This is a genomic window from Pseudomonas sp. 2957, from assembly GCF_031456345.1.
Taxonomy (GTDB): Bacteria; Pseudomonadota; Gammaproteobacteria; order Pseudomonadales; family Pseudomonadaceae; genus Aquipseudomonas; species Aquipseudomonas siliginis.
In genome coordinates, this window is sequence record NZ_JAVDUL010000005.1 from 517,170 (window position 1) to 574,840 (window position 57,671).

Below are 57,671 nucleotides of genomic sequence, written 5' to 3' on the forward strand. Positions count from 1 at the left end.
GCAATGCTCGCATATTGCGGATTGCGAGTCTGTGGCAATGGCCGTGCGACCAGAGCCTTGCAGACCCGCTCCTACAAATCACCGATCACTTGGTGGCGGTGCCATCCGGTACGAACACGTAACCCACGCCCCAGACAGTCTGGATGTAGCGCGGTTTCGACGGATCGGGTTCGATCATGCGGCGCAGACGCGAGATCTGCACGTCGATGGAACGCTCCAGCGCATCCCATTCACGGCCACGGGCGAGGTTCATCAGCTTGTCGCGGGTCAGCGGCTGACGGGCGTTCATCACCAGCGCCTTGAGTACCGCGAACTCACCGGTGGTGAGCATGTGCACTTCATCGCCACGCTTGAGCTCGCGGGTCGCCAGCGACAACACGTAATCACCGAAGGTGACGTTTTCGTCTTCACTGCCCGGCGCGCCCGGCACCGGTGCGGCCTGACGGCGCAATACCGCTTTGACCCGCGCCATCAGCTCGTCCGGGTTGAACGGCTTGGCCAGGTAATCGTCGGCGCCCAGTTCAAGGCCCTTGATACGGCTCAGCTCATCGCCCTTGGCGGTGAGCATGATGATCGGAATCTGGTTGTTCGCGCTGCGCAGACGGCGGCACGCGGTCAGGCCGTCTTCGCCCGGCAGCATCAGGTCGAGAACGACCAGATTGAACACTTCACGCGCCAGCAGACGATCCATCTGCTCGGTGTTCGGAACGGTACGGGCACGGTAGCCCTTGCTGACGAAGAAACGCTCCAGCAGGCTGCTCAGCCCCGGATCGTCATCAACGATAAGAATTTTTTCGCCTTCAGCCGTTTGTGCAGTGCTGCTCATTGGATGCTCCTTTTAGCTCGGCGCGCATTATGGCGTAGCTGCCGTTATACGCACCGTGTGCATTGTTAGCAGATTTTTCCTTCACTGCCAGAAAACCGGGGTTTATGCCTACAGCCTGCAACGCCCCCGAATGACAGAACGCTGGTTATAATGCGCGGCGTTTTGCGCCAGGCAACGTCTGAATCGTTACCGTAAGTGGCCGGTATTTTTTCCGGCCCTGTGCAGTAACTGTTCGATTTCACGGGTCAATGGGCAGCTTCTTGATCCAGGCAGCGGCAATTTTCCAGCCGCTCAATCAGCCTCCAGGCCATTATCTGCGTGCCTGCGAGCCTGCTTTCATACTATGTCAGGTGGTTTTATGGACAGCATCAACAGCCGCATCGCCGAGGAACTCGGCGTACGCCCACAACAGGTCGAAGCGGCCGTCGCGCTACTCGATGAAGGTTCAACCGTCCCCTTCATCGCCCGTTACCGGAAAGAAGTCACCGGCAGCCTCGATGACACTCAGTTGCGTCATCTGGAAGAGCGCCTGCGCTACCTGCGAGAACTCGACGAACGGCGCATCAGCATCCTCGCCAGCATCGAAGAGCAAGGCAAGCTCACCCCTGCCCTGGAACGCGACATCAAGCTCGCCGACACCAAAACCCGTCTCGAAGACTTGTACCTGCCGTACAAGCAGAAGCGCCGCACCAAGGGCCAGATCGCCCTCGAAGCCGGGCTCGGCGAACTGGCCGACGGTTTGTTCAACGACCCGAACCTGTCGCCGGAAACCGAAGCCGCACGCTTCGTCGATGCCGAAAAAGGTGTGACCGACGTCAAGGCTGCGCTGGAAGGCGCCAAGTACATCCTCATGGAGCGCTTCGCCGAAGACGCCAGCCTGTTGGAAAAGCTGCGCAATTTCCTCAAACAGGAAGCGATCCTCAGTGCCCGCGTCATCGCCGGCAAGGAAGAGGAAGGCGCCAAGTTCCGTGATTACTTCGAACACGACGAGCCTCTGAAGAGCATGCCTTCGCACCGCGCCCTGGCGATTTTCCGTGGCCGCAACGAAGGCATTCTCAGCTCCGCATTGAAAGTCGGCGATGAGTTGCCTGGCACCATGCACCCGTGCGAAGGCATGATCGCTCAGCAGTTCGGCATCCAGAACCAGAACCGCCCGGCGGACAAATGGCTCGGTGAAGTGGTGCGCTGGACTTGGAAGGTCAAGCTCTACACCCACCTGGAAACCGACCTGCTCGGCGAGTTGCGCGATGGCGCCGAAACCGAAGCGATCAACGTTTTCGCGCACAACCTGCACGACCTGCTGTTGGCCGCTCCGGCCGGCCCGCGCGCGACGCTGGGCCTCGACCCGGGCCTGCGTACCGGCTGCAAGGTGGCCGTGGTCGATTCGACCGGCAAGCTGCTCGACCACGCCACGGTTTACCCGCACGTGCCACACAACAAATGGGATCAGACCATCGCCATCTTGGCCGCCCTGTGTGCCAAGCATTCGGTGGACCTGATCGCCATCGGCAACGGTACTGCTAGCCGTGAGACCGACAAGCTGGCGATCGAGCTGATCAAAAAATATCCAGCTATGAAAATGACCAAGGTCATGGTTTCCGAAGCCGGCGCCTCGGTGTACTCGGCGTCGGAACTGGCGGCCAAGGAATTCCCGGACCTCGATGTGTCGATCCGTGGCGCCGTGTCGATCGCCCGTCGCCTGCAGGATCCGTTGGCCGAGCTGGTGAAAATCGATCCGAAATCCATTGGCGTCGGCCAATACCAGCACGACGTCTCGCAGCTGAAACTGGCGCGCGGTCTGGACGCCGTGGTCGAGGACTGCGTAAACGCCGTGGGCGTGGATGTGAATACCGCCTCCGTGGCCTTGCTGGCACGGATTTCCGGCCTCAATGCGACGCTGGCGCAGAACATCGTTGCTCACCGTGACGAACACGGCGCGTTCAAGACCCGTGCAGCGCTGAAGAAAGTCGCGCGACTGGGCGAGAAAACCTTCGAACAGGCCGCCGGTTTCTTGCGCGTGATGAACGGCGACAACCCGCTGGATTCGTCGGCGGTGCACCCGGAAGCCTATCCACTGGTGCAGCGCATTGCCGCTGAAACCGACCGCGACATTCGCTCGCTGATCGGCGATGCCGCGTTCCTCAAGCGTCTGGACCCGAAGAAATTCACCGACGAAACGTTCGGTCTGCCGACCGTCACCGACATCCTGCAAGAACTGGAAAAACCCGGTCGCGATCCACGTCCGGAGTTCAAGACTGCCGAATTCCAGGAAGGCGTCGAAGACCTCAAGGACCTGCAACTGGGGATGATCCTTGAAGGCGTGGTGACCAACGTGACGGCATTTGGTGCATTCGTCGACATCGGCGTGCATCAGGATGGTCTGGTGCACATCTCGGCGCTGTCGGAGAAGTTCATCAAGGACCCGCGCGAAGCGGTCAAGGCCGGTGACGTGGTGAAAGTGAAGGTCATGGAAGTCGATATCCCGCGCAAACGCGTCGGTCTGTCGATGCGCATGAGCGACACTCCCGGCGAGAAAATCGATGGCGCCCGTGGCTCGCGTCCGGGCTCGGCACCGCGCCAGTCTTCGGGCAACGCGCCGCGCAAGGAAACCGCCACCGCCGCGCCGGTGAACAATGCGATGGCCTCGCTGTTCGCCAACGCCAAGCAGTTGAAGAAACGCTGATGGAGATGCCGGCCGGGCTCGTCGAGAGCGCGTTTTTCAAGCTGTTGGGCTGTCGCCTGCACAGTCTCGAAACCGGGGTGGCGCAAGTCGCCCTGGCGCTTGAGCCCGAACTGCGCAATCGCGGCGGCAAACTGCACGGCGGCGCGCTGTTCAGTCTGGTCGACATCGCCATGGGCCTGGCTTGTTCCAGCAGCCATGGCTTCGATCAGCAGAGTGCGACCATCGAATGCAAGATCAACTACATCCGCGCCGTTTCCGACGGCGAGGTGCTTTGCACGGCGCGGGTGATCCACCCGGGCCGGCGCACGCTGGTGGTCGAAGCCGAGGTGATGCAGGGCGACAAACTGGTCGCAAAAGCGCAAGGCACCTTCGCTGTCCTGTAGATGTTGCTCATCATTTTGAGTTAATTTCGGCGCAACGAATCCTGTGGGAGCTGCCGAAGGCTGCGATCTTTTGATTTTGTTTTTCAACAGCAAGATCAACAGATCGCAGCCTTCGGCAGCTTCTACGGGTTCATGTGTGCGGCTGACAGGCTAGAAAACCAGGCGATAACGCCAGTTTCAACTTCACCCTTGTAGACCGTCTTGCCCACCCCCATATTGGGGCGACTGACGCGTGAAGGAATCCAAATTGAGCGAACTTCTCAACCGCCGCCTGGCTCTGCTCGGCGAGCGCGCTAACCTCTCTCTGCTCAAGCAGTGCCTGCACGGTATCGAACGTGAATGCCTGCGCGTGACCAGTGAAGGTCGCCTGGCGCAAACGCCGCACCCCGAAGCCCTGGGTTCCGCGCTGACCAACGAACAGATCACCACCGACTACTCCGAGTCGCTGCTGGAATTCATTACGCCTGCCCTGCCGGATCCTGCCGACACGCTGGCGAGCCTGGACAAGATTCATCGTTTTGCCTACAGCAAACTCGGCAACGAGTACCTGTGGAGTCCATCGATGCCGTGCCCGTTGCCGGCCGAGGAAGATATTCCGATCGCCTATTACGGCACCTCCAACATCGGTCAGCTCAAGTACGTTTATCGCAAGGGCCTGGCCCTGCGTTACGGCAAGACCATGCAATGCATTGCCGGGATTCACTACAACTTTTCCCTGCCGGAACAGCTCTGGCCATTGCTGCGCGAGGCCGAAGGTTTCGTCGGCACCGATCGCGATTTCCAATCGGTTTCCTACATCGCGCTGATTCGCAACTTCCGTCGCTACAGCTGGCTGCTGATGTACCTGTTCGGTGCCTCGCCGGCGCTGGACGCCGGCTTCCTGCGCGGGCGTTCGCATCAGCTCGAGCAGCTGGATCCGGACACGCTGTATCTGCCGTACGCCACCAGCCTGCGCATGAGCGATCTCGGTTATCAGAGCAATGCCCAGGCCGGCCTGACACCGTGCTACAACGACCTGGCGAGCTACACCGACAGCCTGCGCGAAGCCGTGGCCACGCCCTACGCGCCATACGTGGAAGTCGGCACGCACAAGGATGGCGAATGGGTGCAGCTCAACACCAACATCCTGCAGATCGAAAACGAGTACTACTCCAACATCCGCCCGAAACGCGTGACCTACACCGGTGAGCGGCCGATCCAGGCGCTGATGGCGCGCGGCATCCAGTACGTCGAAGTGCGCTGCCTGGACATCAACCCGTTCCTGCCGATGGGCATCGACCTCACCGAATCGCGCTTCATCGACGCCTTCCTGCTGTACTGCGCGCTGAACGACAGCCCGCTGCTGACCAACACTTCGTGCGGCAACGCCACCTCGAACTTCCTCAGCGTGGTCAAGGAAGGTCGCCGTCCGGGCCTGCAATTGCAGCGTGACGGTCAACCGGTCGAGATGAAGCAATGGGCGGCCGAACTGCTGGAACAGATTGCTCCGCTGGCGGCGATGCTCGACCAGAGCGTCGGCGGCGATGCCCACAGCAAGGCCCTGGATGCGCAACTGGCCAAGGTCAACGACCCGTCCCTGACCCCATCGGCGCAGGTGCTGGCGGCCATGGCCGAGCACAAGGAAAGCTTTGCGCAGTTCTCCCTGCGCCAGAGCCAGACCCACGCCGAGTTCTTCCGCAGCGAGCCGTTGGCGGCTGACGAGCAAGCGAAGTTTGAAGAACTGGCGCGCGCGTCGCTGGCACAGCAGACCGAGCTTGAGCAGAACGAAGTCGGCGATTTCGATGTGTTTGTTGGCGCGTATCAGGCGAGCATCCTCGCGATCAGCAACTGAAGAGCCCCTCACCCTAGCCCTCTCCCAGAGGGAGAGGGGACTGACCGGGTTGTTGATGCGAAGTACGCCGACCTGAAATACCGAGCCGAACTCAGGCCTTGAAAAGCACAGAGATCGGCCCCCTTTCCCCCTCGCCCCCCTGGGGGAGAGGGCTGGGGTGAGGGGGCAAAGATCGAACGTCGAACGCAAGATCCAACATATCCACAATCCCCCGCGCCTTAGATTTTTCCGCTCATAAGCTCATTCTAAAAAGTTATTTATTTACCGATTCTTAGATCATTTAGTCTCCTTTCACGCCCACGCTCGGTCGCCTGATATGGAGCTCTTCAATGAAACTGAATTTCCCGCTTCGCCTGCTCGCCGCCGCCTCGCTGGCCGCTGCAAGCTTCCTGGCCCAGGCGGCCGATCTCACCGTCGCCTACCAGACCACCGTCGACCCGGCCAAGGTCGCTCAGGCCGACGGCGCCTACGAGAAAGCCACCAAGGCTGACATCAGTTGGCGCAAATTCGATAACGGTGCCGACATCATTGCCGCCATCGCTTCCGGCGATGTGCAGATCGGCTATCTCGGTTCGAGCCCGTTGACCGCCGCGATCACGCGCAAAGTGCCGGTCGAAACCTTCCTGATTGCCACGCAGATCGGCGCCGCTGAAGCACTGGTCGCGCGTGATGGTTCCGGCATCAAGACTCCGCACGATCTGATCGGCAAGAAAATCGCCGTGCCGTTTGTGTCCACCGGGCACTACAGCCTGCTCGCGGCGCTCAAGCACTGGAACATCGACCCGTCGAAAGTCACCGTGCTCAACCTCGCGCCGCCAGCTATCATCGCGGCGTGGAAACGCGGCGACATCGACGCCACTTACGTGTGGGATCCGGCACTGGGCGTCGCCAAGGAAAACGGCAAAGTGCTGATCACCTCCGGCGAACTGGCCAAGTTCGGCGCGCCGACCTTCGACGCGTGGATCGTGCGCAAGGACTTCGCCGAGAAGCACCCGGAAATCGTCACCGCATTCGCCAAGGTCACCCTCGACGCCTACGCCGCTTACCGCAAGGATCCGCAGGCTTGGCTGGCCAACCAGAGCAACGTCGACAAACTGGTCAAACTCTCCGGCGCCAAGGCCAGCGACATCCCATTGCTGCTGCAGGGCAACGTCTACCCATTGGCGGCGGATCAGGTCAGTGACCTCGGCGCGCCGACCACCAAAGCCATCACCGACACCGCCGCGTTCCTCAAGGAGCAAGGCAAGGTCGAAGCCGTGCTGCCGGACTACGCGCCTTACGTCAGCGCCAAATACATCACCAACTGATCGGGAGATACAGCGATGGCCTTGCTACAGCTGGAGCGCATCAGCGCACAGTACCCGGGCAGCCCGGAGCCGGTGCTGGCGGATATTTCTCTGACCCTGGGGCCGCAGCAATTGCTGGTCGCCCTCGGCCCGTCCGGCAGTGGCAAGACTTCGCTGTTGAACCTGATTGCCGGCTTCGTCGAGCCGAGTGCCGGGCGCATCACCCTTGACGGCGTGCCGGTCAAAGGCCCGAGCGCCGAACGTGGCGTGGTGTTTCAGGACGACGCTTTATTGCCTTGGCAGGACGTACTGGCCAACGTCGCCTTCGGCCTCGAACTGGCCGGTGTCGGCAAGGACAAGCGGGAAAAAATCGCCCGTGAAATGCTCGCGCTGGTCGATCTTGCCGGTTTCGAAGACCGACGCATCTGGCAATTGTCCGGTGGCCAGAAACAACGCGTCGGCCTCGCCCGCGCCCTCGCCGCCGATCCGCGCGTGCTGCTGATGGATGAGCCGTTCGGTGCGCTTGATGCGTTCACTCGCGAGCAGATGCAGGAGCTGTTGCTGCAAGTCTGGCAGCGCACTGCCAAACCGGTTTTCCTGATTACCCACGACATTGAAGAAGCGGTGTTCCTCGCCACGGACCTGATTCTGCTGGCACCGAATCCGGGGCAGATCGTCGAGCGCCTGCAGCTGGATTTCGGTCAGCGTTACGCCGCTGGCGAGTCGGCCCGCGCGATCAAATCCGATCCGCGTTTTATCGAAACCCGCGAGCATGTACTGAGCAAAGTCTTCTCGCAACGCAGCGCCGTACCCCGGCAGGAGCGCGCATGAGCAGTTACGACGTTTCCGCTGCGGCGGTGAAAACACCTTCGGTGAGCATCCCGCTGCGCCGCAGCCTCAGCACTCGCTGGATCAGCCTGCTGACCCTGTTCGGCCTGTTGGCGGTCTGGTGGGCGGTGACCGCTACCGAGTTGATCGAACCGCTGTTCTTGCCACCGCCCTCTGCCGTGCTGCAAAAAGGCTGGCTGCTGGCGACCTCGGGATATATGGATTCGACGCTGTGGCAGCACCTGGGCGCGAGCCTGAGCCGCATCGGCCTGGGTCTCGCTTTTGCGATTCTCACCGCCGTGCCGGTGGGTATTGCCATTGGTGCAAACCGCATCGCTCGCGGTGTGCTCGATCCACTGATCGAGTTCTACCGCCCGATCCCGCCGCTGGCGTATCTGCCGCTGATCGTGATCTGGTGCGGCATTGGCGAGTTGTCGAAAGTGCTGCTGATCTACTTGGCGATTTTTGCGCCGATTGCCATTGCCACCGCGACTGGCGTGCGTACCGTCGACCCAGCAAAACTGCGCGCGGCGCAGTCCTTGGGCGCGACGCGCGTGCAGTTGATTCGCCATGTGATTCTGCCCAGCGCACTGCCGGACATTCTCACCGGCGTGCGCATTGGCCTGGGGGTTGGCTGGTCGACCCTGGTCGCCGCTGAACTGATCGCGGCCACCAGTGGCCTGGGCTTCATGGTGCAGTCGGCTGCGCAATTCCTGGTCACCGATGTCGTGGTGCTGGGGATTCTGGTCATCGCCCTGATCGCCTTCGCCATGGAAATGGGCCTGCGCGCATTGCAGCGCAGACTGGTGCCATGGCACGGCCAGGCGCACTAAATCGCCTTGTGAAAATTCCCCTGTGGGAGCGAGCCTGCTCGCGAAAGCGTCAGATCATTCACTGCACTGTCGCCTGACACTCTGCATTCGCGAGCAGGCTCGCTCCCACAAAAGCATGACACTCCGAATTCGAAGAGAACGACCATGAGCACCCTCAACATCACCCCGTTAAGCTCGGCCCTCGGTGCGCAGATCAACGGCGTCGACATCAGCCAGCCGCTGAGCCTGGAACACCGCGACGTCATCGAACAGGCGCTGCTCAAATATCAGGTGCTGTTCTTCCGCAACCAGCCGATCGAGCCGGCACAGCAGGCACGTTTCGCGCATTATTTCGGCGACCTGCACATTCATCCGATCTACCCGAACGTGCCGGAACAACCGGAAGTGCTGATCCTCGACACCGCCGTCACCGACGTGCGCGATAACGCGATCTGGCACACCGACGTGACCTTCCTGCCAACGCCCGCGATGGGCGCAGTGCTCAGCGCCAAGTTGCTGCCGGAGTTCGGTGGCGACACATTGTGGGCCAGCGGCATTGCTGCGTATGAAGCGTTGTCGGAGCCAATGAAGTCCCTGCTCGAAGGTCTGACGGCCACCCACGATTTCACTCGTTCGTTTCCGCTCGAGCGCTACGGCAACACGCCTGAGGCGCTGGCGCAGTGGGAAGAAGCGCGGCGCAAGAATCCGCCGCTGTCGCACCCGGTGATCCGTACGCACCCGGTGAGCGGCCGGCGCTCGCTATTCGTCAATGAAGGATTTACCTCAAAGATCAACGAATTGTCGGAAACCGAGAGCGAGGCGATCCTGAAATTTCTGTTTGCCCACGCGACCCGGCCGGAATTCACCATTCGCTGGCGCTGGCAGAAGGACGACATCGCTTTCTGGGACAACCGCGTGACGCAGCATTACGCGGTGGACGATTACCGCCCGGCGCGGCGGGTGATGCAGCGGGCGACGGTGTTGGGGGATGTGCCGTTTTTTCGCTGAGCCCTTTTAAAGGCAAAAGCCCCTCACCCTAACCCTCTCCCGGAGGGAGAGGGGACTGATTGGGGATGCTGTAGAAGTACGCCGACCTGAACGTACTTTGCTGAATCCATAATCGACTCGGTATTTCAGGTCGATGTAAGACGCAAGACACCTCGGTCGGCTCCCTCTCCCTCTGGGAGAGGGCTGGGGTGAGGGTGGCTCACTCCGCCGTCGAAGGCTTCTCCCAAAGATTGATCCCGCCCTCCTGGGCAAACCGGTCAATCTCCGCCAGCTCTTCTGCACTGAAGCTCAGATTCTTCAACGCCCCAACGTTCTCGACAATCTGCTCCGGCCGGCTCGCACCAATCAGTGCCGAGGTCACTCGTGGATCACGCAGGGTCCACGCCAGTGCCAGCTGCGCCAGACTCTGGCCGCGACGCTGGGCGATCTCGTTCAACGCTCGCACGTGAGCGATGTTGGCCTCGGACAAGTGCGAAGCCTGCAGCGAGCCGCCGCCCGGGCGATTGACTCGCGCATCGGCCGGCACGCCGTTGAGGTATTTGTCGGTGAGCAAGCCCTGCGCCAACGGCGTGAAGGCGATGACGCCCGTGCCGAGTTCATCGGTGGTGTCGAGCAGATCCTTTTCCACCCAGCGATTGAGCAGGTTGTACGCCGGCTGATGAATCAGCAGCGGCACTTTCCATTCTTTCAGCAGCGCGGCCATCTCGCGGGTTTTCACCCCGGAATAGGACGAGATACCGATGTACAGCGCCTTGCCCTGCTGCACAGCGGTGGCGAGGGCGCTGGCGGTTTCTTCCAGCGGGGTGTCCGGGTCGAAGCGGTGCGAATAGAAGATGTCCACATAGTCCAGACCGAGGCGTTGCAGGCTCTGGTCGAGGCTGGCCAGCACGTATTTGCGCGAACCGCCGCCCTGACCATACGGGCCGGGCCACATGTCCCAACCGGCCTTGCTGGAGATGATCAGCTCGTCGCGATACTGCTTGAAGTCTTCGCGCAGCAGGCGACCGAAATTGATCTCGGCGCTGCCGTATGGCGGGCCGTAGTTGTTGGCCAGATCGAAATGATTGATGCCCAGATCGAACGCGGTGCGCAGCAAGGCACGCTGGGTCTCGATCGGCGTGCTGTCGCCAAAGTTGTGCCACAGGCCCAACGACAAGGCCGGCAGCACCAGACCGCTGCGACCGACGCGGCGGTAAGGAATGGAGTCGTAGCGGTTTTCGGCAGCGGTGTAAGTCATCGAATCCTCTCTTGTCTGTCTTTTAGTCATCAGAAACCGGACACCTTTGTGGCGAGGGGATTTATCCCCGATGGGTGGCGAAGCCGCCCCAAAACCTGAAACCTCGGCGAATCAGGTGTACCGAGTGCGCTGGTTTTACGACTGCTTCGCAGCCGAACGGGGATGAATCCCCTCGCCACAAAAGCTCTACCAATCATGCAAAGCGATTTGCAGGTCGAACCAGCCCCAGGTTCTGCCGCAACGTCCGGTCTTCATATCCAGTTCTGAACAACCCGCCCAGCATACGCCCAAGCGGCGCGACGCCGACCTCCGGTTCGACCAATTGCTGAAACGTTTCACATTTTTTCCTGCGCTTCAGCCTCGCTGGATTGGCCATGCTCAAAGTGACACCGAGTTGGCCCCTTCGCGAGCAGGCTCGCTCCCACAGAATTCTCCTGTGAACATGAAATTCATGTCCAGCCGAGATCCATTGTGGGAGCGAGCCTGCTCGCGAAGGCGGCCAATCAGGCAACACCCATTCACCAGGCGAAAACTGCCATGCACATCACCATCATCACTTTCTCCGGCCTGGTCCTGCTCGCACTGATGCTTTACATCGGCGACCCCCATTGGCTTCAGCCGCCAGACCATGGCCTACCGCTTCGCAGCGCTATGGCTTGCGATGACCCTGATCAATGGCGCAGTCGGCGTAGTTCATGCGGGCGGCCGCTGGGTACGGAAATAGCGCTTGGCAGCGCGGTATTCGGCATGCCGGCAGCAGCAATGGTGCTGTTCATGCTGCTGAGCGCCGAGTCCTGAGCAGACCCGGCGCGCAGCCGTCGGTCAACGCACCAGATGCAGGAACTGCATGTGCCGTTCGTACTGGTCGAGGATGTCGTTGATGATCTGCTCTTTGGTGTAGCCGACCAGATCGTAGTCCTGACTGCCCTCGCTCAAGTGCACTTCGGCGCGGTAGTAGCGGCGATTGTTGAGTTGCTTGGAACCCATGCCGCCGCGCGCGAACGATGGCGTGAAGTAGCCGCGCATCTGCACCTGATAGATGAACGGATGCTGCTCGCCATGGCCGATTTCCAGGCTGACGTTGTCATGCGCCGGATCCGGCTGAGTGACGACGTGCAGACCTTTTTCGACGAACACGGCGGTCACTTCTTCGATCGCCGGGCGCACTGTGCTTTCCATGAAGCGGTACACCTCGTCGCGGGACGGGAAGTGCACGGCCTGACTTAGGCGCTGACGCCAGCCACCGGTGCCACGCCGCGAACCGGAAACCGGCGCCAGCGAATGCAACTGCGCAATCTGCTTCTGCGATTCCAGATAGAACGCCTTGTGCAGGCCCCACATCATCAGCAGCAGAATCAACGAGAACGGCAATGAGGTCAGCACCACCGCCGACTTCAACGCGTCGATGCTGCCGGAAAACAGCAGTGCGCTGGTGATCAGCGCGGTCATCGCACCCCAGAACACCCGCAGCCATTTCGGCCCGTCTTCATCCGGGTTGCCGCCTTTCGCCGACAGGGTGGAGAGCACCACGGTGCCGGAATCCGCCGAGGTCACGAAGAACACGAAGCTGATGAACACCGTCACGGCGATGACAGTCTTGCTCCACGGATAGGTTTCCAGCAGCAGATAAATGCTCATCGACGGATTGTCGATGGCCGACATGCCCAGCGCACTCATGCCGTGATTGAGCACTTGATCCAGGGCGCTGTTGCCGAAGATCGACATCCACGCCAAGGTGAAACCGAGCGGAATCAACAGCACGCCGAAGACGAATTCACGGATGGTGCGGCCCCGGGAAATCCGCGCGATGAACAGGCCCACGAACGGCGACCATGCGATCCACCAGGCCCAGTAGAACACGGTCCAGCCGCCCAGCCAGTCGCTCGGTTTGTCGTAGGCGTAGAGGTCGAAACTCTTCATCGGCAGCGCGCCGAGGTAATCGCCGACGTTCTGGATCAGGGTGTTGAGCAGGTGCTGTGTCGGCCCGGCAAACAATACGAACAGCAGCAGCCCGCAGGCCAGCAGCATGTTGATGTCCGACATCACCCGCACGCCTTTGTCGACGCCGGAGACGGCCACAATGATCGCCGCACCCATCATCAGCGTGATCAGGCCGACCTGAATCCACTGCGTGTGGGCGATGCCGAACAGGTAGTCCAGCCCGGAGTTCAGATGCAGCACGCCGAAGCCCATGTCGGCACCAAGGCCGAACACCGTGGCGATGATGCCGAAGCCGTCCACCGCATAGCCGATCGGGCCGTTGATGCGTTTGCCGATCAGCGGATACAGCGCCGAACGCAGGGCCAGCGGCAGGTTGTGCCGATAGGCGAAATAGGCCAGCGCCATGCCGACGAAGGCAAACACGCCCCAGCCATGCAGGCCCCAATGCAGGAACAGGATCTGCATCGCCTGGCGTGCCGCATCCGCCGTGCCCGCGTCGCCTTGCGGTGGCTGGAGCATGTGGGTCAGCGGTTCGGAGACGCAGAAGAAAAACAGCGTGATGCTGATCCCGGCGGCGAACAGCATGCCGGCCCAGGACAGGTAACTGAATTCGGGTTCGTCGTGGTCGGCACCGAGTTTTATCTTGCCGTAGCCGGATAAGGCGGTGACCACCACGAAGACCAGATACAGGGTCATCGCGAGCATGTAGTACCAGCCGACCGTGTTGGCCGCCCAGTTTTGCGCTTCCAGCAACCAGGCGCCGGCCTGCTCGGGGATGGCGATGACGACAAGACCAAACAGCAGAATGACCGTCGCGGCGAAGTAGAACACCGGCGGATTCATGCGCACCAGACCGCTGGCGGGGGTAGACGATGCACTCATGAAAAGTGCACCTCGAAGGGTTGAAACGTGGCTGAAATGATCGGACTCAGCAAAGGCAAGCCTCCTGTTGTGAGCGGGCAGCGAACCACCGGTTTAACTTGAATGAACGTTCAAGTTAAACATGAATGGGGTGGTAAGGACTAATCGCAGGGCTGGGCGGTAGGTTTCCTACAGCGCCCGAGGAGGTTTATGACGCGGGTTTTGTGAGATTCGTTCACTGCGCCAAGCAAGAATCAAAAGCCCCTCACCCTAACCCTCTCCCAGAGGGAGAGGGGACTGATTGGGGGATGTTCAGAATGTGCGCCAACCTGAGGAAACCGTGCCGAATCCATAATCGACCCGGTATTTCAGGTCGATGTATGACGCAAAACACCTCGGTCGGCCCCCTCTCCCTCCGGGAGAGGGCTGGGGTGAGGGGAAAAGGATTCCACGGCCTACTTCTGCGTCCCGTCATCATGCTGCAGATTTGCCTGCGTCAGATTCGCCCCCGCCGGCACACTGCGCGTCAGCCAGACGTTGCCGCCAATGGTCGAGCCCTTGCCGATGGTGATCCGTCCGAGAATCGTCGCCCCGGCATAGATCACTACGTCATCCTCAACGATCGGATGACGCGGATGGCCCTTCTGCAACTGGCCGTCCTCATCCGCCGGGAAGCGCTTGGCCCCCAGGGTCACCGCCTGATAAATCCGCACCCGCTCACCAATGATCGCGGTTTCGCCAATCACTACGCCTGTGCCGTGATCGATAAAGAAACTGCGGCCGATCTGCGCGCCCGGGTGGATATCGATGCCCGTCGCCGAGTGCGCGATTTCCGCGCTGATCCGCGCCAGCAGCGGCAGCCCGGCACGGTATAAATGGTGCGCCAGGCGATGGTGAATCACCGCAAGAATGCCCGGATAGCACAGCAGCACTTCGTCAACGCTGCGTGCCGCCGGGTCGCCGTGATAAGCCGCCAGCACATCGGTGTCGAGCAGCGTGCGCAGGCCCGGCAAGGCCAAGGCGAAATCCTGCACGATCTGAATGGCGCGGGTCTCGACTTCACTGTCGTCCTTCGCACTGTGGCGGGCAACGTAACGCAGCTCCAGGCGCGTCTGCGCCAGCAAGGCATTCAGCGCTACATCAAGCGTGTGGCCGACGTAGAAGTCTTCACTTTCTTCACGCAGATCGACCGGTCCCAGACGCATCGGGAACAGCGCGCCACACAGCGCCTCGAGGATTTCCGCCATCGCCGCTCGCGACGGCAATTCGCGGCCGCCCTGCTCCCCTGAAGCCCGGCCATTCTGTGCGCGCCACTGATCCCGCGCGCTGCGCAGCTGGCTGACGATGGTCTGCAATTGCCAATGGCTGGAACGCTCGCTCACGGTAAAGACTCCTCACGGGCGGCCGGACTGTCTGGCCGCGTCATCGGCGCCTACTTTACGGCATGCCTTTGCCGACGAATTAAGAACCGATAGTGCTGGCCTCAGTCCATTTGGCTATAAGCGATTGGCGGTTGCCCGGGCAAAATCGCGTGCCTATAGTCCTTTCATTCTTCTGCGCCAGTACGGACCCATGATCAAACAACAGCTGCAACGCTTCCCCCGTCTCGAACTGCTGAGCCACCCTACTCCGCTGGAAAAACTCGAACGCCTGTCCACCTGGCTTGGTCGCGAGGTGTACATCAAGCGCGATGACCTGACGCCGCTGGCGATGGGCGGCAACAAGCTGCGCAAACTCGAATACCTGGCCGCCGACGCGCTCGCGCAAGGTGCTGACACGCTGATCACGGCCGGTGCGTTGCAATCGAACCACGTGCGCCAGACCGCCGCGCTGGCCGCGAAACGCGGCCTCGGTTGTGTGGCGCTGCTGGAAAATCCGCTGGGCACTGATGATGGAAATTACACCGGCAACGGCAACCGCTTGCTGCTGGATCTGTTCGACACCAAAGTCGAGCTGGTCGACAACCTCGACAATGCCGACGAACAACTGGCCGCCCTCGCCGTGCGCCTGCGCAGCAACGGCAAGAAGCCGTATCTGGTGCCGATCGGCGGCTCCAACGCCCTTGGTGCTCTGGGTTATGTGCGCGCCGGGCTGGAGCTGGCTGAGCAGATCAAAGACAGCGGCCTCGATTTCGCCGCAGTGCTGCTGGCTTCGGGCAGCGCCGGTACTCACAGCGGCCTCGGACTGGCGCTGAGTGAGGCGCTGCCGCAACTGCCGGTGATTGGCGTGACCGTTTCGCGCAGTGAAGAAGATCAGCGCCCGAAGGTTCAGGGTTTGGCCGAATGCACCGCTGAGCTGCTGGGCGTCGAGTTGCCCGCCAGCTTCAAGGTCGAGCTGTGGGACGAATATTTCGGCCCACGTTATGGCGAACCGAATGCCGGGACTTTGGCGGCGGTGAAACTGTTGGCGGCTCAGGAAGGTCTGTTGCTTGACCCGGTGTACACCGGCAAGGCCATGGCCGGCCTGTTAGACGGGATTGGCCGGCAGCGATTCGATGACGGCCCGATCATCTTCCTGCACACCGGGGGCGCGCCAGCGTTGTTTGCCTACAAGGATTTTCTGTAAGAGCAGATCAAGAGATGGTGATTGTTCCCCACGCAGAGCGTGGGAATGATCTTATGCAAAAAGTGAATATCAAAATTGATATTAAGTATTTTCAAGTCTAACGATCACATCTTATAGTCTCGCCGCAGGCGAATTTCGGGCGAGACGCTTAAGCTGCTTTAAGGCAGGATAGCGCTGTCGTTCAAATCACCAATTTGCCTACATTCCTTAAGCGTCTTCCATAAGAAAACACAGGGGCTTGTCATGAATTTTTCCGCACTACGTCGCACTCTGCTGGTCGGTTCGCTGGGTCTGGCACTGAGCGCCGGCCTGATCGGTCAGGCAGTGGCCGGTGAGCAGTTGCAACAGATCAAGGACAAGGGCGTTCTCAACGTCGGCCTGGAAGGCACTTACCCACCGTTCAGCTACGTCGACGAGAACGGCAAGCTGTCGGGTTTTGAAGTGGAGCTGTCCGAAGCCCTGGCGCAGAAACTCGGCGTCAAAGCCAAGATCCAGCCGACCAAATGGGACGGCATCCTCGCCGCACTGGAATCCAAGCGTCTGGATCTGGTGGTCAACCAAGTGACCATCTCCGACGAGCGCAAGAAGAAGTACGACTTCTCCGAACCCTACACCGTCTCCGGCATTCAGGCCCTCGTGCTGAAAAGCAAAGAGTCGGCGCTGAACATCAAGACCGCCGCTGACCTGTCCGGCAAGAAAGTCGGTGTCGGCCTGGGCACCAACTACGAGCAGTGGGTCCGCGCCAACGTGCCGGGCGCTGACGTGCGCACCTACGACGATGATCCGACCAAGTTCGCCGACCTCAACAACGGTCGTACCGATGCCATCCTGATCGACCGTCTGGCTGCCCTCGAATACGCCAAGAAAGCCCCGAAAACCGTGGCTGCCGGCGAGGCCTTCTCGCGTCAGGAATCCGGTATCGCCCTGCGCAAAGGCGAGCCTGAACTGCTCGCTGCGGTGAACAAGGCGCTCGACGAACTGCGTGCTGACGGCACTCTCGAGAAACTGTCGAAGAAATACTTCAACGCAGACGTCACTAAATAATGGAAGAGGCTTTCCAACTCGCGCTGGATTCCGCGCCCTTTCTGTTGAAGGGCGCGTACTACACGGTAGTCCTCAGCCTCGGCGGGATGTTCTTCGGTCTGCTGCTGGGCTTCGGCCTCGCGCTGATGCGCCTGTCGCGCTTCAAATCGGTCAGCTGGCTGGCCCGCATCTACGTGTCGTTCTTTCGCGGCACGCCGTTGCTGGTGCAGCTGTTCGTGATCTATTACGGCTTGCCGCAACTGGGCATGGAGCTTGATCCGCTGCCAGCAGCGCTGATCGGTTTCTCGCTGAACATGGCCGCCTACGCCTGTGAAATCCTTCGTGCCGCGATCGGTTCGATCGAACGCGGTCAGTGGGAGGCTGCTGCGAGTATCGGCATGACCCGCGCGCAGACCCTGCGCCGGGCCATCCTGCCGCAAGCGATGCGCACGGCATTGCCGCCGCTGGGCAACAGCTTCATTTCGCTGGTCAAGGACACGGCGCTGGCCGCGACCATTCAGGTGCCGGAGCTGTTCCGTCAGGCGCAGCTGATTACCGCCCGGACTTTTGAAGTCTTCACCATGTATCTTGCCGCCGCGCTGATCTACTGGATTCTGGCTACGGTGCTTTCGCACTTGCAGAACAAGTTGGAAGAGCGGGTCAATCGGCACGACCAGGAGTCCTGACGCGATGATTGTCGTGGAAAAACTGACCAAGCAATTCAAGGGTCAGGTCGTGCTCAACGGCATCGACCTTGAGGTAAAGGAAGGCGAAGTCGTCGCGATCATCGGCCCCAGTGGTTCGGGGAAAACGACGTTCCTGCGCTGCCTGAATTTCCTCGAAGAGCCCACCAGCGGCCGGATCAAGGTCGGCGATATCGAAATCGATACCAGCCGCCCGCTGAACCAGCAGCAAAGTCTGGTGCGCAACCTGCGCCAGCACGTCGGCTTCGTGTTCCAGAACTTCAACCTGTTCCCCCATCGCACCGCTTTGGAAAACGTCATCGAAGGCCCGATCGTGGTCAAGAAGATGCCGCGCGACCAGGCAGTTGCTCTGGGTAAAAAGCTGCTGACCAAAGTGGGGCTTGCCGGCAAGGAGGACGCGTATCCGCGCCGGCTTTCCGGTGGCCAGCAACAGCGCGTGGCAATTGCCCGGGCGCTGGCGATGGAGCCGGAAGTCATTCTGTTCGACGAACCGACCTCCGCCCTCGACCCGGAACTGGTCGGCGAAGTGCTGGCGACCATTCGCGGTCTTGCCGAAGAAAATCGCACCATGGTGATTGTCACCCATGAAATGGGTTTTGCCCGTGACGTGGCCAATCGCGTGGTGTTTTTCGACAAGGGCGTAATTGTTGAACAAGGTGAAGCCAAGGCACTGTTTGCCAACCCGAAAGAAGAACGCACCAAACAGTTTCTCAGCAAGTTTCTGAATCACGCCTGAGAACTTTCTCTGCCACAGCCCTCAACTTCCACGGACGGAAGTTATCCCTCCCCCGGCATTTCATTCTTCTAAACATTTATTACTTGTGCGCGCAGATAAACATTGCGCAACGATGACGCACATCCTCGATTCGTCATATTTCCACACGTTTGCCGGTGAACGAACCCGCACAAAACGCCGCGAAACCGCTGTTTATCTGTAGCTGATTTCGCGCTTACGCCTAGGCTTATTGCCTCGATGACGTAGGAGCTTTCTGATTAACTTGTAATTTACGCATTAACTAATCCCCTCTATTGACACCCCTCTCCGCAGACTTTTATCTAGTCGGCAACCGGCGCCCCTTAGTTCAAACAACTCGCACTAATACCGAGCAAATACTTGTCGCTTTTATTGCCAGTTGATTCGCGCCTTTTTTGTTTTCCAGAAACGGATTTCGCTGCAAGACTTCAAGGAGAGAAACCGATGACCCGCACTTCGCACACACCCGAACTTGCAGCGCCAACGCTGGCATGCGCACAAAAAACCGGCATTAACCTGGCAACAGCAGCCCACCTGCTCATCGACGTGCCGCCCTACTGCGACATGGACGTTGGCGATCTGATCGAACTGTTCTGGGACAAATGCTATGTCGCGTCAAAAGTCCTCAGCGCGGCCGATGTGGGCGAGTCAGTGAGCCTGCGGGTGCCGGAGAGTTTCATTGCCAATGGCACCGCGCGCATTCACTACCGCGTGATGCAGGTCGGCCAGGGCCCCGCGCTTTCGGCAACGACGCGGATACAGGTCAAACTCGATTGCCCGGGTGGCCAGCCCGCTGCGCACTGCGAAGATGAAAACCAGCAACTGGCACCGGTGATCATCCCCGAAGCGATTCGCCGCCAGGGCGTCAACCCCAGCCAGATCAAACGCGGCGTGCCGCTGACTATCGAGCCTTATCTGAACATGGCCGAAGACGACGCCATCACATTGCGCTGGGGTGATGTGCGCATGGATCTGGCGGCGCTCACTGCGGCCGACGTCGGGCTGCCGATTCAGGTCTGGGTGCCACCGGCGGTCATTGTCGAAGCGGGCGAAGACCTGCGGCTGGACGTGACCTACTGCATCCTCGACCGGGTCGGTAACAACTCGCGCTGGGCACCGCCGCGCACACTGAAAATCGGTTGCGTGAATCCGTACGTGAAAGTCCCGTTGAAGCCCGAATTCAAGGCCGCTGAATCACGTACCAAGTGAGACCTGCTCAAGGTGGGAGGTCAGTTATCTCTCACCTGAACCTCGTTAACCGAGCCGAACATTCACCCTTCTATGCATATTCCTAAAAGTTAGTTCATTTAATTTTTATACACGCTTAGGGTATATGCACCGGACCACCGGACATTCTTTCAATCGTCGCACTCCGCGGCGTTTTTCATGAGATGTGAGGTAGGTATGGTCCGGAACACAATCACCCCAGTGCAGATCGCCAGGGCATTGCGTGCAGCCAGGGAGCGGCACTGATGTCCAGTCTGGCAGATGCGAATCTGCAGTCCGATCTGGACATCGCCCCACTGTTATTGCCCGCGCAAGTACTGCGCAACGACGCTCAAGCCATCAAGGCCGCCCACGAGCTGGCGCAGGCCGCCCGCGTGCAGGCGGCCAAACGCGACCGTCAGCGCAAGCTGCCATGGTCGGAAATTGAACAGTTCACCCGCAGCGGTCTGGGCAGCATTGCCATCCCGCGCGAATACGGTGGCCCGCAGGTTTCCTTCGTCACATTGGCTGAAGTATTCGCGATCATTTCTGCCGCCGACCCGGCGCTCGGACAGATTCCGCAAAACCAGTTCGGCATCATCCATCTGGTGCTCGGCACCGCTACCCAAGCGCAGAAAAAGCAGCTGTTCCAGAGTGTTCTGGAAGGTTGGCGCATCGGCAATGCCGGCCCGGAACGCGGCACGAAAAACACCTTGGAACTGAAGGCGCGAATCAGTGCAGATGGCGACGACTACGTGATCAACGGCCAGAAGTTCTACTCCACCGGCGCCCTGTTCGCCCACTGTGTCGCGGTGAAAGCGCTCAACGATGACGGCAAGCAAGTGCTGGCCTTCGTCCGTCGCGGCACGCCAGGTTTGCGCATCGTCGATGACTGGTCGGGTTTCGGCCAGCGCACCACCGCCAGCGGCACGATCCTGCTGAACAACGTGCGCGTCGAGTCGAGCCTGGTCATCGACAACTGGAAGATCAACGACAAGCCGAACACCCAAGGGGCAGTGTCGCAGCTGATTCAAGCGGCCATCGACGCCGGCATCGCACGCGGTGCTATCGACGACGCCATCGACTTCGTCAAAAGCCGCGCGCGGCCATGGATCGACGCCAAGGTCGAGCGCGCCAGCGATGACCTCTACGTGATCGCCGATATCGGCAAACTGAAAATCGAACTGCACGCCGCCGAAGCGTTGCTGCGCAAGGCCGGACAAGTGCTTGATCAGGTTCACGCGGCGCCACTCACTGCTGAGTCCGCTGCTCGCGCTTCGATCGCCGTGGCTGAAGCAAAAGTACTGACCACCGAGATCTCGCTGCTGGCCAGCGAAAAGCTCTTCGAACTGGCCGGCAGCCGCGCGACCCTCGCCGAATTCAACCTCGACCGCCACTGGCGCAACGCCCGCGTGCACACCCTGCACGACCCGGTGCGCTGGAAATATCACGCAGTCGGCGCCTATCGCCTGAACGGCACTTTGCCGGCTCGCCATTCCTGGATCTGAGACGACCAGTCATCTGGAGAACCACCTATGACGCTTTCCCATCACGTCGCGCTCATCACCAGCGATGAGCAAGCCCTGATCGTCGCCAGCGACCTGGCCGAAGATTTCAAACGCGACAGCGCGATCCGCGACCGCGAACGCCGCCTGCCATTGGCCGAGCTCGAAGTGTTTTCCCGCTCCGGCCTGTGGGGCATCAGCGTGCCAAAAGAATATGGCGGCGCGGGCGTATCCAACGTCACCCTGGCCAAAGTCATCGCCCTGATTGCGCAGGCCGACGGTTCACTCGGGCAAATTCCGCAGAACCATTTCTACGCACTGGAAGTGCTGCGCGTGAATGGCAGCGATGAACAGAAACAACGTCTGTACGCCGAGGTCCTCGCCGGTCAACGCTTCGGCAATGCGCTGGCGGAACTGGGCACCAAAACCGCTCACGACCGTGTCACCCGTCTCAAACGCGACGGCGCTGGTTATCGCATCAACGGTCGCAAGTTCTACTCGACCGGGGCGATTTACGCGCAGCGCATTCCGACGTCGGTGGTCGATGAAAACGGCGTACAGCAACTGGCCTTCGTCCCGCGCGAGAGCAAGGGCCTGACGGTGATCGACGACTGGAGCGGCTTCGGCCAGCGCACCACCGGCAGCGGATCGGTAGTGTTCGAAGATGTCTATATAGCGGCCGAAGACGTGCTGCCGTTTCAGAGCGCTTTCGAGCGCCCGACCACGGTCGGCCCGCTGGCGCAGATTCTCCACGCCGCCATCGACACCGGCATTGCCCGCGCCGCTTTCGAAGATGCCTTGCATTTTGTGCGCAGCAAGACCCGTCCGTGGATCGATTCCGGCAACGACAAGGCCACCGAAGATCCACTCACATTGAAGAGCTTCGGCCACTTGAGCATTCGGTTGCACGCCACCGAAGCCTTGCTCGAACGTGCCGGCGAAATCCTCGATGCCGCGCAAGCCGAAACCAACGCCGAAACCGTCGCCGCCGCATCGATCGCGGTTGCCGAAGCGCGGGCGATCAGCACGGAAATTTCCCTCGCCGCTGGCAGCACCCTGTTCGAACTGGCTGGCAGCCAGGCGACCCTCAGCGAACACGGCCTCGACCGACACTGGCGCAACGCGCGCGTACACACGCTGCATGACCCGGTGCGCTGGAAGTATCACGCGGTAGGCAATTATTACCTCAACGATGAAAAGCCGCCGCTGCGGGGGACCATCTGATGGCCGCCGCGAAAAAGAAGATCCTGCTCAATGCGTTCAACATGAACTGCATCGGCCATATCAATCACGGCATGTGGACGCATCCGCGCGACACTTCGACCCGCTACAACACGATCGAATACTGGACCGAACTGGCGCAGTTGCTTGAGCGTGGATTGTTCGATGGTTTGTTCATCGCTGACATCGTCGGCGTCTACGACGTCTACCAGAACTCGGTGGACGTCACGCTGAAAGAGTCGATCCAGTTGCCGGTCAACGATCCGCTGCTACTGGTTTCAGCGATGGCAGCCGTCACCAGAAACCTCGGCTTCGGCCTGACCGCCAATCTCACTTACGAGCCGCCATATCTGTTCGCCCGACGCATGTCGACGCTCGATCATTTGAGTCGCGGCCGGGTCGGCTGGAACATCGTCACCGGTTATCTGGACAGCGCCGCCAAAGCCATGGGCCTGCGCGAACAGGTCGAACATGACCGCCGCTACGACCAGGCCGAAGAGCATCTGCAGGTGTTGTACAAGCTCTGGGAAGGCAGTTGGGAGAACGGCGCGGTGCTCAACGACCGCGAGGAGCGTATCTACGCCAATCCGGAAAAAGTGCACAAGGTCGAGCACAAGGGCGAGTTCTATCAGGTCGAGGGTTATCACCTCTGCGAGCCGTCCCCGCAGCGCACGCCAGTGCTGTTTCAGGCCGGTAGCTCTGATCGCGGCTTGCTCTTCGCCGGGCGTCACGCCGAATGCGTGTTCATCAGCGGCCAGAACAAACCGTCGACCAAAGTACAGGTCGACAAGGTTCGCGCCAGCGCCGTCGAAGCCGGGCGCAATCCTGAGGACATCAAGGTGTTCATGGGCCTCAATGTGATCGTCGGCGCCACCGAAGAAGCGGCGTGGGCCAAGCATGCCGAGTATTTGAGTTACGCCAGTGCCGAGGCCGGCGTGGCGCATTTTTCCGCCTCCACCGGCATCGACTTTGCCCAATACGAAATCGATGAGCCGATCCAGTACGTGAAGAGCAATGCGATTCAGTCGGCGACGAAAAACCTGCAAAACAACGACTGGACCCGGCGCAAATTGCTCGACCAGCACGCCCTCGGTGGTCGTTACATCACCGTGGTCGGCTCGCCCGAGCAAGTGGCGGATGAACTGGAATCGTGGATCGCCGAAACCGGTCTGGACGGCTTCAATCTGACCCGCATCGTCACCCCGGAAAGCTATGTCGATTTCATCGAGCTGGTGATTCCCGAGCTGCAGTGGCGCGGCTCGTACAAGACTGCGTATGACAGCGGGACCTTGCGCGAGAAGTTGTTTCACGGTGAGGCGCAATTGCCTGAGCAACATGCCGGCTCTTCGTACCGACGCTAAAAGCATCGCTGGCAAGCCAGCTCCCACAAGGGTCTGCGGCGCACACAAAACCTGTGGGAGCTGGCTTGCCAGCGATGAGACCACAACAGCACCACAAATCTTATGCACTGACTGGAAAACTCATCATGACCAAGAAAACCCTGTCCCACCCAGTCAAAGCACTGGCTCTGGTCTTCGGCCTGTTCAGCTCGGCGGTATTCGCTGCCGATGCGCCGCTGAAAATCGGCACCACCGCCGCTTTTGCCATCCCGCTGGAAGCCGCCGTCGAGGAAGCTTCCAAACAAGGCCTGAAAGTCGAGCTGGTGGAATTCACCGACTGGATCGCGCCCAACGTCAGCCTCGCCGCTGGCGACATCGATGTGAATTACTTCCAGCACATTCCGTTCCTGGAAAACGCCAAAGCCGCGTCCGGCTTCGATCTGGTGCCATTCGCTCCTGGGATCATTAACAACGTCGGTCTGTATTCGAAGCGATACAAAAGCTTCGATGAGCTGCCCGAAGGCGCCAGCGTCGCCATCGCCAACGACCCGATCAACAGCGGACGCGGTTTGCAATTGCTCGCCAAGGCCGGGTTGATCACCCTGAAACCGGGCGTCGGCTACAAAGCCACCGAAGACGACATCGTCGCCAATCCGAAGAAGATCAGGATTCTTCAGGTCGAAGCCGTGCAGCTGGTGCGCGCGTACGACGACGCCGACCTGGTTCAGGGTTACCCGGCCTATATCCGACTGGCGAAGACCTTCGATGCCGGCTCGGCACTGCTGTTCGACGGTCTCGATCACAAGGAATACGTGATCCAGTTCGTCATCCAGCCGAAGAGCAAAACCGACCCGCGCCTGATCAAGTTCGTCGACATCTATCAGCATTCGCCGGCCGTTCGCGCGGCACTGGACAAGGCCCACGGCAAGCTCTATCAGGCCGGTTGGGAAAGCTGAACATGACTGCCGCGATCCAACGGCGACTGGAGCTTCCAGAGCCACACAATGCTGAAAAAACCGAGTTGCACCCCGAGTTGAATCGCGCCCACGTACGCTTTATTGGCGTGGGCAAAACCTACGACGGCCGGCAAGGTCCGGTCGCGGCCTTGCAGGGCATCGACCTGGCGATTCAGCGTGGTGAAGTGTTCGGCATCATCGGCCGCAGCGGCGCCGGCAAGTCGTCGCTGATCCGCACGATCAATCGCCTGGAACAGCCAACGTCGGGGCGGGTGCTGATCGATCAGGTCGATATCGGCGAGTTCGATGAAGACCGCCTCGTCGCTCTGCGCCGGCGTATCGGCATGATCTTCCAGCACTTCAATCTGATGTCGGCCAAGACCGTCTGGCAGAACGTCGAGTTGCCACTGAAAGTCGCCGGCGTGCCGAAGGAACAGCGCGACAACAAGGTTCGCGAACTGCTCGAACTGGTCGGCCTGCAAGGCAAGCACAAGGCGTACCCGGCGCAACTCTCCGGTGGGCAGAAACAGCGTGTCGGCATCGCCCGCGCGCTGGTGCATGACCCGGACATTCTGCTCTGCGATGAAGCGACATCGGCACTCGATCCGGAGACCACGCAGTCGATCCTCGGCCTGTTGCGCGAGATCAACAAACGCCTCGGCCTGACCATTGTGCTGATCACTCACGAAATGGCAGTGATCCGCGACATCTGCGATCGCGTCGTCGTGCTTGAGCATGGCCATGCGGTCGAGCAAGGGCCGGTGTGGCAAGTGTTCGGCAATCCGCAACACGAGGTCAGCCAGACCTTGCTCGCGCCGCTGCAACACGCCTTGCCGGAAGAACTGCAAAGCCGATTGCAGGCGCAATCCACGGCTTCTGATGCAGCGGTGGTGTTGCGTTTGCAGTTCACCGGCAGTGCCGCTGATGAGCCGGATCTGGCTGCATTATTTGCGGCGTTGGGTGGCCAAGTGAAGCTGCTTCAGGGCGGCGTGGAAAGGATTCAGGGTCACGCGCTGGGGCAGCTGTTGCTGGCCGTCAGCGGCTCGGCGTTCAGCGCCGAACAATTGCGCGAACGCGCCGGGCAATGGGCGCAACGAGTGGAGGTATTGGGCTATGTGGTTTGATCGCTTGCTGCAGGGTTTTATCGACACCTTCCTGATGGTTGGCGTGTCGTCGTTGATCGCGCTGCTGGCGGGGATTCCCATGGCGGTGATTCTGGTCACCAGTGACAAGGGCGGGATCTATGAGGCGCCGCTGTTGAACCGTGCGCTGGGCGCCTTGGTCAATCTGTTCCGCTCGATCCCGTTCCTGATTCTGATGGTTGCGCTGATTCCGTTTACCCGCCTGATCGTCGGCACCACCTATGGCGTGTGGGCCGCTGTGGTACCGCTGACAATCGCCGCAACGCCCTTCTTCGCGCGGATCGCCGAAGTGAGTCTGCGCGAGGTCGATCATGGTCTGATCGAAGCCGCGCAGGCCATGGGTTGCCGGCGCTGGCATATCGTCTGGCATGTGCTGCTGCCCGAGGCGCTGCCGGGGATTGTCGGCGGTTTCACCATCACCCTGGTGACGATGATCAATTCGTCGGCCATGGCTGGGGCAATTGGTGCTGGTGGGCTGGGGGATATCGCTTACCGCTACGGTTATCAGCGCTTCGACAGCCAGATCATGTTGACGGTGATTGTCTTGCTGGTGGCGTTGGTGGCGGTGATTCAGTTGGGTGGGGATCGGTTGGCTCGGGGGTTGAACAAGCGGTGAAGCAGACTCTTTGCTTCCGATGGCTGGGACGCCAGCGCCCACCATCGGATGCGAACTGGTGGCGCTAACGTGAGTGTTCACCCGACATAACCTGGAGTAATCGAATTTTTTTTCAGAAAAGCCCGGGTATTTCCCTGATCAAGCGTGTTTTCCATGTTTTCTCTTGTCTGAAAAATCAGACTCGTCATGTCTTTCCACTTCACGCTGTTATGAGATTGCCACTCCACATACTCATCAGGCGAAGCCAGACCCGTTTCGACACCCGACATAATCCTTGTCAATACTTGCCACGTTTTGGATTGCATTTGGTGAAACACTGGATACAGATTTCCAAATGAAGCCAGATTATTGATTGAAGGCTTCAGATCAAAGCTGTCGACTCCGGTCAACGTCATATATTTACGTGACTCATCTTTCAGATGGAAGGCAGCAGCCCCATAGGCTGAAGCGCCACCCGCGCTGGCCAGACCGGAAGAGAGTTTCAAAGCCCCATAAACAGGCCTGAAATCCCCATTGAATTTCGGATGATCTAGCGAGCCATACTCTTTTATTATTCTGGAAGGGGAATGAGCATAGTCAAACATGCCCATTTCGAAACCATCCCGGATCTCCGTTGCAAAACCCGGTTTAACCCCTTGATGCCACATATTCATGAGGCCATCACCTTCTAGATCAGGGATGCTTTCCGGATTGATATTGAAAGTCAGTTTCGCCCTGGATATGACATCAACAGCGGCTTCCAGCAATTCATCCGCAGCCACATCGCTCTGGATGCGCGCCAGCTTTTTAATTTTGCCAATGGCAGAACTCTTATCCGTGTCCTTTCTAGCCATGATGCTGGGGAGCAAATGCAATTTGAAATGGGCCCTGCGCGCATGTTCCGCGTCACTTTCGCCGCTCAAAACGCTACTCAAACCTCTGATCGTCCCCTGTTCATCAACGAAAATCAGCGGACTATTTCCTAGCATTGCGTAAAGATTGATTCCATCGATATCTCGGCCAGGATCGGGACTTGTCCAGCGTTGTAACCACGGCGCGTAATAACGATATCCATAATAGTAAAGACCGGTCGCATCCCGCTCTTTGCCTGAGTAGCGAATCGTTTTGTTTTTCACCGCCAATGCATTTTTACCCGCCCAGCACGCCGTGCCACCAAACGGGTAATAGTGCTCCTGAGTCAAAATCCCCGCACCATCATCCAATTCCAGCGTGCTGGAACCAAGATGATCACTGAGGCTGTAACGCAGTTGGTCGCCTTCCACCCCGCTTGGCCAGTGCAGCAGTCGTACCCGATTGCGCCCGGTGTCGACATTGACGACATGTCGCTCGACACCATCGACTTCGCGATGAATCTCGAGCCCCGGCAGATAACGAACTTCTACCGTCAGCGTCTGACCGGACGCTTGGCTGACAGTCGTTTTACGCAACCGATGCCCCGGCTCGTCGTAGCCATAACACTCGTAGTCATCGCTTTCATCCGCACGCTGCACCAACACAACCCGGCTTAACTCATTGCGTACGTTCCAGTACATGGCCTGACCGCGTTGCAACTCCAACTGATTACCCGCCGCATCAAATCCCAGCGCTATCTCCGCTTCTCCGGGCAAGGAACCATCGTCGCGCTGCGCCAGGATTCGGTTGCTGCGCTGGGAGGTGTACATCGAAAAACCTGGCGCACCGCTGTGATGGCGAGTGATGAGGTTGCCCGCTGCGTCGTAGTCGAATTTCTGCGTGTAGTTGCGCCGTTGATTAGGATCCAGCGGCGTTGGCAGCAGCTCCGGCAAGGCCGGGCCATGACTGGGCTGGCTGACTTCCCAGCCGCTGGCCTCGACCAGTTGATAAAGGCTGTCGTAGCGATACCGACTGACCGGATCGATGCGCTGATTGTTGAGCCAGGACACGGCTTGAGTCTTGTCTTCCAGGCTGATGATGTTGCCCACCGGATCGTAGACGTAATTCAGATCCTGCAACGGAGGATGCGTGCCGACACTGGCGAGCAGTCTGAGCAACCGGCCGTCATCGCGGCTGTATTCGGCGCGGGCGATGACGCCGTTGCCGGCCGTTTCGCTTTCGATCTGACCCTGCGCGTTGTAGCGAATCGCGCTGACCAGGCACTTCGGCTGCCTGCCCTCGCCGGCCTGCAACAGCCAGGTCGCGCAAGCTTGCCCGGCGATGTTGTAATGCTGCGTTCTGAGGTTTCCAACCGCGTCGGTGTGATGCTGCAACTCGCCGGTTGGAGTGAAAGTCTGCCGGGTGACGTAGGTTGTTTCCTCGAGATAGTCATCCCGCCGGTCGGGTTCGAGCGGCCAGTCAGGCGTCTCGAGCTCGATCAAAAAGCGTCGCGACTCCACCACCACTGCACCGCAGAGGCCGTAGCCATCGAAATGCCGATTGCCGGCCGGGTCGTCGTGGCGGATTGGTCGACCGCACTGGTTGTGCTGTGCGTGATCATCGGTGGCTTTTGCATAGGTCCAGCGCTCGACCACGCGAGGCTGCCCGTCGTGCGCCTGCTCGGTGAGGGCTAGCGGTCGCTGCAGATCATCGTATTGGCGGTGACTCTGACTGCCCCGCGCATCCCAGCCAGAACACATCGAGCCCGCTTCATTCAACAGCCGCACCTGCCAACCGGCGTCGACGCTGTCTGTGAGTAAGTCTTGACCGCTCAACGCGTAGATCGTGGCCAGATTCGGCTTGGGCGCAACGCCGTACAAACGCGGATCCCACGACGCTACCTGACGCCCCGCCTCATCAAAAATCTGCCGGGTGATGCGCGATTCGATGTCGGCTTTATCCGGGTGTCGGCAATAGGCAACGCTGCGAACCACCAGTGCGCGCGGGTCAATGACCGACAAGGTCGGAGTGGCGGTGTCATGGCGGGTATTCACGGCTACGCGAGTCCCTGATGTCTATACGCTGAGACTGAACCAGTTTTCTCCATCCCGATACTGTAAGAACTACCAGTTGCATTCAGGTTTGCGCACCCATGCGGTCATTCAGACAGGCTGGCGCGAGGACTGAATAAGCGCTAAGGTCGATAGCGGCAGGTGGCCATCAATCAGGCCCTTTTGATCGCGATATCTTAGGCAACACCCTTCGCAAAAATCAGATGCTTCCTACACCACTTTTGTCGTTTCGCCAGCCCGAACCACGGGGGTTTGCAGGACGATTCCTAGAATATTTTGCCCGCTTGTACCCGAAATATCCTGTAGCTAATCTCCGGTCGTCACTGTTTTGCGGTGACTGGATTCAGTTGTCCGGCCGGCGACTGATCCGCGTGCAGCCGCCGTCCTGCTCGTTTAGTCGCGAAATGGTTGGCTCCCACTTGAAGTCAGGAGTTTACCCATGGAAAAAAATCTTGCCGATCCGCCACTCAGCCTTACCTCAAGCAAGCGGTTCACCGAGGATTTGCTCAAGGATCGCTCTGCACTGTGCCGCGCCGTCGACTCACATCTGGCCGGCAATCAGGTCACGTTGGCGGGACAGAAACGCGTTTACAGCATCAGCGAAGATGTGACGCTGGAGGACGCCCAACTGTATGTTGCCGATCTGCTGCGCTGCGCTTCGGTGACCGTCCATCAATGCGGTGACCAGCTCGGGGGCGCGGATCGGGCCATGGTGTTCTCGGTCTGGCATCTGCTGGAAATGGCCAAGGCGATGATGGACCGCTCGATCGATTGTCTGGGAGCGAAGCAGCACTGAAGCCTGGCACCCATTGCCGCCTGCACTGGCCCCAGCGCAGGCGGCGTTTTTTTGCCGGTGAAAAGGCTTATAGTCCGCCCTCACGCCGCCAATACAGCATCGATCATGAAGCAAACGCCCAGCGACCTCGAACAGATCACCGCCACCACCCTTGGTCACTACAACTCGGTGGCCGAGGATTTCCGTGAAGGCACTCGCGACCACGATGTCAGCCAGAATATCGAGGCCTTGCTGCGTCACATTCACGGTGAAGCACCTTTCACGATTCTCGATTTCGGCTGCGGGCCGGGGCGGGATTTGCAAACCTTCACGCGCATGGGCCACGTCGCGATCGGCCTCGATGGCTCGCAGGAGTTCGCGCGCATGGCCCGCGAAGACAGCGGTTGCGAAGTCTGGCAGCAGGACTTTCTCAAGCTTGATCTGCCGGCCGAGCGCTTCGACGGCATTTTCGCCAACGCCGTGCTGTTTCATGTGCCGCTGCAGGTGTTGCCGCAAGTGCTACGGCAACTGCACGGCACCTTGAAACCGGGTGGAGTGCTGTTCAGTTCCAATCCGCGTGGCGACAACCAAGAGGGCTGGAACGGGCCGCGCTACGGCTCGTATCACGATCTCGAGGCCTGGCGCGGGTTGCTGACGGCGGCGGGGTTTGTCGAGCTGGAGCATTATTACCGGCCTGCGGGCTTGCCGCGCGAACAGCAGCCGTGGCTGGCGAGCGTGTGGCGTCGAGTTGATTGAAGATCAAAAGATCGCAGCCTTCGGCAGCTCCTACGTTGGAATGCGTTTCCCTGTAGGCGCTGCCGAAGGCTGCGATCTTTTGCTTTTGCTTCAGGAAGATTCTTTTTCAGGCTCGCGAATCTTGTACCAGGCCACATACAGCGCCGGCAGGAACAGCAGCGTCAGCAGCGTCGCCACGACAATCCCGCCGATCATTGCGTAGGCCATCGGTCCCCAGAAAACTTCGCGGGCGATCGGGATCATGCCCATGCTCGCTGCCGCTGCGGTCAGCAGGATCGGTCGGCGCCGGTGTTCGGTGGCTTCGACCACCGCGTCCCACGGCGCATAGCCTTTCTGCTCGAACTCATCGATCTGCGTCACCAGAATCACCGAGTTGCGGATGATGATGCCGATCAGCGCGAGAATCCCCAGGATCGCCACGAAGCCCATCGGCGTGCCGGTCGGCACCAGCGCCAGGACCACGCCTATCAACCCCAGCGGCGCCACACTGGCGACCAGGAACATCTTCTGCACGCTGTGCAACTGAATCATCAGGAACGTCGCCATGAGGAACAGCATCAGCGGCAACACCTTGGCAATCGGCCCTTGGGCCTTGCCGCTTTCCTCGACCGTGCCGCCGGTGGCGACCTTGTAGCCGACCGGCAGTTTCGAGGCAAAAGCATCGATCGACGGCTTGAGCAGTTTCACCAGATCGGTCGGCTGAATCTCGTCGCGCACCGAGGCCTTGATGGTAATGGTCGGCAAGCGGTCGCGACGCCAGACCAGCGGTTGTTCCAGTTCATAGCGCACGGTGGCGAACGCCAGCAGCGGAATCGAGGTGCCGCTCGGCGTGACGATCTGCAGGTTCTGCAGGGTTTCCGGGGTACCGCGCTCGGAATCCACGGCGCGACCGACCACGTTGATCAGGTAGATATCGTCATCGACCTGGGTCAACGGTGAGCCGCTGACAATGCTGTTCATCAGGTTGGCCACATCTTCTGACGACAGTCCCAGTTGCCGCGCCTTGTCCTGGGCGATGTCGATGCGCAGGACTTTGCCGGGCTCGTTCCAGTCGTAAATGATCTCGCCGATGTGCGGGTTCTTGTCCAGTTCGGTGGCCAGATCGATGGCGTGTTTGCGCACCTGATCGACGTCTTTGCCGCTGACTCGATACTGAATCGGACGCCCCACCGGCGGGCCCATTTCCAGAGCCTGCACGTAGCTGCCGATGCCGACGAAGTCTTTGTGCAGGCGCTCACGCAAGCGCTGGCTGAGTGCCTCGCGGGCTTCGAAATCCTTGCTGACGATCACCAGTTGCGCGTAGTACGGGTTCTGCAACTGTTGGTCCAGCGGCAGGTAGAAACGGATCGCCCCCTGACCGATGTAAGTGCTCCAGCGCACGATGTCCGGGTCGCCCTTGAGCGTCGCTTCGAGCTTGTCCACCGCCTTGCGGGTTTCGTCGATCGAGGCGTTTTGCGGCAGGTTCAGGTCGACCAGAATTTCCGGGCGGTCGGAAGCGGGGAAGAACTGGTTCTGCACGAAACGCATGCAGAACACCGCCAGCACGAACAACAGCACGGTGACGCCGATCGCCCACCAACGATTGCGCATGGCCCACAACAGACCACCGTTGAAGGCGCGACCGACGCGACCCGGCTCGGCATCGTGGGCCTTCACCTTGTCGCTGAGGATGTGCACGCCAATCACTGGTGCGAAGAACACCGCCACCACCCACGAGACGATCATCGCCACGGCAATCACCGCAAACAGCGTGAACGTATATTCACCCGCCGAACTGGCGTTGAGACCAATGGGCACGAAACCGGCGACGGTCACCAGCGTACCGGTGAGCATCGGGAATGCCGTCGAGGTGTAGGCGAACGTCGCCGCCTGCTCCTTGCTCTCGCCCATTTCCAGGCGCGTAACCATCATTTCCACGGTGATCATCGCGTCGTCCACCAGCAGACCGAGGGCGATGATCAGCGCGCCGAGGGAAATCCGCTGCATGGTGATGCCGCTGTATTCCATGAACACGAAGACCATGGCCAGCACCAGCGGAATCGAGCAGGCCACCACCAGACCGGCGCGCACGCCGAGGCTGATGAAGCTCACCACCAGCACGATGATGACCGCTTCGAACAGCGCGCTGGTGAAACCGCCGACGGCCTCTTCCACCACCACCGCCTGATCGGAAACGGTGTGCACGCCGACGCCGACAGGCAAGTCAGCGGTGAGCTGGTCGATTCGCTCGTGCAGCGCCTTACCGAATTCCTGAACGTTGCCGCCCTTCTGCATGGCAATCGCCAGGCCGATCGCCGGTTTGCCGTCGAAGCGGAATTCCGGTGTCGCCGGGTCGACGTAGCCACGGCTGATCTCGGCGATGTCGGCCAGACGATAGAAGCGATCGTTGAGCTTGAGATTGACCTCGGCCAGATCTTTCTCCGACTCGAACTGGCCCGAGGTGCGCACGGAAATCCGCTCCGGCCCCGCCTCGATCACCCCGGCCGGAGTCACCGCGTTCTGCGATTGCAGGCTCTGCACCACCTGGCGCTGGTCGATACCTAACGCGGCAAGTTTGCGCGTGGAGAAATTCAGGTAAATCGTTTCGTCCTGCTGGCCGACCATTTCGATCTTGCCCAGCCCCGGCACGTTGCGGATCTCGGCCCGCGCCTGTTCCACGTAATCGCGCAACTGGCGCATGGTCAGGCCGTCGGCGGTGAAGGCGTAGACCGAGCCGTACACGTCACCGAACTCATCGTTGAACCCCGGCCCCTGAATGCCCTGGGGAAACTGGCCGCGAATGTCGTCGATCTTCTTGCGCACCTGGTACCAGATTTGCGGAATGTCCTCAGCGCTGGTGGTGTCGCGCAGGTACACGTACACCGTCGATTCGCCGGGGCGGGTGTAGCTTTTCACGTAATCGAGGGAATCGAGCTCTTCGAGTTTTTTCTCGATGCGGTCGGTGACCTGCTTGAGGGTTTCTTCCTGGGTCGCGCCCGGCCATTTGGTCTGGATCACCATGGTCTTGATGGTGAATGACGGGTCTTCTTCGCGGCCGAGATTGAAGTAGGAGAACACCCCCATCAGCAGTCCGACGAACATCAGGTACCAGACGAATGACTGGTGCTTCAAGGCCCATTCGGAGAGGTTGAAAGAGCCTTTCATTGACTGTCCTCGTCAAGTTTTACCGATTGTCCGGGTTTGAGACTGTTGACGCCGGCGCTGACCACGCGCTCGCCGTTTTGCACGCCACCGGCCAGCACCACGCTGTTGTCGCCACGGCTGACCACGCTGACGTCGCGCGGGTTGACGGTTTTGTTCTGCGTGTCGATGACCCAGATCCGGGTTTTACCGTCGGCTTCCTGCAACGCCGTCACCGGCAGTTCGATGCGCGGCTTGATCGCCGAGCTGAGGGTCACGCTGATCGCGGTGCCGAGGCGGAAACCGTCCGGCGTATCCGACAGGGTCAGGCGCGCGCGGCGGGTGCGCGTGGCGCTTTGCGCCTGGGGTTCGATCTCGCGGATGATCGCCGTGGTGTTGATGCTCGGGTCGAGTTGCGCGGCCACCGAGAACACCACGTCGCTGGGCAACTGATCGACCAGCGTATCAGGCAGGTCGATCACCGCTTCCTTGATGTCCGGTTGTGCCAGCGTCACCACTTGTTGCCCAGCGGTCACCACTTGCCCGGCTTCGGCGTTCCACGCGGTGACCACGGCTTTGTGATCGGAGCGCAGCTCGGTGTAGCTCAGTTGATCCTTGCTCTGGCTGACCGCCGCCCGTGCCTGATCGAGCGAGGCCTGAGTGGTTTTCAGATCGGTGTTGGCGACGTCCAGTTGCGCCTGCGCACCGACGCCGCGATCAAACAGCGCTTGCTGACGACGTGCATTGGCCTGGGCGTTGATCAGTTGCGCCTGGATTCTCGCCAGATCGCCCTGGGCCGAGCGCAACTGGTTCTGCTGATCGGACGGATCAAGGGTGGCGAGCAAGGTGCCCTTCTGCACCTCGGCGCCGACATCGACGTTGCGGCTGGCGATGCGTCCACCGACGCGGAAACCGGTGTTGCTCTCGTAACGCGCCTGAATGCTGCCGGCAAAGCGTCCGAGGCTTTCTTCGTTGAGCGCTTTGACCGTGACCGACAGCACCGGGCGTACCGGTTCCGGCGGGGTTTCCTTTTCCGAGCAGGCGCCCAGCAGCAACGCCATGCACAACAGGCCGAGGCGCTTCATGGCTGCGCTCCCGGTTGCAGATCCTTGTAGGTGTTTTCGGCAATCTCGACTTTCATGCCGGGGTGCAGCAACTGACCGCCGGCGACAATGACTTTCTCGCCGCCCTTGAGGCCTTCGCTGATGATCACTTTGCCGGTCAGGTAACGACCGACCGTGACCGTATGCAACTGCGCTTCGCCTTTGTCATCGACCAGCCACACCGCCGGGTCGCTGATGTTTTTTGTCAGCGCCGACCAAGGCAGTTCCACAGCCGATTTGCCGGTGCCTTTGGCGGTGGCGCTGACCACCGAGCCGAGCTGCATGCCCGGCGGCAGTTTGTCGAGGCTGACCTTGACCTGCACGGTGCCCGATTGCGCCGACACCGACGGCGTGATCTCACGCACGGTGCCGGTGGTCTTGATCTCGGGATTGTCGAGCAGGCTGACCACGATCGAACGATCGGACGGACGCTCGGCCAGCAGCGATTCGTAGACATTGAACACCGCGTCGCGGTCGCCATCACGGGCGAGGCTGAAAATCGGCGCGGTGGCCTGCACCACCTGGCCGACTTCGGCCTGGCGCTCGGTGATCACCCCGGGTGCATCGGCGATCAGCGCGGTGTAGCCGAGCTGGTCCTTGGCGTTCGCCAGTTCCGCCTGCGCCGCGCTCAATGCGCTCTGACTGCTGCGCAGCGCGGCTTGTGCCGAATCGTATTCGCTCTGGCTGGTGTAGCCCTTGGGCAGGAGTTTTTGCTGACGCACGAAAGCGGCTGCCGCTTGCTTCACGCGGGCCTGTTCGGCGACGACCTGGGCCTGAGCGGAATCGACGTTGGTCTGCAGATCCTTCGGATCGAGTTTGGTCAGCACCTGTTTGGCCGTGACGCGGTCGCCGACATCGACCATGCGCTGGATGATTTTGCCGCCGACGCGAAATGACAGCTGGGTCTGCACCCGCGCCTGCACATCACCGGTGAGGGTCACCGCTGCGGCGTAGTTGGCCGGTTCGACCTCTTGCACAAAGACCCGTGGCAAGTATTCCTCAGCAGGCTTCTTGTCGCCGCAAGCGGTGAGCAACGCCATGGCGCTCACGGCCATCAGCACTTTCAATCCGGGACCCGCCATGCACACTCCTTGGCCTTAAATGCTGCTGTCGAGACGATACGACTTCAGAGCTTAGAACAGGGTTCCACGGTTGCGGACGCCAACACCAGATTTATCTCATTAAAGGTATGCTCCCCGCGTATCGCAGTGACCCGGAGAAGGATTTCATGCTCAACACCCTGGCCGTGGCCAATTACCGCTCGATCAACAAACTGGTGATTCCGCTCGGGCGCCTGAACCTGATTACCGGGCCAAACGGCAGCGGCAAGTCCAACCTCTACCGCGCCTTGCGCCTGCTGGCGGAAACCGCCCAGGGCGGTGTGGTCAATGCACTGGCGCGTGAGGGCGGGCTGGAATCGACGTTCTGGGCCGGGCCGGAAACCATCAGCCGACGCATGCGCAACGGTGAAGTGGCGATCGAGCCGACGGTGCGCCAAGGCGTGAAAAGGTTGCGCTTGGGATTCGCCGGCGAGGATTTCAGTTACGCCATCGGCCTGGGCCTGCCGGAGCCGAGCACTTCATGCTTTTCCCTCGACCCGGAAATCAAGCGTGAGTGCATCTGGGCCGGCCCGGTGTTTCGCCCGGCAAGCCTGCTGGTCGACCGCAACGGCCCGATGATCCGCGCCCGCGAAGGTCGCGCCTGGGATGTACTGGCGCAACACACACCGAACTTCGATAGCCTGTTCGATCAGGTCGGCAATCTGCGCAGCTCGCCGGAAGTGTTTCAGATGCGCGAATTCATCCGGCGCTGGCGCTTTTATGATCACTTTCGCAGCGATGCCGACGCGCCGGTGCGTCAGCCGCAACTGGGCACGCGCACGCCCGTCCTGCACCACGATGGCCGTGATCTGGCGGCGGCCTTGCAGACAATTATCGAGATTGGCGATCCGCAAGCACTGAGCGCGGCGATCAGCGATGCGTTTCCCGGCGCGCGGCTGAATATCGCACTGTTGGCCGGTGGCCGTTTCGCTATCGAGTTTTATCAGGAAGGCTTGTTGCGACCGCTGTCAGCGGCAGAACTGTCGGACGGCACTTTGCGTTATCTGCTGCTGATCGCCGCCCTGCTGACCCCACGACCGCCATCGCTGATGGTGCTCAACGAACCGGAAACCAGCCTGCACCCGGACCTGCTGCCGGCGCTGGCGCGGCTGATCATTCGCGCTTCGGAGCAGTGTCAGGTGTGGGTGGTGTCACATGCGCGACGATTGATCTCGGCGTTGCAGGAAGACCCGGAATGCAATTGCATCGTGCTGGAGAAGACGCTGGGCCAGACCGGGATTGTCGGGCAGCGGGTGCTGGATGAGCCGGCGTGGCAGTGGCCGGATTGAGGGTGCCAGCGAAAAGCCCCTCACCCTAACCCTCTCCCAGAGGGAGAGGGGACTTCACCGAGTTGTTTGCGAGAGTTACGCCGACCTGAAAGCCTGAAGTCGAACCTGATTTTGAAAAGCCCAGACATCGGCTCCCTCTCCCTTGGGAGAGGGCTGGGGTGAGGGGCGAGCCTCACCGCTGATCCAACGGGCAATCACCCCAACCACTTGCCCCCTTCACCAATCACACTCTCAGGCCGGGTGTCATCACTCAGCTCTTTGCGCACATATTGGGTGACCGAATTTTGCTTAGCCCATCTGGGCTGCCCACATTCATCTCGCTTAAACATTATTCTGCGGGTTTGCCGGGAAGGAATAAGACGGCTATTTTTCCTTGCGCTGTAGGACGGATCTTTTTTTCAGGAAAGACCTCCAAGGACCCACAGCTTTTGGCCAGACTCTCCGGCCCATCCACCACAAGGAAGAACAACATGGACGTAAAAGTGCCGCAGCGGCTGGATCCGCAGGACATTGTGAAATTGCTCAGGGCGTTGCGCCGGGCGTTGAAGACTACAGCGTAAGTCGAAAGCCCCTCACCCCAACCCTCTCCCGAAGGGAGAGGGGGCCGACCGTGGTGTCTTTCGTCGTACATCGACCTGACGAACCGAGTCGATTATGGATTCAGCGACGCACGAACAGGTCGGCGGGCCTCTACAGCATCCCCCAATCGGTCCCCTCTCCCTCTGGGAGAGGGCTAGGGTGAGGGGCTTTTCAAGACACACAAAAACGCCGATGACCATCACTGGCCATCGGCGTTTTCACGTCTGAAGCGGATTCACTCAAGCGTCAGATCAGAACGCCGGCAATACCGCGCCGCTGTACTTCTTCTCGATGAAGGCTTTGACTTCCGGGCTGGTCAGGGCCTTGGCCAGTTTCTGGATCGCGTCACTGTTCTTGTTGTCCTCACGGGCCACCAGGAAGTTCACGTATGGCGAGTCAGCGCCTTCAATCACCAGCGCATCTTTCTGCGGGTTGAGCTTGGCTTCCAGCGCGTAGTTGGTATTGATCATGTCCAGATCAACTTCTTTCAGCACGCGCGGCAGCAGCGCCGATTCCAGTTCCTTGAACTTGAAGTTGTGCGGGTTCTTGGCGATGTCTTTCGGCGTTGCCAGAGCGTTTTTCGGATCTTTCAGCTCGATCAGACCGGCCTTCTGCAGCAGGATCAGCGCACGGCCGCTGTTGCTGCCTTCGTTCGGGATGGCGATGGTGGCGCCATCCGGCAGTTCAGCCAAGGTTTTGTACTTGCTCGAGTAGCCACCGAACGGTTCAACGTGTACGCCCTGCACGGTCACCAGGTACTTGGATTTGTCATCCTTGTATTTGCCCTGGTTGAAGCTGTCCAGATACGGCTTGGTCTGGAAGTAGTTGGCGTCCAGACGCTTCTCGCCAACCTGTACGTTCGGCTGCACGTAATCGGTGAAGACCTTGATTTCCAGATCGACGCCTTCTTTGGCCAGGGTCGGTTTGATCAGCTCAAGGATTTCAGCGTGGGGCACCGGCGTTGCGGCAACCACCAGTTTCTCGCCGGCGTTGGCGAAAGAAGCCGTCAGCGCAGCCGCCAATGCGGTAAACAACAGAACCTTTTTCATGCAGTGTCCTTATCGAAAATCACGGTCGTCATCGACGACGGCATTTAATACGTGTGCCAGTGAAGTGATATCGCTGGCGTGAGGCGGACAATACCCGGATTTTTTATTCCCGGACAATAACGTTTATTCAGCTTCATATTCCATTTTGTTCATGCTGAAGAAAATGCTTATACCGCCTCGCTCAAGCGAATCAGCCAATCTTTCAAGGCCTTACGCTCTGCACTGCTACCGCCGATGTGGGTCTGCCTCACCAGACGTTCGATCTGAACCTGCGGCGCAGACGCGTCAGGCAGGTTCAGATGTTCCGGCAGGATCTCGTCGCCGGTGCTGACCAGCAGGGCAAAGTGGATGACGTTTTCCAGTTCGCGAGTGTTGCCCGGCCAACTGTGTTGTTCGAGCGCATGTTGCGCCGCTTCGCTGATCAGCGGTACGGGCAGGTCAAGACGCTGGCTGTAGATGCCAAGGAAATACTCGGCGAGCGAGAGAATGTCGCCAGTCCGCGCGCGCAACGCCGGCAGCTCCAGATGACCCTCGCTGAGATAGTGATAGAGACGCTCGTGGAATTTCCCGGCGTCCACGGCCTGGGCCAGATCGATGCTGGTCGCCGCCACCAGACGCACATCCACGGGGCTCGGCTGATGCGCACCGACGCGGGTGACTTCGTGATTTTCCAGCGCCGCGAGCAGCTTGACCTGAATCGGCAGCGGCAAATCGCCGATCTCATCCAGGTACAAGGTGCCGCCGTTGGCCGAACCGAACCAGCCGGCGCGGCTGCTGGCCGAACCGCTGTAACTGCCGGCGGCGTAGCCGAACAGCTCGGCGTCGGCGTAGGTCGGGCTGATCGCGCCGCAGTTCACCGAAACGAACAGACCGCTGCGGTCACTGGCGCGATGGATATGCCGGGCGAGCAGCTCTTTACCGGTGCCAGTCTCACCGCGAATCAACACTGAAATCGAACGGGGAGCCAACTGCTCCAACTCCTCGCGCAATTGCCGCGAGCGTGGGTCGACGAACACCAGCGCCTTGGCGCGAATGCTCAGGGGGCTCTTTTCCGCATCGGGAAAGGTCAGCAAGGGCTGACCGAAGGTTTCAAAACTCATGGCAGGCTCCCGCCCAAAACCGCCAGCCGACGGGGGCGTTGAAAAATTAGATCAGGCGCGACGGCGGGCGTGGTCTTCCAGGCGGTTTTGCAGGCGATAGAGATAGGCGAAACCCTGCTCCCAACGCTGATGCCCGGACTTGACGTTGATGTGCCCGGCACCGGCAAGAATCCCCGCCTCCGCCCCCCAGTTGCGTGCCAGTTTGAGCGCGCGCGGGGCACTGACGGCGGCGTCGTTGTCGGAGCTGACGACCTGACTGGGAAACGGCAAAAGATCCGTCGGGATCGGCGCGAAATTGCGCAGTGCCGGCGCACATGCAGGACGCTCGACATCGGCCGGCGCAACCAGCAACGCCCCGCGCACCTGACGCAGGTATTGCAGCGGCGCAGTCGCCGCCCAGTGGGCAACGGTGATGCAGCCGAGGCTGTGAGCGATGAGAATGACCGGCGTGCTGTCGGCGGCAATCGCTTCGGCCAGCGCGGCGACCCAGTCCTCACGACGCGGCGTCAGCCAATCGGCCTGTTCCACCCGTGCGCTGTTCGGCAGGCTGTTCTGCCAATGGCTTTGCCAATGATCTTCTGGCGATCCTTGCCAGCCCGGCACAATCAGGTAGCGGATTGATTCGTTGCGCATGGGGAAGCTCTCCTGCGTCGTGTCTGTTCCGGGTCGAGTATAGGGAGATGAGTTATATTCGTTAAGGAATAAGAAGCTATTTATTAAGACCTGTATCGAATATGTGATCTGTGTAGGGCATGAGATTCTTCCCCCTCACCCCAGCCCTCTCCCCCAAGGAGCGAGGGGGAAAGGGAGCTGATCTTCAGGCTCTTCAAATCTTGAGTTCGACTGGATTTCTCATATCGGTGTATAGCCGCCAGACAACCCGGTCAGTCCCCTCTCCCTCCGGGAGAGGGCTAGGGTGAGGGGCTTTTCAAAAACTGAACGCAAAAAAAGGGCCGCACCCTGCCAAGGAGACGGCCCCGGAAAAACGAAATCTGTCACCGCGCAGTAATCACCGACAACTTGGTAATCCCCGCCCGTTCGATCGAAGCCATGGCTCGCGCCACTTCGCCGTAATTCACCCCGTCATCGGCCTGCAATTGCACGCGCACCTCCGGGTCCTTGGCTTTGGCCGACTTGAGGTTGAATTCGAGCAAGTCGGGCTGAATCTCGTCCTTGTTGATAAACAGTTTGCCGACGCCGTCGATGCTCACCACCAGCGGATCCTTCTGCTCGACCGGTGCCACCGCTTCGGTCTTCGGCAGGTTGATCGGGATCGCGTTGGTCAGCAGCGGCGCGGTGACGATAAACACCACCAGCAGCACCAGCATCACGTCTACCAGCGGCGTCACGTTGATTTCGCTGAGCACCTCATCCGTGTCTTGCGTGGAGAAGGCCATATCAGGACGCCTCCTTCACTTTTGCCGCGTTGCCCGACGTTGCCACTTTGTGTGCGGTCGGGTGGATCAGCACGCGGAACGCGCTCTTCTGCGCCAGGCTGTAGAAGTCGTGGGCAAAGTCATCGAGATCCGCGGCGGTCAGTTTCAGCCTTCGCAAAAAATAGTTGTAAACCAGCACCGCCGGCACCGCGACGGCGATCCCCACGCCGGTCGCGACGAGTGCCGCACCGATCGGGCCGGCCACCGTTTCCAGGCTCGCCGAACCGGCGGCGCTGATGCCTTTCAAGGCCTCCATGATTCCCCACACCGTGCCAAACAGACCAATGAACGGCGAGGTGCTGCCGATACTCGCGACAACCGCCAGACCGGTTTCCAGCGAACGCCGTTCGCGGACGATCTGCTGGCGCAAGGCACGCTCGAGGCGATCCTGATGGTTGATCGCCTGGCTCAGATCATTCGCCTGCGGCGCCTCGCCCACCTGGATCGCTGCATAGCCAGCCTGCGCCACTCGCGCTGCGGCGCCGGGCTGGGTTTCGCTCAACTCTGCCGCGGCATCCAGACTCGACGCCGCCCAGAAACGTTTGTGAAAGCGCCGATCCTGCGCTTTCAGACGACCGAACTGCACAGCCTTGAGCAACGCCAGGCCCCAAGTGGCAACGGAAAAAACCACCAGCAGCCAGATCACCGCGCTTTCGATGGATTCCAGTGGAGATGCCAGTAACGTCATGATGTGTTCCCTCGTGTAAACATTTCGCGCGAATTTGGTTTCGGTTTAATGAATCTTGAAATCGATGGGCACGCTGACCCAGCCGTCCTGGGCGACATCACCCTGCTTGGCCGGGACGAAACTCCAGCGCTTGACGGCATTCAGCGCCGCATCGTCGAGCTGTTGCCGACCACTGCTTTTGGCAATCTGGATCTCGCCCGGTTTGCCGCTGGCCAACACATGCACCCGTAACAACACCGTGCCTTCCCAACCGCGCCGCTGGGCCAGCGACGGGTATTCCGGCGCCGGATTTTTCAGATACGCAGCGTTGGCTGAAGCCGGAGTAACAGGCGCCGGTGCCGGTGGCGCAGGAGGCGCTGGAGCGGCGACCGGGGCTGCGGGTTTCGCTGGCGCTGGCGGTTGCTCTACTGCCTTCGGCGCCGGTTTGGGCGGCGGTTTCACCACCGGTTTGGGTTTGGCGATCGGCTTGGGCGGCGGCGGTTTCACCGCCAACTCGTCCTCCACTGGCGGTGGCGGCTCGACCACGGGCGCCGGTGGTGGCGGCGCAACAACCGGCGGCGCGGGCGGAGCCGGGCGAGAAAACTCGATAGTCATCGGCGGAATTTCCGGCGGTACCACCGGCAGCACTGGCGTCGGTTTCTGGCTGACCCAATAAATCACCGCACCGTGCACAATCAACGCGAGCACACCGAGCAGAAGGGTTTCGCGCCGACTCAAAATGCCCTTGGGCGCACGCTGCAAACGCAACTGCCCCAACGGCACCCGGTGCGGCCGGCCAAGATCGACCAGTTCGCCACTCGGCGTGTGCCGCCACAGCAATTCCCCTGCGCTGGCGGCGGTCTGGACATTGCCCATTGTTCAACTCCCTGCGGTCTCTTTCCGTTCTACGAGCCAAAGCGATCGACCCGCCATTCTTGAAGCCCCCACGGCGTAGTCGATGGGGCAATCATTGGCTGTGGACGCTTATCACCGAAAGTAATCTTTAACGTTATCCATAGGCCTTCAAGGAATATACAAATCGTCCGTTTTTACCGAAGCCGCGCACTACAAGGCCTGCAGCGATCTGCCATAAACGCCATGCTTTTACGGCATGAAAAGTATTCGGCTACGGCATCCGTTAACGCCTTAAAAGGCTGGTTTTGGTTCGCTGAATGCCGATGTTAGGCGCGATTGCCGCCGTCGCTGTCGATCAGCTGCGTCTGCTTGCCGGCGCCGCTGAGGATTGGTTGAACGGCCATGTCCAGGTCAGCGCCTTGAAAGCTCAATTAAAAGTCGTAGCGACCGGTAACGCCGAGGGTTCGCGGGGTGCCGAGCAGGCCTTCATAGCCGCCGTTGCCGCCGGTCCACAGAGTCGTGTAGTAGGTTTTGTCGAAGGCGTTTTTCAGCCACAGCGAGACATCCCACTGGCCCTGATTGAAATCACCGCGCAGGCCGGTGGAAAGGTTGACCACCGCGTAACTGGGTATCTGCCCGTAATCGGAATCCTCGACCGTGCCCACCGCTTTGGAGCGAAACGCATAGCTGCCGGTGACGTAGGGTTCGAAGCCGTTATCCAGATTCCATTTGTATTCGCCGTTGGCGTTGCCGATCCATTTCGACGCGCCGACCACTTGATGGCCGCTGAGATCGCAGGAGGCCGGCGCACCCGGGGCCTGGCTGACTTCCGGCGGGCATGGCGCATCCTTGTACGAAAGGTAGCTGACGTCGTTATAGGAGCCGTTGAAATTCAGGGTCAGGCCACGCAGCGGCACCAAGGTGCTTTCGAACTCGATGCCGCGCGAGCGCACCGAGCCTGCGTTGGTCAGGTATTGCACGCGGTTGGCGGCGTCGTAGGCGTTGGTCTGGTAAGCGTTGACCTGGGTCCAGAACACGTTGGCGTTGAGTTGCAGGCGGCGATCCCACAGGGTGCTTTTGAAGCCGAGTTCGGCGTTGTTGGCGCGCTCGGTGCCGATCAATAACGAGTCGGCGCCAGCGGTAGGTGCGGAGCCGACCGCAAGGTTGACCCCGCCGGATTTCTCGCCGTGGGACAGCGTGGCGTAACCGAGCACATCGTCGGTGATGCGATAGCTCAGGTTGAGCAGTCCCGAGGGGCTGGAGCTGTACTGATTCAAGTCTCCGGAATCGTAGACGCCGGCACGGCCGCGACGCGCATTGGCTGCCGCGCCGGCCACAGCTACACCGCCGACCGGCGCGTTGCGGCCGACCGAGGCGTTTTTCTCCTCGTAGGTGCCACGCACCCCGGCGGTGAAATCCAGCCGCTCGCTCAGGTGCCAGGTGCCTTGGGCAAACAGGGCGAAACTGTCGGTCTTGATATGGCCGTTGCCGACGCTGCTGACGTTGGCCAGGGCGCCTGCCGGCGTGCCGTTCCAGATATCCGCTTGCGGGCCGTAATAGGCGAAGGATTTGTTGTCCAGGTCCGAGCCGAAATAGTAGGCGCCGACCACGTAATCGAAGAACTCGCCCTTGGGCGAGGCCAGGCGAAATTCCTGCGAGTACTGTTTGTCTTCCACCGACACACCGGCGTTGTAACTGGCCGGCACATTGAGGCCGTCATCGTTGCGCGGGGTGAAATTCCAGAAACGATAAGAGCTGACCGACGTCAGGGTGAAGTCGCTCGGCAACGTCCAGTTGGCTTCCACTGAAGTGCCGCCCTGATGCACGGTGACGTGCTGGTCGTTATCGAGATTGACCTTGCGATGCCGGCCGTTGACCAGCGTCGCCCCGGCCGCACTGGCCCGCGATTCATACAGGTTGACGCCGTTGATGGTCGGCCCGGTGTTGTACAACACGCGAGTGCCGGCGCTGGAATCTTCTTCGTTGTAATCGCCGATCCAGCGCAGATTGAAATCTTCATTGGGCTTGAACAACAGCTGCGCGCGGAAGCCCTCGCGGGAGCCGCCGTTGAGGTCGTGGCCGTCGTATTCGTTCTTGATGTCGCCGTCGCTGCGCGTGCGATACGCCGAGAAGCGCCCGGCCAGTTGATCGTTGAGCGGCCCGGAAATCGTGCCCTTGGTCTGGAAGTAACCGTCCTCGCCGACCGAGGTTTCGATACTGCGTTCCGGTGTGAAACTGGGGGCGCGGGTGCTGATGTTGATGACCCCGGCGGTGGTGTTCTTGCCGAACAGCGTGCCCTGCGGACCGCGCAAGACCTCGAGCTGTTCGATGTCCATCAAATCGAACACCGCCATCCCCGGACGACCCAGATAAACGTTGTCGATGTACAGGCCAACGCTGCCTTCCAGGCCATCACTGGCCGGGTTGTTACCCAGGCCACGGATCGACACGCTGGACTGGCGCGCATGCATGTAAGCGACGTTGACGCTGGGCACCAGTTGCTGCAAGTCCTGAATCCGGTAAACCCGTTGCGTCTCCAGATTCTGCCCACTGACCACGCTCATTGGCGTCGGCACGTCTTGCGAACTTTCTTCGCGGCGGCGGGTGGTGACGGTCACGGTTTCCAGCTGCGAACCGTTGGCCGCCGCTGTGCCTGCGGGGACGGGCGGAGGGGTTTCGGCTTCGGCGGCATAGCCGTGAGTCCAGCTGGCGCTGCCTGCCAGCAACAGCGCCAAAGGCAGGCGTTTGAGCCGTCGGGGTGATGGGGGTAACGCGAGATTCAACGGACTCATGGCGCGGCTCCTGGTCAAAAAACACACAGACATCTTCAGTGCTGCATATTCTTTTAAGTTATTTATGTATGGATTTAGAAATATTTACTGCATAAGAGATTGCCTTTATAAGGAGTCGACCTAATGCATATCCAATGCATTTACCGGATATTTTTTATGTGAAAAATGCATATCGACTTGCGCCAATTGCGTCACTTCATCGCTCTGGTTGAGCAACGCAGCTTTGTCGCTGGCGCGCAGGCGGTGAACCTGTCGCAGTCGGCATTCAGCCGCAGCATCCAAGCACTGGAACACAGCGTCGGCTGCCAGTTGGTCGACCGTGGGCGCAAGGAATTGCCGCCGACCAAACAGGGCCATGTGCTGCTCGAACATGCGCGGCGACTGGTCAGCGGTGCGCAGCAGATGGCCAATGAGATCAGCCAGTTCAATGGCCTCGAGGCCGGGGAATTGCGCTTTGGCTGCGGGCCGGCGCCAGCCGCTGGATTGATCCCACGCGCGATCGGCGCGTTCATCGGCCGCTACCCGAAAGCGCGGGTGCAATTTCAAGTCGATGACTGGCAGAGCCTGAGCAAACGCCTGCTCAGCGAAGAGTTCGAATTCTTCGTCGCCGATACCCGGCAATTCGAGGCCGATCCGGATTACCAGACCTACCGCTTGCGGGCACGCAAATGGCATTTCTGCTGCCGCGCCGGGCATCCACTGACGGCGTTTGAACGCATCACTGCCGAGCAATTGCTGAGTTATCCACTGGCGGTCAGCATCCGCCCGCCGAACCTGCGCAAGGTCATCGTCGACCTCAGCGGTCGTCCGGATTTCACCCCGAATGTGGAATGCGAAAACGGCTCGAGTCTATTGAGTGTGGTGTTGCGATCAGAAGCAATCGGGATTGTCGGCGCGTATTCCGATGCGCTGCATCTGGCCAAGGGTGAGCTGGTCTGTTTGAAGATCGAAGGCCTGGCCGATGATCTGGAGGAGCTGTACACCCGCTATGGCATCGTCAGCCGCGCCGGGTATCGGTTGTCACCGTTGGCCGAAGCGATGATTGAGCAGATCAAAGTTGTTGATGCGGAGGATCAGGAGGTGTGTTCGCTGGAGAATTTTGCTGTCTGAGCTGGCCCCTTCGCGAGCAGGCTCGCTCCCACAGGAATACGCATTTCCAATGTGGGAGCGAGCCTGCTCGCGAAGAGGCTGATGCAATCGCTGCATAAAAACCATTCCCCAAATGCACTTGCCGAAAACCCCCACCGACAGCGAAAACCCTCACCTGTCCCACTGACCGGTGAACTCCATGCCCACTCCTCCCAACCCCGTGCGCAACGTGCTGTACATCATGTGCGATCAACTGCGCCGCGATTATCTGTCCTGCTACGGCCACCCGCATCTGCACACACCGAACATCGATCGCCTCGCCGCCGAAGGCGTTCGTTTCAGCCGTGCCTACACCCAAGGCACGATCTGCGGCCCTTCGCGGATGTCGGCCTACACCGGGCGCTATGTCAGCAGTCATCAAGTGGCCTGGAACTCGGTGCCGTTGCCGCTGGATGAATTGACGATCGGCGATTACCTGCGACCCCACGGCATCCGCACTGCGCTGGTCGGCAAGACCCATGCGACGGCCAACGTCGACGCCTTGCAGCGTCTGGCGATCAACCCGCAAAGCGCGCAAGCCGAGTTGCTCAATGAGGTCGGCTTCGAACCGTACCTGCGCCACGACGGCATCTACCCCGACGATCCGTCATTCGACGACAAGCGCGAATCCGCGCCCTATACCCAATACCTGCGCGCGCAGGGCTTCGATGGCAAGAATCCCTGGCATGACTGGGCGAATGCCGCCGAAGGCGAGAACGGTGAAATCCTCAGCGGCTGGAAAATGCGTCATGCGAATTTGCCAGCACGAATTCCCGAGCAACACTCAGAGACTGTCTACACTACAAATCGCGCCATCGACTTCATCACCGAGCAAGGCGAGAAAACCTGGTGTTTACACCTCTCGTACATCAAACCACATTGGCCTTATATCGTACCGGCGCCATACCACGCCTTGTACAGTACGAAATCGATTCTTCATCCGGTCCGCGCGACGCCCTCCGTAGCCAGCAAACACCCCGTATACATTGCCTTTCGCCAGCATGAGGAAAGCCTCAACTTCTCCCGCGACTCAGTACGATTGAATGTAATCCCCACCTACATGGGCCTGATCAAGCAAGTGGATGATCAGTTGGGGCGGCTGTTCGATTTTCTGCAGAGCAACGGGCGTTGGGATGACACGTTGATCGTGTTCACTAGCGATCACGGCGATTTCCTTGGCGATCATTGGCTCGGTGAGAAGGAGTTTTTGCTCGAGCAGGCGGTGGGCGTGCCGTTGATCGTGCGCGATCCTCGGGGGGCGGCGGATGTCACTCGCGGCACTGTCGATGAGCGCTTGGCAGAAACCATCGATGCGCTGCCGACATTTCTTCAAGCACTGGGATTGCCGGCAGCAGAGCATCGGCTTGAAGGGCGTTCATTGATCCCGTTGCTGCACGGGGAAAATCCCGATTGGCGCCGCTATGCAATCAGCGAATACGACTACGCCTTCCAGGCCCCGGCGCGGGAACGTCTCGGCCAGCCGATCGACCGTTGCCGCATGACCATGGTGCGCAGCGAGCGCTGGAAATACCTGGCGTACGACGGGTTTAGACCGCAGCTGTTTGATCTGTTGAATGATCCGCAGGAGCTGAATGATCTGGGTGAGGACCCGGCATACGCGGCGGTGCGCGAGGAGCATGCCGGATATCTGTTTGAGTGGATGAGGGGGTTGAAGCGGCGGACGACGATCAGCCATCCGGAGATCGATTTGCGCGGGCAGCGGTTTCGTTATGGCGAACCGGAAACCGAGAAGGTTGTTCAGATTGGTGTTTGGTAGCGGGAAGAGCCCCTCACCCTAACCCTCTCCCGGAGGGAGAGGGGACTGAATGGGGGATATTTCAGAGGTGCACCGACCTGATCCAGCTTCACCGAATCCATAATCGATAAGGTCTTTCAGGTCGATGCATAACGCTAGATAACTCGGTCGGCTCCCTCTCCCTCTGGGAGAGGGCTGGGGTGAGGGGCTCTTGATCTTCAATCACGACCTTTGATGGTCTGGCTGCGCTGCCCATTCACCCCCACCGGCACCTCGCCCTTGAGCGTCACCCGGCGCACCACGCGATCCTGGGTGCCGTAATCATCAATCGCGTAATGCTGCGTCGAGCGGTTGTCCCAGATCGCCACATCTCCAGCCTGCCAGCGCCAGCGCACGGTGTTTTCCTGGCGGATCACATGGCTCTGCAGCAAGCCGAACAGGTGTGCCGAATCGGCCTGTGAATAACCTTTGATGCGTTTGACGAAATGCCCCAGCAGCAAGCTCTTCTCGCCGCTGATCGGGTGCACGCGCACCACCGGGTGCTCGGTTTCGTAGACGGTCGAGGTGAAGACTTTGCGATAGCGCTCCAGCTTCTCTGCCGAGACGTCCGGCTTCGCCCCGGCGTAGTCGTACTCGTTGCTGTGCACAGCGGTCAGTTTGTCGGCCAGCTCACGCAGCTCGCTCGGCAAACCGCTGTAAGCGGTCGCGGTGTTGGCCCACAGCGTATCGCCGCCGAATGCCGGCGCAACCACCGAGCGCAGGATCGATGCTTTCGGATAGGCATCAACGAAGGTCACGTCGGTGTGCCAGGAATTGGCGCGCTGGCCCTCGGCGCCGTCCAGCTCCAGAAGGTAGCGAGTGCCTTCACGCACCGGCACGGTCGGGTGCGCCACCGGTTCGCCAAGCAGATGGGCAAAGGCTTCCTGACGCTGATCGTCGAGTTGCGTCTGCTCGCGGAAGAACAGCACTTTGTATTCGACCAAGGCTTGCTGGATGGCTTCGACAGTGGCGGCGTCCAGCTCACCGGACAGGTGAACGCCGCGGATTTCGGCACCGATACGACCGGCCACCGGGTGAATTTCCAGCGCGTGAGAAACGGGTTTTACAGCGAGTGCGGCATTGCTCATGGGAAGACCCTCATCGACGGCTTGCGGTTTTGACGGCAGCGAAACAACGCTCTATCTATATTCCATTTACATCTAATAGATAATCACATGCTTCGTTGACGGAATAAGAGCTTGCATTTAAAACCTCAAGCAACCCTCGTCGCAAATGCCTTCGAGCTATTTTTAGGATGCCGGAAAAGCATATGGATCTTCGCCAGTTGCGCTACTTCATCGCCCTTAACGAACACCGCAGTTTTGTCCGTGCGGCAGACGCCATGGGCATCACTCAACCGGCGTTCAGCCGCAGCATTCAGGGGCTGGAGCAGGAATTCGGTTGCGTGCTGGTCGATCGCGGCAACAAGGATCTGCGCCCGACGCCCGAAGGCCAGGTGGTGCTGCAACACGCCCTGAGCCTGGTGCAGGGCGCAGCTTTGCTCAGCGCCGAAGTGACGCAGATGACCAAGCTCGACGCTGGCGAAGTGCACTTCGGCTGCGGTCCGGCGCCAGCGGTGAAACTGGTGCCGGATGCGGTGGCGCAATTCATCAACGCGCACCCGAAAGTGCGCACCTGTTTTCAGGTGGATAACTGGGAAAAACTCAGCCGCGCGCTGAGCCGCGAAGAGATCGAATTCTTCATCGCCGACATCCGCCATTTCGAATCCGACCCGAATTTCCAGACGCAACCGCTGACGCCCAAGCGCGGCGTGTTTTTCTGCCGACCGGGGCATCCGTTGCTGGCCAAGGAAAGCCTGTCGACCAACGACATGTTCGACTACCCGCTGGCCGCCACACTGATCCCGCCGGGCATTCGCAAGCTGCTGGCGAACCTGAGCGGGCGCATCGATTTCTCGCCGACCATCGAGACCGAGCACTTTCCGGCACTGGTCAAAGTGGTGCTGCAATCCAATGCGATAGGTGTCGGTACCGAGGAGGCGTTTGCCGAGGATGTCGCCAAGGGCTCGCTGGTGCTGCTGCACTGGCGCAACCTGCCGCAGAACCTCGAAACGATGAACGCGCGCTGCGGCATCGTCAGCCGCACCGGGTTTCGACTATCACCAGCAGCGAGGGCAATGATCGAGACGTTGATCGCGTTGGATCGGCAGGACGTCAGCGTCGCTGTCTGAAACCCTTTCGCGAGCAGGCTCGCTCCCACACAGGACCTGTGTACACATCCAATGTGGGAGCGAGCCTGCTCGCGAAGAGGGCAGCGAAGACGCTGGAGATCTAAAGCTTGGCGGCTGAGAGTTCAGGCGCCACCCAATCACTGACCTTGAACGGCTTGCGGATCAGCTTCTGCTGCGCCGCCAGGTCGACCTTGTCTTGCAGGCCGCTCAAGAACACCGGATCCAGTGTCGACGGGAAAATCTCGCTGAGATTCTGATCCTTCAGATCCTGAGCAAGAATCACCGGCGGATAACTGGCCAGCCCTGATACCAGCTGCACATAAGCGTCCTTGTTGCTGTCCTGCGTCAGCCACTCGACCGCTTGCTGCTGCGCCTTGAGCAGTTTCGCAATGACCTCAGGATGGGCGTCGACAAACTTGCCATTACCCAGCAGCACCGCCTGCACGCTGCCAGCGCCGCCAAGGTCCTTGGTGTTGAGCGGCAATTCCGCCAGGCCTTTGGCTTGCAAGGCACTCAGCGCGGAGCTGCCCCACGAGGCATCGATCTGCTTGGCCGCGAGTGCCGAAACCGCCGCGTTGAAATCCAGATTGATGACCTTCAGATCCTTCTCGCTCAGGCCCTGACTGGCGAGCGCCGCATCGAACGACAGCTGCGTCGCCGTCCCGCGAAAGATCGCCACGCGTTTGCCCTTGAGATCCTGCAAGGTCTTGATCCCCGAGCCGGGCACCACGCCGAGGTATTGCTTGACCCCACGCGCCGTGGCGCTGAGCAGGCGCGTGTCCAGACCGTTGGACTTGCCGATGATGGCGGCCAGATCACCGAGATAGGCCAGATCGACCTGCCCATTGGCAAACGCCTCATTGATCACCGGCCCGGCGCCCTTGAAGAAACTCCACTGGATCTTGATGCCCTGCTCGGCGAAGGCCTTTTCGAAGATCTGCTGATCGCGCAGCACATCGACGATGCCGCCGCCGCTGTGTTGAGTGCCGGCGCTGAGGTCGGGCACCGCGATGCGGATTTCCTTGAGTTCTTCGGCTTGGGCGCCAAGCGCAAGAAAGCCTGCAAGCGCCGGGGCGGCCAGCAGGCTGATGATTCGTTTGAAGGGAAGGTTCATGGGTGCGGCTCCTTGATCGCTGAGGAGCCGAAAGTAGGCTGACTGGCTACATTCGCTTAAATACTAAAAATTCACATTTTTATATCTTTATGAGCTAAGCAAGTGGTTGTGCGGCGTGCAGCGCGATATGCATTAACAGCATCGAAAATATTCTTCGAATGCATTGGATGCGCGTAAGCAGGCAAGCCTTAAATGGATTCGCTTATCTCCCGATAGCATCGAACGCAACTTTGTTAGATCAGTTTCATATATGACGAAACCCAGTGTGGGAGCGAGCCTGCTCGCGAATAGGCCATACCAGCCGACATCAGTGCTGCCTGAAACAGCCATTCGCGAGCAGGCTCGCTCCCACATGAAAAGCGGTTCGCCATGCAACCCGACAACGGAGGTCACCCATGGCCCGTCAATCTCTGCTCAGCCTGCCGCTGGCCGCGCCGCCGCTGAAAAGCCGTCGCACCTGGCCGAGCCTGAATCAACGCCTGTTGCCCTGGCTGTTGCCCGTCAGCCTGTTCGTCCTGTGGTGGCTGGCCGCGCGCAATCAGTGGATGAGCGAGCAGATCCTGCCGGCGCCATCGCTGGTGTGGAGCAGCGCTGTGGAACTGGCCCAAGGCGAGTTGTGGAGTCATTTGTGGATCAGCCTGCAACGGTTGTTCTGGGGCTTGTTGGCAGGCGTTTCGACCGGCGCGGTGCTTGGCGCCGCACTGGGCTTCAGTCGACGTCTGGAGCGCCTGGTTTTTCCGACATTCGCCGGATTGGCGCAGGTGCCGACGCTGGCGTGGATTCCGCTGTTCATGGTGTTCTTCGGCATCGGCGAAGTGCTGAAACTGGTGGTGCTGATCAAGGCCATTGTGGTGCCGGTGACCTTGCACACACTGGTTGGCGTGCGCGATGCGCAACCGAAACTGCGCGAAGCCGCCGCCGTGTTGCGCCTGCCGCCGCGTCTGCTGATTCGTCGTCTGGTGCTTCCCGCTGCGCTGCCGGCGTTCATGGCCGGTGTGCGCCTGGCACTCGCCGCCGGCTGGACCTCGTTGCTGGCGGTCGAGCTGCTGGCCTCCAGTGAAGGCATCGGCTATCTGATGGTCTGGGCGCGGCAGCTGTTCATGCTCGACATCGTGTTCGTGTGCATCGTGGTCATCGGTCTGATCGGTGTGGCCATGGATCGCGGCATCGGCCTTCTCGACCGCAGACTGGTGCACTGGCCGCACCCGGCCACCGCGCACATCACACGCGGCCCGCGCTATCAGGGCTGGCAACGCCTGCAACCGTGGCTGTTGCCGCTGGGCTTGTTGGCGCTCTGGCAACACGCCAATGATCAGCAGTGGGTCGACGCGAATATTCTGATCAGCCCTGCGGCTGTGCTGAGCACGACGTGGGACGGACTACTCGACGGCACGCTGGTCAACGGCATGGCGCTGAGCCTGAGCCGCACCCTGGGCGGCTTGCTGATCGGTGGCGGCCTCGGTTTCGCCCTGGGCTTGCTGCTCGGCCTGTCGCGTTTCAGCGAACGCCTGCTCGGCCCGACACTCGCCGCACTGCGGCAGATTGCGATTTTCGCCTGGGTGCCGCTGCTCACCGCGTGGTTCGGCCTCGGCGAACTGGCCAAGTGGGTGTTCGTCGCTCTCGCCGCCTTCTTCCCGCTGTTCGTCGCCACCCAGCGCAGCGTCGCCAATCTCTCGCCGCAACTCAACGAAGCCGCGCAAGTGCTGCGCCTGAGGCTCGGCCAGCGCCTGCGTCGACTGGTGCTGCCCGGCGCTGCGCCGGGGATTTTCGCAGGGCTGCGATTGAGCCTGATCTACGCCTGGCTCGGCACCATCGGCGCTGAATATTTCATGCCGTCCAATGGCGGCATCGGCAGCCAGATGATCGGCGCGCAGCAGCTGTTGCGCATGGATCTGATCATGGCCGGCATGCTGCTGGTCGGCCTCACCGGCGCCCTGCTCAACCTGATCGGCCAACGCCTGGAAATTCGCGCGACCCGCTGGAGACACGCATGAACGCACCGATTGTCAGCTTCAACCACGTAGGCAAATCCTTCGCCGTCAACGGTTTCGAACTGGAGGCGATTCGCGAATTCAACCTGGACATTGCCGAGGGCGAATTCGTCGCCATCGTCGGCTCCAGCGGCTGCGGCAAATCCACTTTGCTGCGTTTGCTGGTCGGCCTCGACACCGAGTTTCGCGGACAGATCAGTGTCGATGGCAAGGCCGTCAGCGGCATCGGCGGCGAGCGCGGTATCGTCTTTCAGGAACATCGTCTGTTTCCGTGGCTGACAGTCGCCGACAACATCGGCCTGGGCCTGGTCAATGAACCGCTGAGCGGGGCGCAGAAACAACAACGCATCAAGGATTTCATCGAACTGGTCGGCCTCAGTGATTTCACCCAAGCCTATCCGCATCAACTCTCCGGCGGCATGGCGCAACGCGTGGCGATCGCGCGCGGCCTCGTCGCCAGCCCGCGAATCCTGTTGCTCGACGAACCCTTCGGCGCCCTCGACGCACTGACCCGCCAGCAAATGCAGGACGAACTGCTGGCAATCCGCGAACGAGCAAAGATCACCACGATTCTGGTGACCCACGATGTCGAGGAAGCGATTTTTCTGGCCGATCGCGTGGTGGTGATGGAGCCGCGTCCGGGGCGGATCAAGCAAGTGGTCGACATCGCCCTGCCGCACCCGCGCCAGCGCAGCAGTTACGACTTTCATCAGCTGCGCGAAGAACTGCTGCACGAGCTGACCAGTGATGACCATTACCAACCGAGCGCACCGGTGCAGATCCGCGATCTGCCGCTGACGTTCATTGCCTGCTGAACAGGAGTTTCGCGATGCCGCAACGTCCCAACTTTCTAGTGATTCTGGCCGACGACCTAGGCTTTTCCGACATCGGTGCGTTCGGCGGCGAAATCGCTACGCCGAACCTCGATGCGCTGGCCGAGAACGGTCTGCGCCTGACCGATTTCCACACCGCACCGACCTGCTCGCCGACGCGCTCGATGCTGCTGACCGGCACCGATCACCACATCGCCGGCATCGGCACCATGGCCGAAGCGTTGACCCCGGAACTGATCGGCAAACCTGGCTACGAAGGCTACCTGAATGACCGCGTCGTCGCCCTGCCCGAGCTGCTGCGCGAGGCCGGCTATCAAACCTTGATGAGCGGCAAATGGCACTTGGGTCTGAAGGCTGAACTGGCGCCCCATGCGCGCGGTTTCGAGCGCTCGTTTTCACTGTTGCCGGGCGCTGCCAACCACTATGGTTTCGAGCCGACCTACGATGAGCAAACGCCGGGCCTGCTGAAATCCACCCCGGCGCTGTACATCGAGGACGATCAGTTTGTTGACGAGTTGCCGAAGGATTTCTATTCCTCCGATGCCTTCGGCGACAAGCTGCTGCAGTACCTCAAGGAACGCGATCAGACCCGGCCGTTCTTCGCTTACCTGCCCTTCTCCGCGCCGCACTGGCCGCTGCAGGCACCGGCCGAGATCGTCGAGAAATACCGTGGCCGCTATGACGCCGGCCCACAAGTGCTGCGCCTCGAACGCCTGGAAAAACTCAAGGCACTGGGTCTGATCGAGGCAGACGTCGAACCGCACCCGCTGATTCAGCTCAGCGCGCAGTGGGACGCGATGAGCGATGAGCAAAAGCAGATTTCCGCACGAGCCATGGAGGTCTACGCGGCGATGGTCGAGCGCATGGACTGGAACATCGGCCGGGTCGTCGATTACCTGCGCCAGCAAGGCCAGCTCGACAACACCTTCATCCTGTTCATGTCCGACAACGGTGCCGAAGGCGCGCTGCTGGAAGCGTTCCCCAAATTCGGCCCGGAGCTGATGACCTACCTCAACCAGCATTACGACAACAGCCTCGACAACATCGGCCGGGCCAATTCCTACGTCTGGTACGGGCCGAACTGGGCGCAAGTGGCAACCGCGCCGTCACGCTTGTTCAAGGCTTTCACCACCGAGGGCGGGATCCGCGTGCCGGCGCTGCTGCACTATCCACAATTGCCGCTGAAAGGGCAGATCAGCCATGGTTTCGGCACGGTGATGGACATCACCCCGACCATTCTCGATCTGGCTGGCGTGCGGCATCCGGGCAAACAGTGGAAAGGCAAAGCCGTGGCGCCACTGCGCGGCAAGTCGTGGCTGGGCTTCTTGTCCGGCGAGACCGCGCAGGTGCATGACGAGCACACCGTGACAGGGTGGGAATTGTTCGGACGTCGGGCGATTCGCCAGGGCTCGTGGAAAGCCGTGTGGATTCCCGGGCCGGTCGGGCCAGCGACCTGGCAACTTTATGATCTGGCGAGCGATCCAGGGGAGATTTATGATCTGGCGTTGAGTCAGCCGCAGAAACTCACTGACCTGATCGGGCATTGGCAGCGGTATGTAGAAGAGACCGGGGTGATCCTCAGTGCTTCGCCGTTTCAGCCGGATTCATAGGGTCTGACAGATCGTATTCGCGAGCAGGCTCGCTCCCACAGGAAACCGGATTCCAACTGTGGGAGCGAGCCTGCTCGCGAAGGGGCCTGTGAGCGCAACCCATCAAGCCCGGGCTGAACTCACCTCTTCATGCACCATTCCAGCCGGACGCACAAACCGGTTCGCCCGGCCAAACGTGCCGAAATCATTGAACCGCACACCCATCTCGCGCATGACCTTGTGCGCCACCGGCACGGTCATCTGACGAATGTAAAACGGCTCCTTGACCACGAAATGATGAATCCCGTGACTGCTGCCGAAGTTGAAGCAGAATGCTTGCAACGGCCACAGCCACCACGGGTTCAGCACCTGGCATTGCTGCAGCACATTGCCCGGTTCGACGTCGCCGTAGTAATGCATGTTCGAGCTGATGAAGTGCAGGCAGAAAGTGCGCAGCACGTTGGGGCCGATGATCACCACGGCGGCGATATCGATCACCTGCATCACCGACAGCGTGGTGGCCGACCACTCGATGGGCGAGCCGAGCAAATGCGCGATGCCGTTGGCCCCGTGAAAGCCGAGAAACACGTACCACGCTCCCCAGTGCAGCAGCGCCAGCGGTGCGTAGACCTTGAGCACGCGTTTGGCGATGCTCCACTTGTGTGCCCAGGTCCTGGCGCGGAGCAGGCGGATAAACGCCGACATGACGTTATCGCCAACCATCAGCAGACGGGCAAAACCCCACGGCTCGCCGTTGGTGATTGCGCGCTCTTCCATG

45 protein-coding genes and 1 pseudogene (1 of these 46 only partly in view) are annotated in these 57,671 nt (G+C 60.3%); 28 read left to right on the top strand and 18 right to left on the bottom strand.

Annotated features, from left to right (window positions below; genetic code table 11):
* Positions 1–85 precede the first annotated feature (85 nt).
* A complete protein-coding gene (gene ompR, locus J2Y39_RS20545; RefSeq protein WP_016772186.1) occupies positions 86–826 on the bottom strand; it encodes a two-component system response regulator OmpR in 741 nt (246 codons plus the stop codon).
* Between the two features lie 358 nt (positions 827–1,184).
* On the opposite strand from ompR, the gene J2Y39_RS20550 reads away from it, so the two are divergent.
* From J2Y39_RS20550 to tauD, 7 genes are all read left to right on the top strand, one after another.
* Positions 1,185–3,509 carry a Tex family protein gene (locus J2Y39_RS20550; protein ID WP_310219390.1) on the top strand — a complete coding sequence of 775 codons (2,325 nt, stop codon included), beginning with the start codon at positions 1,185–1,187 and terminating at the stop codon, positions 3,507–3,509.
* A complete protein-coding gene (locus J2Y39_RS20555) occupies positions 3,509–3,892 on the top strand; it encodes a PaaI family thioesterase (protein ID WP_052512482.1) in 384 nt (127 codons plus the stop codon). The genes J2Y39_RS20550 and J2Y39_RS20555 overlap by 1 nt, the downstream gene beginning before the upstream one ends.
* A gap of 247 nt (positions 3,893–4,139) precedes the next feature.
* The gene (gene gshA, locus J2Y39_RS20560; protein ID WP_041477477.1) at positions 4,140–5,723 is read left to right on the top strand and encodes a glutamate--cysteine ligase; all 1,584 of its coding nucleotides are present in this window, start codon (positions 4,140–4,142) and stop codon (positions 5,721–5,723) included.
* 329 nt (positions 5,724–6,052) lie between these two features.
* Entirely contained in the window at positions 6,053–7,030 is a 978-nt protein-coding gene (gene tauA, locus J2Y39_RS20565) for a taurine ABC transporter substrate-binding protein (protein ID WP_310219394.1), read from the top strand.
* 15 nt (positions 7,031–7,045) lie between these two features.
* A complete protein-coding gene (gene tauB, locus J2Y39_RS20570) occupies positions 7,046–7,840 on the top strand; it encodes a taurine ABC transporter ATP-binding subunit (RefSeq protein WP_041477476.1) in 795 nt (264 codons plus the stop codon).
* Positions 7,837–8,670 (top strand): taurine ABC transporter permease TauC, encoded by an 834-nt coding sequence (tauC, locus tag J2Y39_RS20575; RefSeq protein ID WP_150637913.1) that lies wholly within the window; start codon positions 7,837–7,839, stop codon positions 8,668–8,670. Before tauB ends, tauC begins: the two co-directional genes overlap by 4 nt.
* 144 nt (positions 8,671–8,814) lie before the next feature.
* Entirely contained in the window at positions 8,815–9,657 is an 843-nt protein-coding gene (tauD, locus tag J2Y39_RS20580; protein ID WP_256808588.1) for a taurine dioxygenase, read from the top strand.
* Positions 9,658–9,856: 199 nt separating this feature from the next.
* Here the strand turns inward: tauD and mgrA are convergent, their stop codons facing one another.
* Entirely contained in the window at positions 9,857–10,894 is a 1,038-nt protein-coding gene (gene mgrA / locus J2Y39_RS20585) for an L-glyceraldehyde 3-phosphate reductase (RefSeq protein ID WP_056787077.1), read from the bottom strand.
* Between the two features lie 537 nt (positions 10,895–11,431).
* Between mgrA and J2Y39_RS20590 the strand changes: the two are divergent.
* A pseudogene (locus J2Y39_RS20590) lies at positions 11,432–11,692 on the top strand (hypothetical protein).
* Between the two features lie 24 nt (positions 11,693–11,716).
* Here J2Y39_RS20590 and betT read toward each other — a convergent pair.
* Together betT and epsC are read right to left on the bottom strand one after the other, a co-directional pair.
* The gene (gene betT / locus J2Y39_RS20595) at positions 11,717–13,678 is read right to left on the bottom strand and encodes a choline transporter BetT (RefSeq protein WP_167333564.1); all 1,962 of its coding nucleotides are present in this window, start codon (positions 13,676–13,678) and stop codon (positions 11,717–11,719) included.
* A gap of 473 nt (positions 13,679–14,151) precedes the next feature.
* Positions 14,152–15,078, bottom strand: coding sequence for a serine O-acetyltransferase EpsC (gene epsC / locus J2Y39_RS20600; RefSeq protein ID WP_310219398.1), 927 nt, complete (start codon positions 15,076–15,078; stop codon positions 14,152–14,154).
* 190 nt (positions 15,079–15,268) lie between these two features.
* Here epsC and J2Y39_RS20605 point away from each other — a divergent pair, with 190 nt between their 5' ends.
* The 11 genes from J2Y39_RS20605 (at position 15,269) to J2Y39_RS20655 (ending at position 26,728) form a co-directional block, all read left to right on the top strand.
* Positions 15,269–16,261: a D-cysteine desulfhydrase gene (locus J2Y39_RS20605; RefSeq protein WP_310219399.1), complete on the top strand. Its 993-nt coding sequence runs from the start codon at positions 15,269–15,271 to the stop codon at positions 16,259–16,261.
* Positions 16,262–16,504: 243 nt separating this feature from the next.
* Positions 16,505–17,305 (top strand): cystine ABC transporter substrate-binding protein, encoded by an 801-nt coding sequence (tcyJ, locus tag J2Y39_RS20610; protein WP_016772199.1) that lies wholly within the window; start codon positions 16,505–16,507, stop codon positions 17,303–17,305.
* Positions 17,305–17,970: a cystine ABC transporter permease gene (gene tcyL, locus J2Y39_RS20615; RefSeq protein ID WP_016772200.1), complete on the top strand. Its 666-nt coding sequence runs from the start codon at positions 17,305–17,307 to the stop codon at positions 17,968–17,970. The genes tcyJ and tcyL overlap by 1 nt, the downstream gene beginning before the upstream one ends.
* Positions 17,971–17,974: 4 nt before the next feature.
* On the top strand, positions 17,975–18,724 hold the full coding sequence (gene tcyN, locus J2Y39_RS20620) for an L-cystine ABC transporter ATP-binding protein TcyN (RefSeq protein WP_076565047.1): 750 nt from the start codon (positions 17,975–17,977) through the stop codon (positions 18,722–18,724).
* A gap of 462 nt (positions 18,725–19,186) precedes the next feature.
* Positions 19,187–19,951, top strand: coding sequence for a hypothetical protein (locus tag J2Y39_RS20625; RefSeq protein WP_095181108.1), 765 nt, complete (start codon positions 19,187–19,189; stop codon positions 19,949–19,951).
* A 263-nt stretch (positions 19,952–20,214) separates the two neighbouring features.
* Positions 20,215–21,456 (top strand): SfnB family sulfur acquisition oxidoreductase, encoded by a 1,242-nt coding sequence (locus J2Y39_RS20630; protein ID WP_310219401.1) that lies wholly within the window; start codon positions 20,215–20,217, stop codon positions 21,454–21,456.
* A gap of 27 nt (positions 21,457–21,483) precedes the next feature.
* Positions 21,484–22,677, top strand: coding sequence for an SfnB family sulfur acquisition oxidoreductase (locus J2Y39_RS20635; protein ID WP_310219403.1), 1,194 nt, complete (start codon positions 21,484–21,486; stop codon positions 22,675–22,677).
* Positions 22,677–24,035, top strand: a complete 1,359-nt coding sequence (locus tag J2Y39_RS20640) for an LLM class flavin-dependent oxidoreductase (protein ID WP_310219405.1) — start codon at positions 22,677–22,679, stop codon at positions 24,033–24,035. Before J2Y39_RS20635 ends, J2Y39_RS20640 begins: the two co-directional genes overlap by 1 nt.
* A 125-nt stretch (positions 24,036–24,160) precedes the next feature.
* Positions 24,161–24,970, top strand: a complete 810-nt coding sequence (locus J2Y39_RS20645; RefSeq protein ID WP_310219407.1) for a MetQ/NlpA family ABC transporter substrate-binding protein — start codon at positions 24,161–24,163, stop codon at positions 24,968–24,970.
* A gap of 2 nt (positions 24,971–24,972) precedes the next feature.
* A complete protein-coding gene (locus J2Y39_RS20650) occupies positions 24,973–26,094 on the top strand; it encodes an ATP-binding cassette domain-containing protein (protein WP_310219409.1) in 1,122 nt (373 codons plus the stop codon).
* Positions 26,084–26,728, top strand: a complete 645-nt coding sequence (locus tag J2Y39_RS20655) for a methionine ABC transporter permease (protein ID WP_150741789.1) — start codon at positions 26,084–26,086, stop codon at positions 26,726–26,728. The genes J2Y39_RS20650 and J2Y39_RS20655 overlap by 11 nt, the downstream gene beginning before the upstream one ends.
* Before the next feature lie 77 nt (positions 26,729–26,805).
* Here J2Y39_RS20655 and J2Y39_RS20660 read toward each other — a convergent pair whose 3' ends face one another.
* A complete protein-coding gene (locus J2Y39_RS20660) occupies positions 26,806–29,613 on the bottom strand; it encodes an RHS repeat-associated core domain-containing protein (RefSeq protein WP_310219411.1) in 2,808 nt (935 codons plus the stop codon).
* Positions 29,614–30,070: 457 nt separating this feature from the next.
* On the opposite strand from J2Y39_RS20660, the gene J2Y39_RS20665 reads away from it, so the two are divergent.
* A complete protein-coding gene (locus tag J2Y39_RS20665; protein WP_041477463.1) occupies positions 30,071–30,427 on the top strand; it encodes a DUF6124 family protein in 357 nt (118 codons plus the stop codon).
* Positions 30,428–30,532: 105 nt separating this feature from the next.
* The gene (locus J2Y39_RS20670) at positions 30,533–31,162 is read left to right on the top strand and encodes a bifunctional 2-polyprenyl-6-hydroxyphenol methylase/3-demethylubiquinol 3-O-methyltransferase UbiG (RefSeq protein WP_056787053.1); all 630 of its coding nucleotides are present in this window, start codon (positions 30,533–30,535) and stop codon (positions 31,160–31,162) included.
* 90 nt (positions 31,163–31,252) lie between these two features.
* Here J2Y39_RS20670 and J2Y39_RS20675 read toward each other — a convergent pair whose 3' ends face one another.
* From J2Y39_RS20675 to J2Y39_RS20685, 3 genes are read right to left on the bottom strand one after another with little or no spacing between them, the layout of a single operon-like run.
* Positions 31,253–34,306 (bottom strand): efflux RND transporter permease subunit, encoded by a 3,054-nt coding sequence (locus J2Y39_RS20675; protein WP_056787048.1) that lies wholly within the window; start codon positions 34,304–34,306, stop codon positions 31,253–31,255.
* On the bottom strand, positions 34,303–35,367 hold the full coding sequence (locus tag J2Y39_RS20680) for an efflux RND transporter periplasmic adaptor subunit (protein WP_041477460.1): 1,065 nt from the start codon (positions 35,365–35,367) through the stop codon (positions 34,303–34,305). The genes J2Y39_RS20675 and J2Y39_RS20680 overlap by 4 nt, the downstream gene beginning before the upstream one ends.
* On the bottom strand, positions 35,364–36,467 hold the full coding sequence (locus tag J2Y39_RS20685) for an efflux RND transporter periplasmic adaptor subunit (protein ID WP_310219414.1): 1,104 nt from the start codon (positions 36,465–36,467) through the stop codon (positions 35,364–35,366). The genes J2Y39_RS20680 and J2Y39_RS20685 overlap by 4 nt, the downstream gene beginning before the upstream one ends.
* Positions 36,468–36,613: 146 nt before the next feature.
* On the opposite strand from J2Y39_RS20685, the gene J2Y39_RS20690 reads away from it, so the two are divergent.
* Positions 36,614–37,774, top strand: coding sequence for an AAA family ATPase (locus J2Y39_RS20690; protein WP_056787044.1), 1,161 nt, complete (start codon positions 36,614–36,616; stop codon positions 37,772–37,774).
* Positions 37,775–38,604: 830 nt separating this feature from the next.
* On the opposite strand, the gene J2Y39_RS20695 is transcribed toward J2Y39_RS20690, so the two are convergent.
* From J2Y39_RS20695 to J2Y39_RS20725, 7 genes are all read right to left on the bottom strand, one after another.
* Positions 38,605–39,402 (bottom strand): MetQ/NlpA family ABC transporter substrate-binding protein, encoded by a 798-nt coding sequence (locus tag J2Y39_RS20695; protein ID WP_041477458.1) that lies wholly within the window; start codon positions 39,400–39,402, stop codon positions 38,605–38,607.
* Positions 39,403–39,569: 167 nt separating this feature from the next.
* The gene (locus J2Y39_RS20700) at positions 39,570–40,502 is read right to left on the bottom strand and encodes a sigma 54-interacting transcriptional regulator (protein WP_310219417.1); all 933 of its coding nucleotides are present in this window, start codon (positions 40,500–40,502) and stop codon (positions 39,570–39,572) included.
* 51 nt (positions 40,503–40,553) lie between these two features.
* Positions 40,554–41,135 carry an alpha/beta hydrolase gene (locus J2Y39_RS20705; protein ID WP_310219419.1) on the bottom strand — a complete coding sequence of 194 codons (582 nt, stop codon included), beginning with the start codon at positions 41,133–41,135 and terminating at the stop codon, positions 40,554–40,556.
* Positions 41,136–41,497: 362 nt separating this feature from the next.
* Entirely contained in the window at positions 41,498–41,899 is a 402-nt protein-coding gene (locus J2Y39_RS20710; protein WP_056787038.1) for a biopolymer transporter ExbD, read from the bottom strand.
* Position 41,900: 1 nt separating this feature from the next.
* On the bottom strand, positions 41,901–42,626 hold the full coding sequence (locus tag J2Y39_RS20715) for a MotA/TolQ/ExbB proton channel family protein (RefSeq protein WP_041477454.1): 726 nt from the start codon (positions 42,624–42,626) through the stop codon (positions 41,901–41,903).
* A 45-nt stretch (positions 42,627–42,671) separates the two neighbouring features.
* The gene (locus J2Y39_RS20720) at positions 42,672–43,481 is read right to left on the bottom strand and encodes an energy transducer TonB (RefSeq protein ID WP_236168243.1); all 810 of its coding nucleotides are present in this window, start codon (positions 43,479–43,481) and stop codon (positions 42,672–42,674) included.
* 410 nt (positions 43,482–43,891) lie between these two features.
* A complete protein-coding gene (locus J2Y39_RS20725; RefSeq protein ID WP_310219423.1) occupies positions 43,892–46,252 on the bottom strand; it encodes a TonB-dependent receptor in 2,361 nt (786 codons plus the stop codon).
* 165 nt (positions 46,253–46,417) lie between these two features.
* Here J2Y39_RS20725 and J2Y39_RS20730 point away from each other — a divergent pair, with 165 nt between their 5' ends.
* Positions 46,418–47,362, top strand: a complete 945-nt coding sequence (locus J2Y39_RS20730; RefSeq protein ID WP_071174037.1) for a LysR family transcriptional regulator — start codon at positions 46,418–46,420, stop codon at positions 47,360–47,362.
* Between the two features lie 178 nt (positions 47,363–47,540).
* Positions 47,541–49,157: an alkaline phosphatase family protein gene (locus J2Y39_RS20735; protein ID WP_310219426.1), complete on the top strand. Its 1,617-nt coding sequence runs from the start codon at positions 47,541–47,543 to the stop codon at positions 49,155–49,157.
* A 197-nt stretch (positions 49,158–49,354) separates the two neighbouring features.
* On the opposite strand, the gene J2Y39_RS20740 is transcribed toward J2Y39_RS20735, so the two are convergent.
* Positions 49,355–50,263, bottom strand: a complete 909-nt coding sequence (locus J2Y39_RS20740; protein WP_056787022.1) for a TauD/TfdA family dioxygenase — start codon at positions 50,261–50,263, stop codon at positions 49,355–49,357.
* Positions 50,264–50,445: 182 nt separating this feature from the next.
* On the opposite strand from J2Y39_RS20740, the gene J2Y39_RS20745 reads away from it, so the two are divergent.
* The gene (locus J2Y39_RS20745) at positions 50,446–51,366 is read left to right on the top strand and encodes a LysR family transcriptional regulator (protein WP_095181123.1); all 921 of its coding nucleotides are present in this window, start codon (positions 50,446–50,448) and stop codon (positions 51,364–51,366) included.
* A 100-nt stretch (positions 51,367–51,466) separates the two neighbouring features.
* Here J2Y39_RS20745 and J2Y39_RS20750 read toward each other — a convergent pair whose 3' ends face one another.
* Entirely contained in the window at positions 51,467–52,480 is a 1,014-nt protein-coding gene (locus tag J2Y39_RS20750) for an ABC transporter substrate-binding protein (RefSeq protein WP_252877226.1), read from the bottom strand.
* A gap of 395 nt (positions 52,481–52,875) precedes the next feature.
* Here J2Y39_RS20750 and J2Y39_RS20755 point away from each other — a divergent pair, with 395 nt between their 5' ends.
* The 3 genes from J2Y39_RS20755 to J2Y39_RS20765 are packed head-to-tail and all read left to right on the top strand — an operon-like array spanning position 52,876 to position 56,914.
* Positions 52,876–54,474 (top strand): ABC transporter permease, encoded by a 1,599-nt coding sequence (locus J2Y39_RS20755; protein WP_095181124.1) that lies wholly within the window; start codon positions 52,876–52,878, stop codon positions 54,472–54,474.
* Positions 54,471–55,286, top strand: coding sequence for an ABC transporter ATP-binding protein (locus J2Y39_RS20760; protein WP_310219429.1), 816 nt, complete (start codon positions 54,471–54,473; stop codon positions 55,284–55,286). The genes J2Y39_RS20755 and J2Y39_RS20760 overlap by 4 nt, the downstream gene beginning before the upstream one ends.
* Before the next feature lie 14 nt (positions 55,287–55,300).
* Positions 55,301–56,914: an arylsulfatase gene (locus tag J2Y39_RS20765; protein ID WP_310219431.1), complete on the top strand. Its 1,614-nt coding sequence runs from the start codon at positions 55,301–55,303 to the stop codon at positions 56,912–56,914.
* Between the two features lie 102 nt (positions 56,915–57,016).
* On the opposite strand, the gene J2Y39_RS20770 is transcribed toward J2Y39_RS20765, so the two are convergent.
* Positions 57,017–57,671: the 3' portion of a fatty acid desaturase gene (locus tag J2Y39_RS20770; RefSeq protein ID WP_310219433.1), read on the bottom strand. It continues 419 nt past the right edge of the window; the window shows 655 of its 1,074 coding nt (coding positions 420–1,074); the start codon falls outside the window, past its right edge; the stop codon is at positions 57,017–57,019.

Bases quoted from the DNA above. Each gene is read 5' to 3' on its own strand.
- ompR (WP_016772186.1), bottom strand. From the start codon at position 826: ATGAGCAGCACTGCACAAACGGCTGAAGGCGAAAAAATTCTTATCGTT.
- J2Y39_RS20550 (WP_310219390.1), top strand. From the start codon at position 1,185: ATGGACAGCATCAACAGCCGCATCGCCGAGGAACTCGGCGTACGCCCA.
- J2Y39_RS20555 (WP_052512482.1), top strand. From the start codon at position 3,509: ATGGAGATGCCGGCCGGGCTCGTCGAGAGCGCGTTTTTCAAGCTGTTG.
- tauA (WP_310219394.1), top strand. From the start codon at position 6,053: ATGAAACTGAATTTCCCGCTTCGCCTGCTCGCCGCCGCCTCGCTGGCC.
- tauB (WP_041477476.1), top strand. From the start codon at position 7,046: ATGGCCTTGCTACAGCTGGAGCGCATCAGCGCACAGTACCCGGGCAGC.
- tauC (WP_150637913.1), top strand. From the start codon at position 7,837: ATGAGCAGTTACGACGTTTCCGCTGCGGCGGTGAAAACACCTTCGGTG.
- tauD (WP_256808588.1), top strand. From the start codon at position 8,815: ATGAGCACCCTCAACATCACCCCGTTAAGCTCGGCCCTCGGTGCGCAG.
- mgrA (WP_056787077.1), bottom strand. From the start codon at position 10,894: ATGACTTACACCGCTGCCGAAAACCGCTACGACTCCATTCCTTACCGC.
- betT (WP_167333564.1), bottom strand. From the start codon at position 13,678: ATGAATCCGCCGGTGTTCTACTTCGCCGCGACGGTCATTCTGCTGTTT.
- J2Y39_RS20605 (WP_310219399.1), top strand. From the start codon at position 15,269: ATGATCAAACAACAGCTGCAACGCTTCCCCCGTCTCGAACTGCTGAGC.
- tcyJ (WP_016772199.1), top strand. From the start codon at position 16,505: ATGAATTTTTCCGCACTACGTCGCACTCTGCTGGTCGGTTCGCTGGGT.
- tcyL (WP_016772200.1), top strand. From the start codon at position 17,305: ATGGAAGAGGCTTTCCAACTCGCGCTGGATTCCGCGCCCTTTCTGTTG.
- tcyN (WP_076565047.1), top strand. From the start codon at position 17,975: ATGATTGTCGTGGAAAAACTGACCAAGCAATTCAAGGGTCAGGTCGTG.
- J2Y39_RS20625 (WP_095181108.1), top strand. From the start codon at position 19,187: ATGACCCGCACTTCGCACACACCCGAACTTGCAGCGCCAACGCTGGCA.
- J2Y39_RS20630 (WP_310219401.1), top strand. From the start codon at position 20,215: ATGTCCAGTCTGGCAGATGCGAATCTGCAGTCCGATCTGGACATCGCC.
- J2Y39_RS20635 (WP_310219403.1), top strand. From the start codon at position 21,484: ATGACGCTTTCCCATCACGTCGCGCTCATCACCAGCGATGAGCAAGCC.
- J2Y39_RS20640 (WP_310219405.1), top strand. From the start codon at position 22,677: ATGGCCGCCGCGAAAAAGAAGATCCTGCTCAATGCGTTCAACATGAAC.
- J2Y39_RS20645 (WP_310219407.1), top strand. From the start codon at position 24,161: ATGACCAAGAAAACCCTGTCCCACCCAGTCAAAGCACTGGCTCTGGTC.
- J2Y39_RS20650 (WP_310219409.1), top strand. From the start codon at position 24,973: ATGACTGCCGCGATCCAACGGCGACTGGAGCTTCCAGAGCCACACAAT.
- J2Y39_RS20655 (WP_150741789.1), top strand. From the start codon at position 26,084: ATGTGGTTTGATCGCTTGCTGCAGGGTTTTATCGACACCTTCCTGATG.
- J2Y39_RS20665 (WP_041477463.1), top strand. From the start codon at position 30,071: ATGGAAAAAAATCTTGCCGATCCGCCACTCAGCCTTACCTCAAGCAAG.
- J2Y39_RS20670 (WP_056787053.1), top strand. From the start codon at position 30,533: ATGAAGCAAACGCCCAGCGACCTCGAACAGATCACCGCCACCACCCTT.
- J2Y39_RS20675 (WP_056787048.1), bottom strand. From the start codon at position 34,306: ATGAAAGGCTCTTTCAACCTCTCCGAATGGGCCTTGAAGCACCAGTCA.
- J2Y39_RS20680 (WP_041477460.1), bottom strand. From the start codon at position 35,367: ATGAAGCGCCTCGGCCTGTTGTGCATGGCGTTGCTGCTGGGCGCCTGC.
- J2Y39_RS20685 (WP_310219414.1), bottom strand. From the start codon at position 36,467: ATGGCGGGTCCCGGATTGAAAGTGCTGATGGCCGTGAGCGCCATGGCG.
- J2Y39_RS20690 (WP_056787044.1), top strand. From the start codon at position 36,614: ATGCTCAACACCCTGGCCGTGGCCAATTACCGCTCGATCAACAAACTG.
- J2Y39_RS20695 (WP_041477458.1), bottom strand. From the start codon at position 39,402: ATGAAAAAGGTTCTGTTGTTTACCGCATTGGCGGCTGCGCTGACGGCT.
- J2Y39_RS20700 (WP_310219417.1), bottom strand. From the start codon at position 40,502: ATGAGTTTTGAAACCTTCGGTCAGCCCTTGCTGACCTTTCCCGATGCG.
- J2Y39_RS20705 (WP_310219419.1), bottom strand. From the start codon at position 41,135: ATGCGCAACGAATCAATCCGCTACCTGATTGTGCCGGGCTGGCAAGGA.
- J2Y39_RS20710 (WP_056787038.1), bottom strand. From the start codon at position 41,899: ATGGCCTTCTCCACGCAAGACACGGATGAGGTGCTCAGCGAAATCAAC.
- J2Y39_RS20715 (WP_041477454.1), bottom strand. From the start codon at position 42,626: ATGACGTTACTGGCATCTCCACTGGAATCCATCGAAAGCGCGGTGATC.
- J2Y39_RS20720 (WP_236168243.1), bottom strand. From the start codon at position 43,481: ATGGGCAATGTCCAGACCGCCGCCAGCGCAGGGGAATTGCTGTGGCGG.
- J2Y39_RS20725 (WP_310219423.1), bottom strand. From the start codon at position 46,252: ATGAGTCCGTTGAATCTCGCGTTACCCCCATCACCCCGACGGCTCAAA.
- J2Y39_RS20730 (WP_071174037.1), top strand. From the start codon at position 46,418: ATGCATATCGACTTGCGCCAATTGCGTCACTTCATCGCTCTGGTTGAG.
- J2Y39_RS20735 (WP_310219426.1), top strand. From the start codon at position 47,541: ATGCCCACTCCTCCCAACCCCGTGCGCAACGTGCTGTACATCATGTGC.
- J2Y39_RS20740 (WP_056787022.1), bottom strand. From the start codon at position 50,263: ATGAGCAATGCCGCACTCGCTGTAAAACCCGTTTCTCACGCGCTGGAA.
- J2Y39_RS20745 (WP_095181123.1), top strand. From the start codon at position 50,446: ATGGATCTTCGCCAGTTGCGCTACTTCATCGCCCTTAACGAACACCGC.
- J2Y39_RS20750 (WP_252877226.1), bottom strand. From the start codon at position 52,480: ATGAACCTTCCCTTCAAACGAATCATCAGCCTGCTGGCCGCCCCGGCG.
- J2Y39_RS20755 (WP_095181124.1), top strand. From the start codon at position 52,876: ATGGCCCGTCAATCTCTGCTCAGCCTGCCGCTGGCCGCGCCGCCGCTG.
- J2Y39_RS20760 (WP_310219429.1), top strand. From the start codon at position 54,471: ATGAACGCACCGATTGTCAGCTTCAACCACGTAGGCAAATCCTTCGCC.
- J2Y39_RS20765 (WP_310219431.1), top strand. From the start codon at position 55,301: ATGCCGCAACGTCCCAACTTTCTAGTGATTCTGGCCGACGACCTAGGC.